At 42.5% G+C, this 57,671-nt stretch carries 40 protein-coding genes and 1 pseudogene (2 of these 41 cut by a window edge); 23 read left to right on the forward strand and 18 right to left on the reverse strand.

Features of this window, described 5'->3' with window-relative positions:
- On the forward strand, window positions 1-1,085 hold the 3' portion of the coding sequence (locus tag TY03_RS02725; RefSeq protein WP_042367095.1) for a glycosyltransferase family 4 protein. The gene continues 55 nt to the left of window position 1, outside the view; the window shows 1,085 of its 1,140 coding nt (coding positions 56-1,140); its start codon lies beyond the left edge, outside the window; the stop codon is at window positions 1,083-1,085.
- Here the strand turns inward: TY03_RS02725 and TY03_RS02730 are convergent.
- On the reverse strand, window positions 1,078-3,015 hold the full coding sequence (locus TY03_RS02730; RefSeq protein ID WP_148335556.1) for an LTA synthase family protein: 1,938 nt from the start codon (window positions 3,013-3,015) through the stop codon (window positions 1,078-1,080). The two genes, TY03_RS02725 and TY03_RS02730, sit on opposite strands and share 8 nt — an antisense overlap.
- Window positions 3,016-3,161: 146 nt before the next feature.
- On the opposite strand from TY03_RS02730, the gene TY03_RS02735 reads away from it, so the two are divergent.
- On the forward strand, window positions 3,162-3,983 hold the full coding sequence (locus TY03_RS02735; protein ID WP_042367099.1) for a hypothetical protein: 822 nt from the start codon (window positions 3,162-3,164) through the stop codon (window positions 3,981-3,983).
- 7 nt (window positions 3,984-3,990) lie between these two features.
- Here the strand turns inward: TY03_RS02735 and TY03_RS02740 are convergent, their stop codons facing one another.
- From TY03_RS02740 to TY03_RS02750, 3 genes are read right to left on the reverse strand one after another with little or no spacing between them, the layout of a single operon-like run.
- Complete coding sequence (locus TY03_RS02740) at window positions 3,991-4,923, reverse strand: lysophospholipid acyltransferase family protein (RefSeq protein ID WP_042367101.1); 933 nt, start codon at window positions 4,921-4,923, stop codon at window positions 3,991-3,993.
- A gap of 4 nt (window positions 4,924-4,927) precedes the next feature.
- Window positions 4,928-5,959 (reverse strand): glycosyltransferase family 9 protein, encoded by a 1,032-nt coding sequence (locus TY03_RS02745; protein WP_042367103.1) that lies wholly within the window; start codon window positions 5,957-5,959, stop codon window positions 4,928-4,930.
- 3 nt (window positions 5,960-5,962) lie between these two features.
- On the reverse strand, window positions 5,963-6,568 hold the full coding sequence (locus TY03_RS02750; RefSeq protein ID WP_042367105.1) for a DUF4254 domain-containing protein: 606 nt from the start codon (window positions 6,566-6,568) through the stop codon (window positions 5,963-5,965).
- 119 nt (window positions 6,569-6,687) lie between these two features.
- Here TY03_RS02750 and pdxB point away from each other — a divergent pair, with 119 nt between their 5' ends.
- Window positions 6,688-7,731 (forward strand): 4-phosphoerythronate dehydrogenase PdxB, encoded by a 1,044-nt coding sequence (gene pdxB, locus TY03_RS02755; RefSeq protein WP_042367107.1) that lies wholly within the window; start codon window positions 6,688-6,690, stop codon window positions 7,729-7,731.
- Between the two features lie 3 nt (window positions 7,732-7,734).
- Here the strand turns inward: pdxB and purN are convergent, their stop codons facing one another.
- The gene (gene purN, locus TY03_RS02760) at window positions 7,735-8,304 is read right to left on the reverse strand and encodes a phosphoribosylglycinamide formyltransferase (protein ID WP_042367109.1); all 570 of its coding nucleotides are present in this window, start codon (window positions 8,302-8,304) and stop codon (window positions 7,735-7,737) included.
- Between the two features lie 149 nt (window positions 8,305-8,453).
- Here purN and TY03_RS02765 point away from each other — a divergent pair, with 149 nt between their 5' ends.
- Genes TY03_RS02765 through rnc form a run of 3 tightly spaced genes read left to right on the forward strand, consistent with a single transcriptional unit; the run spans window position 8,454 to window position 10,821 of the window.
- A complete protein-coding gene (locus TY03_RS02765; protein ID WP_042367111.1) occupies window positions 8,454-8,690 on the forward strand; it encodes an acyl carrier protein in 237 nt (78 codons plus the stop codon).
- Between the two features lie 15 nt (window positions 8,691-8,705).
- Complete coding sequence (fabF, locus tag TY03_RS02770; protein WP_042367113.1) at window positions 8,706-9,968, forward strand: beta-ketoacyl-ACP synthase II; 1,263 nt, start codon at window positions 8,706-8,708, stop codon at window positions 9,966-9,968.
- A 4-nt stretch (window positions 9,969-9,972) separates the two neighbouring features.
- On the forward strand, window positions 9,973-10,821 hold the full coding sequence (gene rnc / locus TY03_RS02775; RefSeq protein ID WP_042367320.1) for a ribonuclease III: 849 nt from the start codon (window positions 9,973-9,975) through the stop codon (window positions 10,819-10,821).
- Here the strand turns inward: rnc and TY03_RS02780 are convergent.
- Complete coding sequence (locus tag TY03_RS02780; RefSeq protein WP_042367115.1) at window positions 10,753-11,763, reverse strand: ATP-dependent 6-phosphofructokinase; 1,011 nt, start codon at window positions 11,761-11,763, stop codon at window positions 10,753-10,755. The two genes, rnc and TY03_RS02780, sit on opposite strands and share 69 nt — an antisense overlap.
- Window positions 11,764-11,900: 137 nt before the next feature.
- Between TY03_RS02780 and TY03_RS02785 the strand changes: the two genes are divergently transcribed.
- The gene (locus TY03_RS02785; RefSeq protein ID WP_042367117.1) at window positions 11,901-13,418 is read left to right on the forward strand and encodes a GH3 auxin-responsive promoter family protein; all 1,518 of its coding nucleotides are present in this window, start codon (window positions 11,901-11,903) and stop codon (window positions 13,416-13,418) included.
- On the opposite strand, the gene mnmA is transcribed toward TY03_RS02785, so the two are convergent.
- Window positions 13,392-14,555, reverse strand: a complete 1,164-nt coding sequence (gene mnmA, locus TY03_RS02790; protein WP_042367321.1) for a tRNA 2-thiouridine(34) synthase MnmA — start codon at window positions 14,553-14,555, stop codon at window positions 13,392-13,394. The two genes, TY03_RS02785 and mnmA, sit on opposite strands and share 27 nt — an antisense overlap.
- Before the next feature lie 408 nt (window positions 14,556-14,963).
- Between mnmA and TY03_RS02795 the strand changes: the two genes are divergently transcribed.
- From TY03_RS02795 to TY03_RS02805, 3 genes are all read left to right on the forward strand, one after another.
- Window positions 14,964-15,578, forward strand: coding sequence for an HU family DNA-binding protein (locus tag TY03_RS02795; protein WP_042367119.1), 615 nt, complete (start codon window positions 14,964-14,966; stop codon window positions 15,576-15,578).
- Window positions 15,579-16,385 carry a Cof-type HAD-IIB family hydrolase gene (locus tag TY03_RS02800; RefSeq protein WP_042367121.1) on the forward strand — a complete coding sequence of 269 codons (807 nt, stop codon included), beginning with the start codon at window positions 15,579-15,581 and terminating at the stop codon, window positions 16,383-16,385. It begins immediately after the preceding gene.
- 359 nt (window positions 16,386-16,744) lie between these two features.
- Complete coding sequence (locus tag TY03_RS02805) at window positions 16,745-17,626, forward strand: DUF6624 domain-containing protein (protein WP_042367123.1); 882 nt, start codon at window positions 16,745-16,747, stop codon at window positions 17,624-17,626.
- A 128-nt stretch (window positions 17,627-17,754) separates the two neighbouring features.
- On the opposite strand, the gene TY03_RS23155 is transcribed toward TY03_RS02805, so the two are convergent.
- From TY03_RS23155 to TY03_RS02830, 5 genes and pseudogenes are all read right to left on the reverse strand, one after another.
- Window positions 17,755-17,934, reverse strand: a complete 180-nt coding sequence (locus TY03_RS23155) for a hypothetical protein (RefSeq protein ID WP_394330864.1) — start codon at window positions 17,932-17,934, stop codon at window positions 17,755-17,757.
- A 230-nt stretch (window positions 17,935-18,164) separates the two neighbouring features.
- Complete coding sequence (locus tag TY03_RS02815) at window positions 18,165-18,386, reverse strand: hypothetical protein (RefSeq protein WP_230201875.1); 222 nt, start codon at window positions 18,384-18,386, stop codon at window positions 18,165-18,167.
- Between the two features lie 67 nt (window positions 18,387-18,453).
- Complete coding sequence (locus TY03_RS02820; protein WP_081713028.1) at window positions 18,454-20,808, reverse strand: outer membrane beta-barrel protein; 2,355 nt, start codon at window positions 20,806-20,808, stop codon at window positions 18,454-18,456.
- A gap of 152 nt (window positions 20,809-20,960) precedes the next feature.
- Window positions 20,961-22,661, reverse strand: coding sequence for a tetratricopeptide repeat protein (locus TY03_RS02825; RefSeq protein WP_042367129.1), 1,701 nt, complete (start codon window positions 22,659-22,661; stop codon window positions 20,961-20,963).
- Between the two features lie 102 nt (window positions 22,662-22,763).
- A pseudogene (locus tag TY03_RS02830) lies at window positions 22,764-23,749 on the reverse strand (tyrosine-type recombinase/integrase).
- 560 nt (window positions 23,750-24,309) lie between these two features.
- Here TY03_RS02830 and TY03_RS02835 point away from each other — a divergent pair.
- From TY03_RS02835 to cysS, 7 genes are all read left to right on the forward strand, one after another.
- Entirely contained in the window at window positions 24,310-24,903 is a 594-nt protein-coding gene (locus TY03_RS02835; RefSeq protein WP_042367324.1) for an RNA polymerase sigma factor, read from the forward strand.
- 75 nt (window positions 24,904-24,978) lie between these two features.
- Complete coding sequence (locus TY03_RS02840; protein ID WP_042367131.1) at window positions 24,979-25,965, forward strand: FecR family protein; 987 nt, start codon at window positions 24,979-24,981, stop codon at window positions 25,963-25,965.
- Window positions 25,966-26,170: 205 nt separating this feature from the next.
- Window positions 26,171-29,524 (forward strand): TonB-dependent receptor, encoded by a 3,354-nt coding sequence (locus TY03_RS02845; RefSeq protein WP_052332370.1) that lies wholly within the window; start codon window positions 26,171-26,173, stop codon window positions 29,522-29,524.
- A gap of 33 nt (window positions 29,525-29,557) precedes the next feature.
- Window positions 29,558-31,171, forward strand: a complete 1,614-nt coding sequence (locus TY03_RS02850; RefSeq protein WP_042367327.1) for a RagB/SusD family nutrient uptake outer membrane protein — start codon at window positions 29,558-29,560, stop codon at window positions 31,169-31,171.
- Between the two features lie 114 nt (window positions 31,172-31,285).
- A complete protein-coding gene (locus TY03_RS02855) occupies window positions 31,286-33,361 on the forward strand; it encodes a family 20 glycosylhydrolase (protein WP_042367133.1) in 2,076 nt (691 codons plus the stop codon).
- A 232-nt stretch (window positions 33,362-33,593) separates the two neighbouring features.
- The gene (locus TY03_RS02860) at window positions 33,594-34,370 is read left to right on the forward strand and encodes a hypothetical protein (protein WP_042367135.1); all 777 of its coding nucleotides are present in this window, start codon (window positions 33,594-33,596) and stop codon (window positions 34,368-34,370) included.
- A 63-nt stretch (window positions 34,371-34,433) separates the two neighbouring features.
- A complete protein-coding gene (cysS, locus tag TY03_RS02865) occupies window positions 34,434-35,909 on the forward strand; it encodes a cysteine--tRNA ligase (protein WP_042367137.1) in 1,476 nt (491 codons plus the stop codon).
- Window positions 35,910-36,010: 101 nt separating this feature from the next.
- Here the strand turns inward: cysS and TY03_RS02870 are convergent, their stop codons facing one another.
- The 3 genes from TY03_RS02870 to TY03_RS02880 are packed head-to-tail and all read right to left on the reverse strand — an operon-like array spanning window position 36,011 to window position 41,635.
- A complete protein-coding gene (locus TY03_RS02870) occupies window positions 36,011-38,857 on the reverse strand; it encodes a chondroitinase family polysaccharide lyase (protein ID WP_042367139.1) in 2,847 nt (948 codons plus the stop codon).
- A 12-nt stretch (window positions 38,858-38,869) separates the two neighbouring features.
- Window positions 38,870-40,420: a sulfatase family protein gene (locus TY03_RS02875; protein WP_042367141.1), complete on the reverse strand. Its 1,551-nt coding sequence runs from the start codon at window positions 40,418-40,420 to the stop codon at window positions 38,870-38,872.
- A 12-nt stretch (window positions 40,421-40,432) separates the two neighbouring features.
- A complete protein-coding gene (locus TY03_RS02880) occupies window positions 40,433-41,635 on the reverse strand; it encodes a glycoside hydrolase family 88 protein (protein WP_042367143.1) in 1,203 nt (400 codons plus the stop codon).
- A 136-nt stretch (window positions 41,636-41,771) separates the two neighbouring features.
- Between TY03_RS02880 and TY03_RS02885 the strand changes: the two genes are divergently transcribed.
- Window positions 41,772-42,179, forward strand: a complete 408-nt coding sequence (locus tag TY03_RS02885) for a hotdog fold thioesterase (RefSeq protein WP_042367145.1) — start codon at window positions 41,772-41,774, stop codon at window positions 42,177-42,179.
- A gap of 3 nt (window positions 42,180-42,182) precedes the next feature.
- Here TY03_RS02885 and TY03_RS02890 read toward each other — a convergent pair whose 3' ends face one another.
- The 3 genes from TY03_RS02890 to TY03_RS02900 all read right to left on the reverse strand — a co-directional run bounded on the left by TY03_RS02890 (window position 42,183) and on the right by TY03_RS02900 (window position 48,947).
- Complete coding sequence (locus TY03_RS02890) at window positions 42,183-42,959, reverse strand: DUF3108 domain-containing protein (protein ID WP_394330868.1); 777 nt, start codon at window positions 42,957-42,959, stop codon at window positions 42,183-42,185.
- A 55-nt stretch (window positions 42,960-43,014) separates the two neighbouring features.
- A complete protein-coding gene (locus TY03_RS02895) occupies window positions 43,015-44,889 on the reverse strand; it encodes an Ig-like domain-containing protein (RefSeq protein ID WP_042367150.1) in 1,875 nt (624 codons plus the stop codon).
- A 104-nt stretch (window positions 44,890-44,993) separates the two neighbouring features.
- Window positions 44,994-48,947 (reverse strand): hybrid sensor histidine kinase/response regulator transcription factor, encoded by a 3,954-nt coding sequence (locus tag TY03_RS02900; RefSeq protein WP_081713029.1) that lies wholly within the window; start codon window positions 48,945-48,947, stop codon window positions 44,994-44,996.
- Window positions 48,948-49,218: 271 nt separating this feature from the next.
- Between TY03_RS02900 and TY03_RS02905 the strand changes: the two genes are divergently transcribed.
- The 5 genes in view from TY03_RS02905 to TY03_RS02925 are tightly spaced (at most 39 nt apart) and all read left to right on the forward strand, a layout consistent with a single transcriptional unit that may run on beyond the window.
- Window positions 49,219-52,509, forward strand: coding sequence for a SusC/RagA family TonB-linked outer membrane protein (locus TY03_RS02905; RefSeq protein ID WP_042367330.1), 3,291 nt, complete (start codon window positions 49,219-49,221; stop codon window positions 52,507-52,509).
- Between the two features lie 23 nt (window positions 52,510-52,532).
- Window positions 52,533-54,161, forward strand: coding sequence for a SusD/RagB family nutrient-binding outer membrane lipoprotein (locus tag TY03_RS02910; RefSeq protein WP_042367152.1), 1,629 nt, complete (start codon window positions 52,533-52,535; stop codon window positions 54,159-54,161).
- A gap of 19 nt (window positions 54,162-54,180) precedes the next feature.
- The gene (locus TY03_RS02915) at window positions 54,181-55,383 is read left to right on the forward strand and encodes a glycoside hydrolase family 88 protein (protein ID WP_042367154.1); all 1,203 of its coding nucleotides are present in this window, start codon (window positions 54,181-54,183) and stop codon (window positions 55,381-55,383) included.
- Window positions 55,384-55,390: 7 nt separating this feature from the next.
- A complete protein-coding gene (locus TY03_RS02920; RefSeq protein ID WP_042367157.1) occupies window positions 55,391-56,623 on the forward strand; it encodes a DUF2264 domain-containing protein in 1,233 nt (410 codons plus the stop codon).
- A gap of 39 nt (window positions 56,624-56,662) precedes the next feature.
- A protein-coding gene (locus TY03_RS02925) for a glycoside hydrolase family 3 N-terminal domain-containing protein (RefSeq protein WP_042367159.1) crosses the window boundary here: on the forward strand, window positions 56,663-57,671 show its beginning. The gene runs 1,412 nt beyond the window's last position; only the first 1,009 of its 2,421 coding nucleotides appear in the window; the start codon lies at window positions 56,663-56,665; its stop codon lies off the right edge, out of view.

Genomic DNA, 57,671 nt, shown 5'->3' on the forward strand with positions numbered 1-57,671 from the left:
ACTACAGCCGATTTGTGATTGACATTTTAACAACGTATGCCAATAGAAACGAGTATGTACTTTATGCCCCCAAATACCCCAAAAAGAACTTATTGGGAAAACTATCTGATAACGCTATGCTCTCTTTGCCCACTTCTGCCATGTGGAAAAAGTTTAGTGCAATATGGCGCATCTGGGGAGTAACAAAGGAGATAAAACAGGCAGAGATACAGCTTTTTCATGGGTTAAGCAATGAATTACCTCTCAATATATCCAAAGCCAAACAATGCAAAAGTATCGTTACCATACACGATCTGATCTTTCTTAGATACCCTTCGTATTACCGTTTTATCGATCGGCAGATATATACTTATAAATTTAGAAGGGCTTGCTTAAAAGCGAATCGCATCATTGCCATAAGCGAATGTACCAAAAGAGACATTATGCACTTCTTTGGCATTCGGGAAGAAAAAATAGACATTGTATACCAAGGGTGTGATAAACAGTTTCAGAAGACGGCAACCATTGAGATAAAAAACCGTATTCGTGAAAAATATCAGCTACCCGAACAATACATTCTTTACGTAGGCAGCATAGAGGAACGAAAAAACCTGCTGCTATTGGCAAAGGCATTGAAGTATGTTCAGCCGGATATTCAGGTAGTAGCGATTGGGAAGCGTACCCCCTATCTAGAGACAATAGAAAGTTACCTGAAAGAGAATCAGCTGGAAGATCGGATGCATTTCTTCAGTAATATTCCTTTCGACGAATTGCCTGCTTTTTATCAAATGGCAACGACTTTTGTCTATCCTTCTTTTTTTGAAGGTTTTGGTATTCCGCTGCTGGAGGCTTTATACAGTGGTACACCCGCCATAGGGGCTACCGGTTCTTGTTTGGAAGAGGCAGGAGGGCCACACTCTCTTTATGTAAATCCGGAGAGTGAGTTGGAACTGGCTGATGCCATAAACCGGACACTGAGCGATCAGGAACTCAGGCAAACCATGATTGCAGAAGGTAAGAAGTATGCAGCACTGTTTGAAGAATCAAAACTGGCTGCAGACTTACTAAAGGTATACGAGAAAACGATCAGCGAAAACTCTATTTAACGACCAGACGATTTTCTTCCATGCGCTGCATGTATTGCTGAATCAGTGCCTTCAATTCCGTCTCCATACCGGCTTGTTCGGGGATACGGTCTTTCAGGTTTTTCGTAAGGAGCCTATCATTAACGAAATCGTATATCGCAGTGGTTTTAGTTCCATCAAACTGCATAAAATAGTTTCCTTTCACAAACTGATATACTCCGTTGGTATAGCTTACGGCGTATCTCCTATCTATGGGAGTATGAATAAGGTCGTTGCCAAAAGCAACATAAGGTTTTTCGTAGCCCAGATAACCCAATACGGTAGGCATGATATCTGCCTGCTGAGCAATGGAGTTGACATGACCGACCAAGTCACCATTGGGAGTATAGAATATGATGGGCACGGAATACACACCCAGTTCGGTCTGGTACTCGGGATGATCGGTCTGATTGGTATGATCGGCTGTTATGACGAACAGGGTGTTTTTGAACCATGGTTCTTTGGACACCTTCTCAAAGAAGAGGCGCAGGGCATTGTCGGTATAGCGAACACATTTATGTATTTCTAAAGGCCCATCGGCAAAGACTCCTTTATAGCGATCGGGAATCACATAAGGATGATGCGAACTGGCACTAAAAAGTCCCACAGAGAAGGGTTGCTGGAAAGTAGACAGCTTATCGGCCATGAACTGCAAAAACTCTTCGTCCCAAATAGCCCAACGACCATCAAAATCGGCATCATTATTGTATTCAGTACGTCCGAAGTAATCGGTATATCCCACCGTACGTGCATAAGCTTCGAAACCCATCGAACCATTCTGAGCACCATGGAAGAAGGCAGTATAATAACCCTCTTTCTTCAGTTCACTACCAATACTCGACAAATTATTAAGAGAGGCGGGAGTGAGAAAGAACGATTCCAGAAATTTAGGTATACCCGACAAGATTGACGGCATACCATCAATACTGCTACGCCCGTTGGCAAAGGAATACTCAAATGTCAGGCTTTGATGAACCAGCGAATCAAGGAAAGGGGTATATCCTTTGTATTGACCGTTTTCCAAATCCTTATTAAGCGCACCGAAATACTCTTTGCCAAAGCTCTCCATGATGAGTACCACTACGTTCATCTTACGCAGTTTAGCACTATCGGCGGGTTGATGAACCGGTGTGTATATCTGTTCCAACTCAGCAATATCTGCAAAATAATGAGGATTAGTAAAAGGCTTTTTACCAATCGTTCGAAATATAGAGAAAGGAGTATTGAGTACGATTGCTGTTTCAATGGGTCTGTTTACATATTGATTGGCATTACTAATCGTTATAGGACGAACAGCGTAACCGATTCCACCACGCATGCCAAAGATACAAAAGGGGACAACAGCAGCCAGAATAGCTGTACGACTGATATAATAAACCCATAGACGGCTATCGAAAACCGTGCTTGGCTTACGATAAAGTTTGTACAAGCCAACAATCAGCAGTGCAGCAAGAAGCACTAAATACCAGTTATGCAACAGCTCAATACCAACAATACCGCCGAGGTTATCTTCATGCTTAAACTGGCTGAAGACAGAAGCAGTCGTACGCCGATTGGTATACTGAAAATAGACCGTATCCATGAGATTCATGATAATGATCACCGCATTGGTAACCACAAACAATCCTTTGATGAACTTCTGATAAGAAGCAGTCTCTTTGTAATGCAAAGGAAAAAGCATCAATAAGATATAAAGGGCATTCGTATAAAGAATGGCCGAGGTATCAAACAACAAGCCGCCACCAAACATTTCTAACAAATGAGAAGCGGTCAAATCGGGGTAATAAGATAAATTGACCAGCAAAAAAGAAAGCCGGCAAACAAAAAAGCAAATATAGACCAAAAACAAGTTAATGATTATACTCAGAAAGGGAGAAAAGATTTGTGATATTCGTTCTTTATATATGTTCATATCGTCTACGTTCATTACATTTACAGATAAAATTCTATTAGACAGGATTCATCTTATCAGATTCTGCAAAAGTATGAATAAAAAGAAAGCAAGCACGATTCTATTTATTATTTTTATTATATTTGTCCGAAAATAGACTATTGTATATGAAGAAAGTTTTAATTTCATATGGAGACCATAACTATAAAGAGTCTCTTGAACGAATAGAAAAAGAAGCTAAATCGCTTGGCTATTTTGATGAAATATTATTATATACAGATGAAATGTTACCTCCCACATTCAGAGTCTATACAGAACAATACAGCAGAGGAGGAGGTTATTGGCTGTGGAAGCCCTGGATTATCCATCATACGCTGGAAAGACTTGATAAAGGAGACATCGTTGTTTATGTGGATGCCGGATGCACACTACTAAAACACAAAGATTGGGAGTACTACTTCGACATGCTAAAGAAAAAAGAGGCAGTCTTTTTCATCGCTACCGGAAAGAATAAAAAGTGGTGTAAACAATCGGTTTTCAACTACTTCAACCCTCAGAAGAGATACTGGAGATTTGCCAACCAAATACAGGCAACCTTTTTGCTTATCAAAAAAACGACAAATAACGATGTAATCGATCATTGGTATGAGTTAGCAACAAAGCGAGCTGATTTATTTGTTGATGTTCCGAAAGAAGAGATTAAGAACGAACGCAATACATTTAAAGAGCACCGACATGATCAATCTGTATTAACAGGGTGTATCTGCTTCTCAGAATCATTAAATAACTATTGTTTCTTACCCGAAAAAATGGAAAAAAGATATCGAAGTGGACAGGCTGTCTTGGCTTCCCGAACCTCATCTGGCACAGCACGAGGAGTCACAATCACGACCCCTCCATTAAGTAAGTTAACAACCTACCTACAAGCATTATTTATTCACCCTTTACGTATAACAATAACAAAAACATTGTTCCGATTGAGCAGATAATAAAAGATTAAGGGCGACTTAAACGCTTTTCCCGCTTCGCCTCGGGATATAACTGATTAAACTCTTCGCGAGTACGTTTCCAACGATTATGAGACCATAACCAATACTGTGGATCGCGTTGAATTGTCTTTTCAAGCAATCGGAAATATTGTTCGGTAGCATAAAACGGGGGAAGATCATTTAAAGAATCAGCAATCTTTATGAATCGACACGTATAGTACCCTCGCTTGGGTCTGAATATATCCATGTATACTACAGTGGTATCTGCAATCTTCGATATACGTTCAGTCCCGGTGAAAACAGGAGTATCGTGATGAAGGAAATCAGCAAAATAGTGCACATTCTCATATCCCGGAACTTGATCTGAAATATAACCCACGATATTGATAACTTTGCTTTTTTTCCAACCAAGCACCGTTCGGAAGGCATCATCCATCGTAACTGATTTAGCCCCAAACCGCCCGCGTAAATAAAGAAACAACTTATCAAAAGCCTTATTTTCTAACGGGTGATAGATCTGTCCACAGATTTCAGGACGTCCTAAATGAATGGGCAGTGAGCTCACCCACTCCCAGTTGCAATAATGTCCCAAATAACAAGAGCAAGAACGGCCGGCGTCGAAAGCATCGCTTACCAATTCTACTCCTTCGAACTTCATCCGCTTTTGCATCTCCTTCTTACTCATCGAAAAGAGCTTAATTGTTTCTACAATATAATCGCAAAAGAAGGAATAGAACTCCTTCTCTATCCGGACAATTTCGTTCAGACTCCTTTCGGGGAAAGAGCTTAAAAGATTACTGCGCACTACTCTTCTACGATAACGCACACAGTAATAAAGTGGGTAATAAAGTATATCGGAAAAAAGATACAACAACCGTAGTGGAAGTAAAGACGCGATAAACCAAAAAAAGAAAACAATATAATACACTATAGACTTCATACAATCAACTAATTATTCTTTCAATCTTCTCTATCACCTGTCGAGGCGTAATTTGCATTAAACAGGCATAGTCGCCACGAAAACAAGGTTTCTGTCCGTAAACAGAACACGGGCGACAGGAGAGATCGAGTTGTACCGTGTGATCCGGTTGCTGTTTCCAACCCATAAAACCAGCATACGGATGTGTAGCTCCCCAAACCGATACAACAGGAATACCCACCAGTGAAGCTAAATGCATATTGGCCGAATCCATCGACAACATAACATCGAGATGGCTCATTAGGTTCAATTCGGTCGATAAGTTGAGCTTACCGATCAGAGAGGTAACAGATGGATATTTTTTTGTCCAGCGATCAAAGACTTCCTGTTCTTCTTTTCCGCCTCCAAAGAGAAACACTTTCACCGTTGGGTTAGCAGCAAAGTGAGCAACGACTTGTTCCTGAAGCTCTATCGGATATATCTTGCCTCTATGTTTAGCAAAGGGAGCAATCCCGATCCACTTATCGGTTCCTTTGGGTTGAACAACAGAAGCGATTTGGGAAAAATCGCCTTTGCCTGCGCCATAGATGGAGGTGAAGTCAAGCCGAACAGGACATACAAGTGCAGAAAACACATCGGCATAACGTTGAAAAGAGGTCTTTTGCATCACCAACACCTTGTGCCGACGACGAATCAACTGCTTCTTTCCCAACCGCCCTTTGCAAATAGCAGCAACGGAAACACCCGAAAGTAAGAAACGATACCGAAGATAACGAGAGCGCAACACATTATGCAGATCGGCCACATAGTCAAAACGCATGGCCTTAAGCTCATTATACAAACGGTTCAACCCCCGAATGCCCTTATGCTTGCCCGACAGATCGGCATTTATAAAACGAACATTGGAAGGCAGCCTCTGAAAAAGAGGCTGCATCATACCACGACTCAATATAATAATCTCATGCTGTGGATATTGTGTTGCCAACGAATGAATGACCGGCACCGTCATAGCCACATCGCCAAGGGCCGAAAAGCGAATAACAAGAATACGCGCCATCTATCACTTCTTGGCGTAAAGAACCGGATTCAATGCCGGATCATTATACATTTTCATTTGCTTATACACCTTCATATACTTACGACCCGCTTCAATATCGGCAAGTAGCTGGTCGATGGCGGTCGAAAGATCTTTTTTCTGCTCCAATAAGATGTTTAGTTTCTTCAGGCATTGTTCGTGATGCTCGGGGGTAGTGTCCGTGCGGTCAACTTCCTGTTGCATATGTACTATCTTTAATGCAAGAATAGACAAACGGTCGATAGCCCAAGCGGGACTTTCGGTATTGATAGTAGCATCTGCCAATGGCTGAACATCTTTGTATTTATCGAAGAAATAGCTATCGATCAACTCCACCAAGTCGGTACGATCTTGATTGGACTTATCAATACGACGCTTTAGAGCAAGTGCCTCTACAGGATCTATATGAGGGTCACGAATGATATCTTCAAAATGCCATTGCACGGCATCAATCCAGTTTTTGAGATACAAATAATACTCAATGGACTTCATCTCGTAAGGATTGTTTATCGTTGCATCAACGCTATCCGTTATATGGTAATCGGCTGTCGATTTTCCAAAAATGTCGTTACAAAGATTGCTAAATGTCATATTCTTAAATTAATTATTAAATATACAATAAAACAAAGCTATGCAATATTTCTCAGACGGGCAACAGTTTCTTACTTTTTTATTTTTTATCTTTGCTTCTTCTAAATAATAGAGAGATTATGAAAATCATTATAGACAATAAAATTCCTTATATACGAGAAGCAGTTGAGCAAATAGCCGACGAAGTTGTTTACGTGCCGGGCAAAGAGTTTACCCCCGAGTTGGTACGTGATGCGGACGCATTAATCATCCGTACCCGCACCCATTGCAACAAAGAATTATTAGAAGGTAGCCATGTGCGGTTTATTGCCACTGCGACCATCGGATTCGATCATATAGATACTGCCTATTGCCAATCGGCAGGAATCACCTGGACCAATGCGCCCGGCTGCAATTCGGCTTCGGTTGCACAGTACATACAATCCACTCTCCTATTATTAAAGGTAATGTGCGGCCGAGCACTGAACGAAATGACGATCGGCATTGTAGGTGTGGGCAATGTAGGCAGCAAGATAGCCACTTTGGCCAAGCAATGGGGCATGCGTGTTTTGCTCAACGACCTGCCCAGAGCCGAACAAGAAGGAAGCGTCTCTTTTTGCTCGTTGGCCGAGATTGCGCAAGAATGTGATGTGATAACCTTTCACGTACCTTTATATATAGAAGGTAAATTCAAAACATATCACCTAGCCGATGAGCACTTCTTTCGCTCGCTGAAACGCCAACCGGTTATTATCAATACCTCACGCGGCGAGGTGATCGAGACACAGGCGCTGTTGAACGCCTTGCACACAAACCAGATTGCAGAGGCCGTGATCGATGTCTGGGAGCATGAGCCCAACATACATCCGCAGTTATTAAAAGAGGTGATGATAGGGACGCCACACATTGCCGGTTACTCGGCCGATGGGAAAGCCAATGCCACACGCATGTCGCTCGATGCACTTTGCAAACATTTCCATATCGACGCGCAGTACCAGATCACTCCTCCCCAACCCGACGAACAAGTGATACACGCCTCCAACCGTGAAGAGGCATTGTTGAAAATGTACGATCCTCGAAAAGACAGTGATGCCCTGAAGGCTCATCCCGAGTTGTTCGAACAGTTGCGAGGAGATTATCCCCTACGAAGAGAGGAGCAGGCGTATAGCATCGAGTGCCCGTAAGCTTTACTTGAGTACTACCTTTTCTATAATAGAAGGGTAGTACTTATATTCCAAACCGTGTACCTTACGCGCCACTTCTTTGGGAGAATCGTCGGGCAACACCTCACATTGAGCCTGAAAGATGATACTTCCTTCATCATAATGCTCATCAATGTAATGTATCGTAATGCCACTCTCCTTCTCGCCTGCGGCTACTACAGCCTCGTGCACACGATCGCCATACATCCCCTTTCCCCCGTAGTTAGGCAATAGAGCCGGATGTATATTTATTATTTTATTAGGATAAGCATGCAAAAGAGGCAAGGGTACGCGCAGCAAAAAGCCTGCAAGCACAATGAAATCGATATGATGGGTCTTCAATAATGTTAAAATAGCCTTTCCCGTCTGCCAATCATCTTTCGAAAACACAGCGGTAGGCACATGCAAGCCTTGTGCACGCTCTAAAACCAGCGCATCACTTCTATTCGAAAGAACCAAAGACACTCTAATCAAATCATTTTCTTCGAAATACCGGATAATGTTCTCAGCATTAGTACCTGATCCGGAAGCAAAAATAGCGATGTTTTTCTTCATTATAAGTCAATTCTATGCACAAAACAGTGAAAAATGTGCAACGGAATGCATTTATTTAGTCAAATACTTGCTCAGAACGATAAATATTTATTCCTTTGCACCGCAAATTTAAAGAAATAAAACTAATTATTAATTAAAAACTTAAAGTTATGTCTGAAATTGCATCAAGAGTGAAAGCGATTATCGTTGATAAATTAGGCGTTGAAGAATCAGAAGTTACTATCGAAGCAAGCTTCACAAACGACTTGGGAGCAGATTCACTTGACACGGTAGAACTTATCATGGAATTCGAGAAAGAATTCGGTATTTCTATCCCAGACGACCAAGCTGAAAAGATTGGTACTGTAGGTGACGCTGTATCTTACATCGAAGCTCACGTTAAGTAATCGAATTTCATCAATATGGAATTAAAAAGAGTTGTAGTAACAGGTCTGGGCGCCATTACCCCCATTGGCAACAATGTTCCCGAGTTCTGGGAAAATCTTGTGAACGGGGTTAGCGGAGCAGGACCTATTACTCATTTCGATGCATCGCAATTCAAGACCCAATTTGCATGTGAAGTGAAAGGCTTCGATGCAAATCAATATATGGATCGCAAAGAGGCACGTAAGATGGACCTGTATACACAGTATGCCATTGGAGTTGCCAAAGAAGCTGTTACAGACTCGGGACTTGATATCGAGAATGAGGATCGTAACAAAATCGGCGTCATCTTTGGTGCCGGTATTGGTGGTATCCGCACATTTGAAGAGGAAGTAAGCAATTACGCACTCAACAAAGAAAACGGTCCGAAGTTTAACCCGTTCTTCATCCCCAAGATGATTTCGGATATAGCTGCCGGACAGATTTCTATCATGTACGGCTTCCATGGTCCTAATTACGCTACCTGTTCTGCATGTGCAACTTCAACCAATGCCATCGCTGATGCATTCAACCTTATCCGTTTGGGTAAAGCGAATGTAATCGTATCGGGTGGTTCTGAAGCAGCCATTGCTGAGGCAGGTGTAGGCGGGTTCAATGCGATGCATGCCCTATCGACCCGCAACGATGAAGCCTCAAAAGCTTCACGTCCGTTTAGCGCAAGCCGTGATGGCTTCGTTATGGGCGAAGGTGGCGGCTGTCTGATTCTGGAAGAGTTGGAACATGCTAAAGCTCGTGGCGCGAAAATTTATGCTGAAGTAGCCGGTGTAGGAATGTCTGCCGACGCTCATCACCTTACAGCTTCTCATCCCGATGGGCTGGGTGCTAAGTTAGTGATGCGCAACGCACTCGAAGACGCTGAGATGGATCCATCAGAAGTGGACTATATCAACGTACACGGAACCTCTACTCCAGTGGGAGATATTTCGGAATCGAAGGCAATCAAAGAAGTTTTTGGCGATCATGCATTTGAGTTGAACATCAGTTCATCCAAATCAATGACAGGCCACTTGCTAGGTGCTGCCGGTGCGGTAGAAGCCATTGCAAGTATTCTTGCCATCCAGAACGGTATCGTTCCCCCGACTATCAACCACGAAGAAGGTGACAACGACGAGAATATTGACTATAACCTTAATTTCACTTTCAACAAAGCTCAGAAACGTGAAGTAAATGTTGCTCTTTCGAACACGTTCGGATTTGGCGGTCATAATGCTTGTGTTATCTTCAAAAAATACGCAGAATAAAGTCGTGTTACGTAACCAAATAAATAAGATAAGGCTCCTGTTCGTCAAGAACAGAGAGTCTTATCTTTGTTTTTATAAGATACTTGGGTTCTACCCCCGCCATATCCAGCTCTACGAGCAGGCACTATTACACAAATCGACAACCGTACGTACAGAGAAAGGACGCTTGCTTAACAACGAACGCCTTGAGTTTCTGGGCGACGCCATATTGGATGCGATTGTGGCAGATATCGTTTACAGGCATTTTGAAGGCAAACGAGAAGGCTTCTTAACGAACACCCGCTCTAAAATTGTTCAACGCGAAACATTGAACCAACTGGCTGTCGAAATCGGATTGGACAAACTCATTAAATACGCTGCACGCTCTTCCTCGCACAACAGCTATATGTATGGCAATGCCTTTGAGGCATTCATCGGAGCCATTTACTTGGATCAGGGATACGAGTGTTGCAAACGATTCCTCGAAGAGAAAATCATTCACCCTTTTATCGACCTCGATAAACTATCACGCAAAGAGGTTAACTTCAAGTCGAAGCTCATCGAGTGGAGCCAGAAGAACAAAATGATGATTTCGTTCGAACTCATAGAACAGTGCCTGGACAAAGAGAGCAATCCGGTTTTCCAGACAGAAGTACGCATCGAAGGCATTCCCGGTGGTGCAGGCAACGGATACTCAAAGAAAGAGTCGCAACAAAATGCAGCACAGATAGCCTTGAAAAAGATAAAAAGCGACCCGGAATTTATTGAACTAATCTACCAAGCCAAAGCACAGCAAGGGGACTCTCTAACCGAAGCAGATACCCATCTTACGACCTTGAACAACGAGATCGTGCTCCTCGGTGACGAGCTTTAAGCGACCTGCCACCTCCTCCAAAGGAATCGAGGATATTTCATTTCCATTCAGTGCAATCATTCTACCGAACTGCCCATTGGCAATTAGTTCCGTAGCGTGTCCACCCATACGGGTCGACAGGTTACGATCAAACGGTGTAGGCGATCCACCTCTTTGTATATAGCCCAGCACCGTTTCTCTGGTCTCTATTCCGGTTTCACGTTCTATCTCTTTGGCGATGAATTCACCGGCTCGCCGTCCTCCCTCCGTTGGGATGCCTTCGGCCACCACAATAATCGAGTAAGGTTTTCCTCTTTTCAAGCGGTTCATAATCGTTTCGCGAACATTGGCGACCGAATAGGGAATCTCGGGCACTAAAATAACGTCGCCACCACCGGCCATACCCGAATACAGAGCAATCCAACCCGCCTTATGCCCCATTACTTCAATAACCATCACCCGCTTATGTGAGCTGGCGGTTGAGTGCAGCCGATCAATAGCATCGGTCGCAATATGAACGGCAGAGTCGAAACCAAAAGAGAAATCGGTTCCCCAGATATCATTATCGATGGTTTTGGGCACGGACACCACATTGACTCCGATGGCAGCAAACTTTGCCGCAGTCTTCTGTGTGCCGTTTCCTCCGATGCAGACGATACAGTCCAAGCCCAGCTCGGCAATGTTGTTTCGGATGATCTCAACCTTGTTTATATCAGGTCCGGTGGCATTCTTCTTGAACGGCTTCTCGCGCGATGTACCCAGTATGGTACCTCCCAAATTGAGCAATCCCGACAATGATTTCTCGGTAAACAACTCAACATCCTTCGTCAGTAGTCCCTGAAAACCACTGTGAATGCCCATCACCTCCATACCATAATAGTTCATGGCTGTTTTGCCTACACCACGAATGGTGGCATTAATGCCGGGACAATCGCCCCCCGAAGTCAAGATTCCAATTCTCATTGCCTTTACTTTTATTGATATTTATACCCTTTCTGCACGATCTGAGCACTTTTAACGATTATTTCCGTGGTAAAGATAGAAAAAAAAGATAAATAAGGTTACTTTTGTGCGATTAAACGTTATACAGTCAAGTAGCAATGAATATCACAAAGATTATAAGTAAAGCTTTCGACTCCCGACTCAAAGAAATTGATCTCTATAACAGCCAAGCGGGTGAAATACAGCACCAAGTATTGACAAAACTGGTTAGCCGGGCAGCTCAAACAGAGTGGGGAAAGAAATATGATTATAAAAGCATACGCAACTATGACGATTTCAAAAATCGCCTTCCCATACAAACGTACGAAGAAGTAAAACCCTACGTAGAGCGTCTTCGTGCAGGCGAGAAAAACCTTCTCTGGCCCTCGGAGATACGTTGGTTTGCCAAGTCTTCGGGTACGACCAATGATAAGAGTAAGTTCCTACCCGTCAGCCAGGACTCACTAAACGACATTCATTACAGAGGTGGTAAAGATGCCGCAGCACTTTACTTCCGTATCAATCCGGAGAGCCGTTTCTTTTCGGGCAAAGGTCTTATTCTAGGCGGTAGTCACAGCCCGAACCTAAACTCCAATCATAGTTTGGTAGGCGACCTCTCGGCCATCCTGATTCAAAACGTCAGTCCGTTGGTTAATCTGGTACGCGTTCCCAGCAAGAAAATCGCTTTGATGGACGAATGGGAAAGCAAGATCGAGGCCATTGCCAACAGCACCATACATGCCAACGTAACCAATCTTTCGGGCGTACCTTCGTGGTACCTCGTGCTTATCAAGCGTATTCTCGAAAAGACCGGCAAACAAAGCCTCGAAGAGGTATGGCCCAACCTGGAAGTATTCTTCCACGGTGGCGTTGCTTTTACGCCCTATCGCGAACAATACAAGCAGGTGATCCATAAACCCGATATGCATTATGTAGAGACTTACAATGCTTCCGAAGGTTACTTCGGCACGCAAAACGACTTATCGGACCCATCAATGCTGTTGATGATCGATTACGGTATCTTCTACGAATTCATTCCACTCGAAGAGGTTGGGAAAGAAAACCCTCTCACCTATTGCCTCGAAGAGGTGGAGCTGGACAAAAACTACGCACTCGTCATCTCGACTTCGTCCGGCCTTTGGCGGTATATGATCGGCGATACAGTCAAGTTCACCAGCAAGAACCCCTATAAGTTCGTCATTACCGGCCGCACCAAACACTTCATCAATGCCTTTGGCGAAGAGTTGATCGTGGATAATGCCGAAAAGGGACTGGCCAAAGCCTGTGCCGCTACCGGAGCGTTGGTAAGCGAATACTCTGCTGCCCCGGTGTTTATGGACAAACAGGCCAAATGCCGTCATCAATGGATTATTGAGTTTGCCAAAATGCCCGATTCAGTCGATAAGTTTGCCTCGGTGCTCGACGCTACGCTGAAAGAAGTCAACTCGGACTATGAAGCCAAACGCTGGAAAGACATTGCCTTGCAACCGCTCGAAGTGGTGGTAGCGCGCAAAGGTCTGTTTCATCACTGGCTGGCTCTGAAAGGCAAGTTGGGCGGACAGCACAAAGTGCCCCGCCTGAGCAATACAAGAGAATACATCGAAACGATGTTAGAACTCAATGATGCCGCCTCCTAACAACAAACCGTCTTTATAAAACGCAGCCGCCTGCCCCGGGGCGATGGCTGTGAGCGGTTCATGCAACTGCACGTGCAACAGTCCCTCTGCGGTCACTGTTACCGTGCAATGGTTGTGTTGTTTGCGGTAGCGAATCTTCACGACAATATCGTCATGACCCAACACCCGGGATTCGTCGGTCAAATGCCACTCCTTAAGCACCATCTCCATTCGTTCGAGCGACTGCAACGGTGCCAGCACGACTTCGTTCGTAGCCGGACGTATCTCTTTGACGAAGACGGCACGGTTCAGATCAATCCCCAATCCGCGACGCTGCCCAATGGTGTAGAGTGGATATCCCTCGTGCCAGGCAATAAAATGTCCCTTTTCATCGAGAAAGCGACCTCTGCCAATCGCATTGCTGAAACGCTTTGTGACGCATTCGGTAACGTTACCGGGCGTTACCAAAGAATTGTCAGCCGATGTCAGTGACGCGTCACAAACAGTTTGTGACGCGTCAGGTAGCGTCACAAAGTTTGTGACGTACTCTTTCAGGAAGCTCCGATAATCCATCGGGCAGAAGCAAACGCCCAGACTGTCTTTCTTCGTAGATACCTTTGCAAATCCGCGTTCTGCTGCATAAGCCCGTGCGGCAGGTTTGGTCATCTCGCCCATCGGAAGTAGCATACGTTCCAGCACCTCCTGTTGCAATCCCCATAAGAAGAACGATTGATCCTTGTCCCGATCAACCGCCGGAGTAATATAATACTTCCCGTCGAGCAACACCTTGCGCACATAATGCCCCGTAGAGAGATGAAAAATACCCATTTCATCGGCAATCTTCGCTAGCAAAGGCCATTTAAGATAATTATTGCACAGCGTACAAGGCACGGGTGTGCGCCCCGCCATGTACTCATCTACAAAGTAGTTGACAATGCGTTCTTTGAACACCTCGCGCGCATCATACGTAACATGGGCTATCCCCAGACGATCGGCCAAGGCACGGGCATCATCTAGGTATTCGGTAGAGCCGTTCAGCTCATAGAAACGAAAAGTAACACCGGTAACTTCATAACCGGCTGCTTGCAATAACATAGCAGCTACCGAACTGTCGGTTCCACCGCTCATGCCCAATAATACACGTTTATCTTCCTTCATCATGCCGCAAAATTACAAAAAAACATTCACTCAAAAGCGAGATAAACAGATAGACAACAGCAGTAAGCCGATTTATTTATTGATCGACATAAAGGAAAGAGGAAGCATCCTACAAGAGATACCTTTCTTAATTGCATTTCTTCCTTCTTCTATCTGCATATCATGCAAAATTTATGTATCTTTGTTTAATCATTTAGATAGTCGTCTTATAAGACGACCATCATCGGCTTGCAATACGACTATTGTCGCCCTGCAAGCCGACAATGGTCGCATTACAAAACGACGAGTAAAATGAACTAAAGAAAACAGATAATCTTCCTAAGAAGAGCGAGTGGGTTTCGGATGAATGGCCTTTAGGTAACAGATGATCTGCATACAACGTATTGACTAACTTTAAATAGAGAAACTATGGCATTGTATGATTTCAAAAAGAAACCCGCCCTGACTACGAAAGAGGGCGAAAAAGAGGTACTGTATCCAAGCATCGTGTACACCGGAAAGATCGGCACACGCGAACTCCTGAACGAATTGGCGGGGCGAAGCACCTTCCAGGCGGGCGAAATAGAGGGGGCACTCATGGAGCTCGTCAAGCTGGTGGGGGACTACTTAGGCAGGGGTTATCACGTTGAGTTGGGCGATTTCGGTGTATTTTCGGGAAAGATCAAATCGCGGATGGTAGCCGACAAGAAGGATATCCGGTCGCGTTCGATCTATTTTAACGGCGTCAACTTCCGTGCCTCGAAAGAGTTTCGGGCAAAGGTGTCGGGAGAGTTGGAGCGTTCGAGGGTGTTGAAGTTCCGCAAGTCGAGACAGCTGCCCGAAGAGGAGCTGCAACGACGGCTGCTCAACCACCTCGACCAGCATGGCTTTATCAACCGGACAACCTATACGCAGATCACCGGAAGACTCAAAGACGTAGCTTTGGCCGACCTGAAAAAGTTCGTTCAACAAGGCTTGATTCAAAGCATGGGACGTGGCAATCAGTTGCATTTCATCAAAACAAAAGAAGAAAACAAACAATAAATGAATACCTATAAAATGCTGGTGCTCGACCTCGACGGCACCTTGACCAATACCCAAAAGGAGATCACACCACGCACCCGCGAAGTACTCATCGAACTGCAAAGGAAAGGAGTGCTGCTGGTGCTTGCTTCGGGACGCCCCACCTACGGCATTGCCCCGCTGGCGGATGAGTTGCAGATGGATCGGTTTGGCGGATACATCCTCTCCTATAACGGAGGAGAGATTATCGACTGGAGCAACGGCACGAAGCTGTACGAAAACGTATTGCCCGACAGCGTTGTGCCGCAATTATATGCCGCAGCAGCCGAGCATCAAGTGACTATACTCACGTACGACGAGCAGTATATCGTCACCGAGCACCCCGACGATCCTTATGTAGGCAAGGAGGCATTTCTCAACAAGATGGAAGTGCGGCCTTGCAGCAACTTCCTGCAAGAGGTGCGCTTGCCCCTACCGAAATGCCTCATCGTGGGTGATGCCGACCGGCTTATCAGTATCGAAGCGGAACTGTCGCTGGCCTTGCAGGGAGAGATTAGTGTATACCGTTCCGAACCTTATTTTCTCGAGCTGGTGCCTATGAACATCGACAAGGCGCAATCACTGGCTGTATTGTTGAAAGAAAAAGGTCTTTCGCGCGAAGAGATGGTTGCCGTTGGAGATGGGTACAACGATTTGTCGATGATCGAGTTTGCAGGTATGGGCGTGGCAATGGCCAATGCACAGGAGCCGGTAAAGAAAGCGGCGGATTACGTCACCCTGTCCAACGAAGAAGAGGGAGTGGCGGCGGTTGTTGAGCGGTTTTTCTGACATCATGCCTCAAACAACCGCCCAACTACAGTCAATAGAAGGCAGCCAATCTACAATTTATGAAGGAAGGGAGTTGAGAAACAGCTCTGTTGATGGAAAAAGTGATAAACGAGATAAACTTTATTCAAGTCAAATTCAGACTTTCTTTGAAAGACACATTCAACATGTCAAATAAATCACTATGTTTGTAGCGAACCTTAGAATGAGCCATCATAGAAAAATCGTCAAACTGTTCTTTAAAGATACTGACTTTTAACAATTTAAAGAGGAGAGAGGAAGCGATAGCCAATGAAAGTCAACTGATTGCTCATTTTTTCATATACTGAAAATATTGATTCTAAATATCAAACACTCAACATATGATTCATCAATCTCAATCTCGAAGTAAAGCTTTACGCATTTATATCTCCTTCATATTACTTATAGTAATCAATAACTCTCACATACAAGCGCAATATGCTAAGAGAGCAGCACCTAATGTTGACTCAACTTTGATAAAGATAATGGATACGGATCAAAGCCTGAGAGAAAAGTTCAACTATACACTTGCCAACTCCGGAGGTAACTCGCCAGATTTTATACTCGCTACAAAAGATTTAAATATAGGCGACTCGATAAATCAAAAACAAATAGATTCTATTTTCCACATCTATGGATGGCTAGCTCCCCCTATTGTTTCTGAAAAGGCTTCAAAAGCATATTTCTATGTAATTCAGCACGCCCGATATGAGTTTCAAAAAAAATACGAACCTCATGTAATTCAAGCTTTCAAAAAAGGAGTTATAGACAGACAAGAGTTCATTTTCTTTATTGACAGATTAGCCATTCGAGAACAGAAGTATCAAAAGCATGGAACTCAAATAATGACCGATAATATTGGAAACAACTATTTTGTGCCAATAGACACTGCAAATAATTCTGCAAACGATTTTCTGGAAGATATTGAGCAGAGAATGAAAAACAATGATTTCATATTATTTGCCAACACTAATCTTATTACTATTTTCGTACATTCATTTGATATAAACACCAACGGACCTATTCCATTCTTGGTAATCTGCCTTGATGGGGAAAAGATAGGCGAGACGAATAAGAATGGCTTCTTTCAGACTTGCATAACGCGTAAAAAAGGAGAATCCATATTAACGGTTACTGACAGCAATACTAAAAAAACACGGTCTCGTAAGTTAAATTTTCAAGAACACATTGATTTTTTTGATAACTATTTTGGCTTTAGGTAATAATTTAAAAAGATGAAGCATGGGTTCGTGTCTTTTATTATATCAATCTACTCATGATAAATGCATTTGCATTGCTTACCATCTTCTTTATTTTATAATACGCTCAAATGCGATGAATTACAAAATGATTATTTTTCATCTTGTTTGCTACTGTCCCCTTTATCCCTGCGGATTATCAGACTACGAAGGAAGTCGAGGGCTTTAGTCCGATTGAGCGATTTACGGCTGAAAACCTTCTCCTGTTGGTCATAGATGCTACCGAAATTGCAATTAAACATCTTTTCAAAAGCGTACGCAATTTGATTCATGTTTGCAGGCTTTCCATTTCGCTGAAATATTTTTCCTGTAAGGAAAATTGCTATTACAATTTTTGCCAAAGCTATAATTACCAAGCCTTTCGATTTGAGAAATATATAAAAATAGGATACGAATGGTTGCGGATTGGGTTTGGGAAACTGTTCAGGATGCTGAATTTTCAATAATAACAACTCCCGTTCGGAATCAACTAAAGATAAGGCTTTGCGCAAATACGCTAATCTCAGGGCATTTTCCCCCTGCTCGTACTGATGTAGGGTTCTAAGACGGCTAACTCGATACGAGTAACGTTCAGTGTCCGCAAGACGGTTGCGTTATCAGAACAGCCAACCGTTTTTACCTGTTCCGTGAACTTTCCATAGGCATTAGACATTTCTTCGTTTGTTACTTTTTGTGAGGGTTCAGCCAATAGGCTGATAAACCTCGTGTTTAATAAGTCATTCATAAGCATAAATTTTAAAGATTACTATTGATATTCAGACCGAAGTCCTGTTTTATGCCGAATGATAGGTCTATCTTCCGAATCTCGAATTATCTACCTTTTCATAAGTTTTTTCTTTGTACTTACCGAATCTCCATGCAAACGTTACCACTATAGTACTGTAATCTTTATTGATTCTCCGGCTATATTGCCCTTCCCAATCAACCGTTATAGGACGTGGCGTTTGATGTTGCAGTATGTTGTTATATCGAAGAGACAAATAAGACCCATTTGTAAATGTCCATTTAATTGCGGAAGACAAACCATAAGCAGCTTCAAGCTTGTATATTCCTTGAATGCTCGGACTTTGATAACGCCCGTCAATTTGTAAAATCAAATTCGGTTTATCTTTGGATAAGATGAATGTATTATTAGACATGACAACACCTGCAAAACCTATGTTATCAAATGATTTTCCATGAAAATCACTCATTTTTTCTTCAATCCTGAACCCCTGTACTGTTATACGTGTATTCCAGAATCCGACATTAAAAGGTACAATGACAGCTAAACCTGTATTTAGAGCGAAATCCAAGTTTTCAAACCGGTAAATGGTTGTCATATTCTCATCTTGATAAGGTAGTTGTTGGAAAGCGTCAGGGCTGTAATTGGCAAATGCCATGAAGATGTATTTTCGATTAAAAATATACAGGATTTGTCCCCGATACATCCGGGACGGTTTCAACTCGGGATTTCCAACAATAAATGTATAAGAGTTAACCTGTGTAGTTTGTGGAGATACAGCCCAATAGGATGGATAACTTTTGCTACTCAATAGATTAAATTGCGCCATTCCTTTTGGAGAAATATTATACCTCATTGTGACTGTTGGGAATAAAGACCATTCGTTCCATAGCGTTGATTTTATACTATTCAACTCATAGTCGGAACGGAAATATTCCGTCTTTAACGATGCGGTAAGCGACAATTTGTTGTTAAACTTTCCTGTGATTCCTGCAAATACGTTTCCTGTATATTCCTTCTGGTTATTATTTATATCCATAATGGGATTAGGTATATATGGGCCATCCGATTGGGGAAACAGGTATTCAATTGAATTATCCGATTGGTTATATCCTCCATTTATACCGTAGTTCAATGACCACTTTGTAGAAAGTTTATTTGTATTGTTGGCAAAAAGCATCCATCTATAATTTTTCTGCAAGGAATTATTTATATAATTATTTATCCTTGTATCATCAGTATATTCTGAAAAATGGGAATTATCCGGCGAGCGATAGTAGGTAAAATCAATTCCTGCATTTAATCCTTTGTGTCCCGAATACTGAAAGCGTGCATTATGAATCTCGTCACTTCCATCCCCATTGTCTACACTACGAGTATCGGATTTCCCCATTTCCACAAAATTGTTATCGGCATTGGTTTCAGCATTCCTGTTACTTCCATCAAAATAGTAGGAAAAGGAAAGATTATCTTTATTTTTCAATGTATATTCTGCTCCGAAACGGAATTTATAATCATTAAAATTTGATTTGGTTCGAGTGTATTGATTTAGCTCCAATAATCCGTTGGCAGTGGTCTGGCGGGAATACAATTCATCTTTCTTCCATGTTTTGCCTTTCCCTGCATCAGCCATAATGTCAATGGAAAATTTGGAAGTCTGGTAAATAAGGTTTCCCGTTAGAGAGCCGGAAGCATAATGAGATTGTTTATATTCCGAAGTAACTTCCCCCTGAATATTTTGTCCGCCAGATTCTTTATTGTCCGTTATTACATTGATAAGCGCACCATTTACATTGTACCGAGCCGGAGCATTGTACATTATTTCAACATCTTTTACTCGTGAAGCCGGGATGCTTCGTAATAGATTGTAAACTTGCTGGCGGGACATGGTACTTATTTTGCCATTCAAAACAATATTTACCGCTCCTGCTCCGATTAATTCTATTTCTTCGGATGAGCCTGAAACTCCGGGAATCTCTTTTACCACTTCAAAAGCCGTAGAAGTTGCCCTGTTTTTGGTCAAAAATGCCACGCTATAGGATAAAGCCCCGTCTTTTATGACAACCTGCGGACGTTCTGCCGTAACGGTAACTTCCTTTAATGTGGTGGGTTTTTCTGTGAGGATGACAGTTCCAATATTGAATGTTGCACTTTGGATTTCAATTTCATTAGAAAAGTAATTCAAATGTTGCACAATCAAGCGCAACTTTCCGGCAGGGCGGGACTGAAAAACAAATATCCCGGCTGTGTCGGTAAGAACCGCACCGATGTGCATAGAATCCGTTTTTTGAAGGACTACTGTTGCAAAATCAACCGGATTACCGACACTGTCTTTTACAACTCCTGTTAACTCTTGGGAGTAACCTTTAATGTAGACTACTGTAAAAAGTAGAATGGTTATTATTCTGCTTCTGCTTATCATGATTTAATATATTTATTGGCACAAAGCTAAATACACTAAGCCAGACAAAAAATGCCACAATGGGCCAGAAAAGGTTTTTGAAATAAAGCGACTATTTATATCACTTATTTACAGCATCTTATACTTAATAAAGAAAGACTTTGAAAAGGTTTTTATAACACCTGTTCACTTAGAAATTCGCCGATACTGCCAAATTCTTTTATATTTAATTTTTTACGGATAGACGTTTTCCGTATTTGAATGGCATTTACGGATGACTTCATCAATAATGAGATTTCACCATTGGTTAGCTTCTCTTTGGTCAAGCAGCATATTCGAAATTCAACTTCGCTTAATTGAGGGAATGCTTCTTTGATTTTATCCAATGCTCCGCCTTCCATGTCATTCATTGCTTGATATAGTATTTCCCAGTCAAAGCTATTGTTTTCTCCATATATGACGTTATCAAATTTCCTCAATAATTTCTGCCCTGATTCTCGTTCTTTTTCGCTCAGGTATTCTTTTAATAAGGCGGACTTCTTAAATATTTGAAAACGTTCAACCAATATTTTCCGAAAAGCACCATCTTCTTTTGTGGCATTATTCGCTAATTCTTGTAGTTGGTCTATTTTTTCATGGGCTTCAAACAATGCAATTTTATTTTGAGTTAGTTTGCGATAGAACAAGAAACCGATGATTACTATACCGAGGAATAAAAGGACTACACTCAATAGCATCCATTGACGTTGAATAAGGAGTTTATTGTTCGAATTTTGAATGAATTCATAATCGTATTTTTTCTGTACTCCCAGAATTGCTTCTCTATCCTTTTCGTTTAGAATGGCAATCAATTGGTTGTTATATTGCTGATAAAGTTCTAATGCTTTTTTGAAATTTCCTTTTTTTGCTTCCGATTGGGATAACATTCTGTAAACTCCATTCAGGAAAAGGGAATGGTTATTTGATTCCAGATGTTCCAACGTTTTACGAATGTAAAATTGAGTAGAATCAACCAAATTCAAATTATCGCATACTTCCGCCAGATTCAGGTACATGATGGCTGTTTTATCTTCATCTTTATTGAACGTATTTATATTGTTCAAATATTGCCTAAAGGAAAGAGCTTCATGTAAAAATTTCTTCGATTCCTTGAAGTTTCCCGTTCTTTTCAACATTACGCCTATGTTATGTGTAATTATCGTTTGCTGAACAGAATCATTGTGCATTTTAGCCAATTCCAAGCCTTTATTATAATAAAAATAAGCACTATCGCTCTGCTCAATCCTTGAAAAAACATTGGCAATTGAACAATAGCTTATAATTAGATTTTTGTATGAATTTTCATTTTGAGAAAAACAGAACGCAGCCTTTTTAAATCTTTCAATAGCTTCATCATTTAAAAATTGTTGATAATCCAATTCCCCGATATTTTGCTGCATCACACCTTTCAGGTTAATATCCGATGTTTTGTCGGCACATGTCCCAGCTTTTAGATAGGATTTCATTGCCTGTTTAAAGTTCTTTTGAAAAAAGTATACTCTACCTGAATAGAAATAAGCAGAAGATGCCTGCTCCAAATTATTTACAGTATCAAAATATTTTGCTGCTTGAAAAATGGCGGTATCGGAGGAAATATCCTGATTTAGCTTATCCTTTGCCCGAACTGTCAGCAAAACATATTCCGACAACTCCCTTTCATTAAAATATTGTGAATATCGAATGGTGCTTAATAAAGTCAATGCACTATCCGGATGTTGGTTTATAACGCTTCTTGCTTGTTCCAAAATCGACTCTTGCTGCTTTTTTGACGGATTGCAGGCAAAACAAGCAATCACGACAAACACGGGAATAATATATTTCCAAGTTTTATTCATGGGTACAAATTTACGAATAAACTTCTGCGGACTAAATACTTTTATTGAGTTTTAGCATTTATGGATTAAATCAACATTTTATATCCGCTCCGTAATCTGTTTTTACAGACCTTCTAACTTATGAGAAAGGATTTCCATGTCCTGACTGATTTTCTCTTTTGTTATCTTGGCGTAAATTTGTGTAGTCTTGATGTTGGTATACCTTATCATTCTGCTAACGGTTTCTATCGGAACTCCCTGCGAGATAGTTAATAAAGTTCCGAACGTATGCCTACTTACGTGGTAGGTCAGCCGTGTTTTTATTTCGCATTGTTTGCCAATCTGTTTCAGGATATTATTACATGCACTGCTGCTCGGAACATGGAAGATACGATTATCCCTGCTGTAACCCTTGTATTTCTCAATGATTCGTTTGGGTACTTCCAATAACCGGATGCTTGAATCGGTATTTGTTTTCTGCCTTCGGGTGATAATCCATAAATGACCGTCAAATGAGGTTTTAAGGTAATCCTTTATCAAGTTATTTACATCCGAATAACTTAACCCGCAAAAACAGGAAAACACAAATAGATCCCTTAACAATTCGTGATGGGCGTTCTTCATCTTGGCGTTGACAAGTGAGTTTAATTCTTCTTTGTTTAGAAATCCCCTGTCTTTCGGTTCGGGGCTTATCAGGTATCCCGCAAACGGATTGATAGCTAACTGACCAGAATTGCGGACAATGGAAACGATATGTTTTAACCCTATCATATACATCCATATTGTATTGGTAGAACATTTGCGTTCTGCCCGCAAATAGTACTCAAAGCCGTTGATGTTACAAAGCCGTCCGTTTGCATTACGTCCTGATAGTGCCGGTTGATATCGACACGGATTTTATCCAGTGCAATGTTCGTTTTTACGGCTACTCCGCTTTTGCCCGTTAATCTGCCCGCTTTGGTATCCCAAAGGTAGGGCGAAACATCCATCTTGCAGCTAAACTGACTGATTGTTCCGTCAATGGTAATCCGACACATCAAAGGTGCTGTTCCATCGGGTTTGGGACTGTTCTTTTTGAGATAGAACAAAATCTTAAAGGTACTTCTCATTTCCTCGAAATTTACTGATACAAAATTAGTTTACTCCGAGTTAAGATAGGTTATACAGGATGGCGCAAACAACAGACAACGAATGTCTTATAGCCAAATTGCGTTTTTAGTGCAGGTAATGATGTGGTAACCGAACTTTGTCCTACCTTTGTCTTTTGGTGGCTTTTGCTGTCAAAAAGAAAAGCCAAACAAAGGACTTTACCCGCACATTTTCAATTGGTTGTCCTCGTTTGGCTTTGACTTGCTTTTTTGTTAGGCTTTTATTTTATATTAAGAAGATAAAGCAAAAATGGGTCTGGATACGACTCATTCTAGTAGCAAATATGACCACACATATAAATTATATCAATTATTTATATGTGTCGATATGATTATATTACCTTTTTACACAAAGCATTATGGTTTCTATCCGTTTACGATAAAACATGTGTGCCCGATTGCGAGCTTGTTATTTTGGATCTGTTATTGGAAAGCAAAGGATAAAATAACACATCAGGGCTATTTTTAAAAAATTATCCTGTACATTTGCATCCTGACAACCTAGTATGAGTGCTCACAACATGAAAAACAACTTCTTACCTTCATCCACCATAACCGACAATGAGCTACTGCAACGTCTTCAGCAAAGCGACGAGCAGGCTTTTACTTTCATCTATGAACGTTATCATCGCTTGCTTTATGTCGTTGCCTATAAATATATGAAAGATGCTGATATGGCTAAGGATACTGTACAACATATTTTTCTTAAATTATGGGAAACACGCTCTCTACTAACCATACGCATCAACTTACGAAACTATCTCTATACCATGATGAAAAATCATCTGTTGAACGAAATCCGCAATAACTATACAGCACTGGAGAAAAGTTATGAACTCTCACAGGAGTCAATGCCTTACAACGATGAGTTACTGGCACGGTTGGAAGAAAAAGAAATGATGCAGCAACTGTATCAAGCAATTAATCAGCTACCGGAGCAAAAACGCCTTGTATGCCTCTACAAGCTAAAGGATAATTTGTCGAACTTAGAGATTGCCAACAAGATGTGTCTTTCTGTTCCAACTATCAAAACACATTATTCGCAGGCCATCAAGATCCTTCGTATACATTTCGACAAATGTTTGTTCATTCTCATCGTTACTCTATTTCACTAAAAAACAAAAAGTAATCATACTATATTACCAATTATGTGTCCACTACAAATAAACAGGAACCAATGACGAAAATATATGAAAAAGCCCGATAGAGAGAAAATAGAACGAGCACTCAACAATACAGCTACTGCCGAAGAAGCCCGGGAGGTGATCGGCTGGTTCGCTACCAAAGAAGGTAGCATTCATCTTTCCACACTGATGGATGAGGATATGGTACAGATAGTGCCCGGATCGGAAGAGGCATATATTGACCATCCTATTCCATCCGACGAGATGTATCAACAAATCATGAAAGCCATGCGTTGGCAAAAGAAGAAACGCTTCTTATTTAAAGTAGCAGCCATTCTGATACCGTTCCTTCTGCTAACCGGACAGTTTTGGTATATAGACAAACAAATAGACCTATTTGCCGATACCGGTTATGAGGATGTATATGTTCCTAAAGGCGAACGTATACAACTCGTGTTTCAAGATGGCTCAAAGGCTATATTAAATTCTGGCAGCCATATCAGATATCCCAAAAAATTTGCCTTCGCCGAACGAAAAGTCACGCTCGAAGGAGAAGCATTCTTTGACATCGCTCCTAACAAAAGCCGACCTTTCATTGTCGATTTGAAGGAGATAAATGTGGAAGTGCTGGGAACAACCTTTGACGCCAAAGCGTACCCTACAGATTCAACAATTTCAGTAACACTCGAAACAGGAAAAATTCGGCTGGCTTCAAGATCAAACACAACTTATCTGAAGCCTGGAGAAAAAGCAACTTATAACAAAAAAACAGGCCATTACAACATAAGCATTCCAGAGGACATTACCCAAAATTCGGTATGGAAAGAAAATCTGATTATATTTGAGAACACTTCACTATCAGAAGTCGTACAAACCTTATCAAGGTGGTATGATGTTGAGTTCGACATAACAGATCCTGCCGTATTGAGGTATACCTATACGATCACTTTTTCGAAGAAAGAGCTAAACGTGATACTAAAAGAAATCGAAAAGATTAGTCCTGTACGGTTTAAACATGAGAAAAATAAAATCAATGTATTTTTGAAAAAATAAAAAAGTAATCTATCCGCTCATACTTTTGGAAACGTGGTGTGTCTATTTATATAAAGCAGTATTTACTAAATAAAAGCACACCTAGTATGAATAACACTTCATAAAAGACATCTTAACAAAGGTAGCCGGAAATGCGCCACACTTCCGGTTACCGGATGTACAGAAATAGAGATTTATTCCTATCACCCAAATTCATTCCAAATGTATGAAAAACAGTAACAAACGCCTTAAATATGGGCATCATTTAATATTTATTGAGAAAACAACGAATGCAGTGAAACGTATTCTTCTGCCTTCTATCCTCCTTCTTTTATTATTTTCGACAGAAGCCTTCGCACAGAAAGTAACTATTTCACTAAACAATGTCACTATAGAGAAGGTCTTGAATAGCATCAGCAAACAAACCAAACTTAATATGGCGTACAGCAAAGAGATAGTTGATGTGAACCGCAAAGTATCCATTCATGCCGACAATGTAGAGGTAGCACAAGCATTAGATCAACTGATTGCCAACACGCCATTGGCTTATGAGATTAGCAACGGAAAGATTTATCTGTTTCGCAAAGAAAATGTAACTACAACCTCACAAAAAAGAAAACAGATAACCGGTATCATTATTGACACCCAAGGTGAACCTGTCATTGGTGCCAGCATCATCATTAAAGGTACGGCAACCGGAGTTATCACCGATATGAATGGTAAATTCTCGTTAGAGGCTTCCCCGAATACACAGATTGAGATATCTTATATCGGTTATCAGCCTCAGCTAGTAACCATAGGAAACAGAAACAACTTAAACATTACTTTGGCCGAAGACCTCCTTGCATTGGAAGAGGTGGTAGTGGTTGGTTACGGTCAACAAAAAAAGGCAAATCTCTCCGGATCAGTATCACAAATAAGTAGTAAAGAGCTACAAAGCCGTCCTATTTCAAGTTTATCCAACGGCATACAAGGTATGATGCCGGGTGTGACAATCACATCGGGCGAAAGTCGTCCGGGTAGTGATGGCGGTAGTATACGCATTCGCGGCGTAGGAACATTAAACTCCTCGGATCCCTATATTCTGATTGACGGAATAGAGAGCGGATCGTTGAATGTTGTCGACCCCAATGATGTGGAAAGCATTACGGTTCTTAAAGATGCTTCCTCGGCTGCCATCTACGGCTCGAAAGCCTCGAATGGTGTTATCTTGATTACAACAAAACGCGGTAAAGTAAGCAAACCACAGGTTTCTTACAACGGTAACATCGGCCTGCAAACTCCAACTGCACTTGTTGAACGACTGAACTCTGCCGACTATGCCACACTTTACAATCAGGCGTTGGAAGCTGAGAACATGTCACCGCAGTTCACCCCCGAAGAAATACAAAAGTTTAAAGATGGCTCCGACCCTTTCAACTATCCAAACACAGACTGGAAGGGATTGGCTTTCCGCACCGGTGTACAACACCAACACAATGTAAGTGTGAACGGTGGAACCGAAAACGTGAAATACATGGCTTCGGCAGGTTTCATGAATCAAGAAGGTATTCTACCCAATGCTGCTCGAACACAGTTCAATGCGCGTATGAATCTAGACATCGAACTCTCCAAAAGAATCACGGTACGCACCAATATGTCTTATGTGAATAATCAATATTCAGACCCCATCAACTCGGCCTCCAACATTACCGAGAATTCATCGATGATTCTCCGTCAACTCGACGCCATTTCTCCATGGGTCCCTTATAAGAAAGAAGATGGCAGCTACGGGACCGTTTCGGATGGTAACCCCATTGCATGGCTTGATTTGGATCAAACAGTAGACAGACAGATACAAAACTTCTCGGGTACCATAGCACTAGATTACCAGATTATCGATGGGTTGAAGGCAACTGTTCAGGGTTCATATATCACCCAAAATCAATACAACAAGGCTTTCATGAAGGATATTCAATACAATGATAACCTATATCATGGTCCCAACCAACTCAGAGAGCGATTCTATAATTGGAACCGTCTTAACTTCGACGCACTTGCTAACTACGAGAAGCAATGGGGATTGCATGGTTTCAAAGCCTTACTCGGATATCATCTAGAAAAGTACAACTATCGCGAAAACAGTATCTATCGCAGTGGTTTTCCGAATAACGACCTAACCGATATGAATGCCGGTACTACTGCTACTCAGACCAATAGTGGAGTTACTCGAGAATTGGCTATGCTCTCCTATTTTGGTAGAATCAATTATGACTATGCAGGCAGGTATCTATTCGAAGCAAACCTACGTTCGGATGCCTCTTCACGATTCGCACCCGACAAACGCTGGGGATACTTCCCTTCTTTCTCGACTGCATGGCGTCTGTCCGAAGAGTCGTTTATGGAAAACACCAAGGATTGGTTGAATAACTTAAAGATTCGCGGTTCTTGGGGTTTACTGGGAAATCAAGATGCACTCGACTCCTACTACCCTTGGATGAATACCTATAGTACAGGCACAAATGCTCTGTTTGATGGTAAACTAGTATCAGGTTTCGCCCAAACAAATTATCAGCTAGCTACCATTACTTGGGAAAAGGCTCGCACGTGGGGTTTGGGTATTGATGTAACTTTCTTAGATCACTTTAATGTATCGGCCGAATACTATGACCGCCTGACTTCGGGCATTATCATGGACGTTCCCGTCCCAAGTGAGTTTGCCTTAGGAGCATATAAAGATAACGTAGGAAAGATGTCAAACAAGGGTATCGAAATAACATTGGGATATGACAATAGCTGGAAAGACTGGCGTCTATCGATCAATGGCAACTTTGCTTACAATAAAAATGAAATTCTTGACCTCGGTGGCGTAGACCGCATGATCGAAGGTAGCAAGATTAAACAAATTGGGAATGCGATTAATTCATATTATGCTTACGAGGCTGTAGGTATTTTCCAGTCGGACGAAGCGGCAAAAGCCTATATGGATCAATACAAAGGTAAGGACGGTTACCCCTTCACGAAAGAGTTTAAGGGAGGTGACCTAATTTATGCCGATGCCAACGGAGATGGCAAAATAAATTCGGAAGACCGCATCGTTGCCAATTCAACAGATCCTAAATTCACGTATGGCTTCAACTTCAATCTCGGTTGGAAAAACTTCGATCTTTCTGCCGTATTCAATGGAGTAGCAGGCGTATCGCGTCTCTTCAACACACAGATGTTTGGTGAGTTTAACGGAACGATGTCTCACCCTGCCACCGTATGGCTGGATGCGTGGTCAAAAGATAATCTGGATGGCAGTATGCCACGTGTAGCTTATAAAACGAGCTCGCCCAGTAGTTCACTCAACACAATGTCTACGTTCTGGATACAAAACACCAGCTTTCTGCGTATCAAGAATCTACAGTTGGGATATAGTTTACCCCAACAATGGCTCAAGTCGATTGGAATATCCAGAGCCCGAGTTTACTATTCAGGCGAGAATCTGCTTACCTTTGACTCTCTACCAATTAATGCCGATCCCGAATCACCCGAAGGTATAGGAAATTATTATCCGTTGGTACAAACCCATTCATTGGGCATCAACCTTACATTTTAAATCATTATACACTACTTAAAAATGAGAAACAATATGAAACGTCTTATTTATTTATTGATAAGTGTAGTTTTAACAACTTCCTGTTCAGACTTCTTAAATACAGCCCCCAAAGATGCTCTATCGCCTGCTACCACTTGGAAGACAGAAGCTGACGCCAATAGTTTTGCCATAGGTTGTTATCAAGATTGGATAGACGGTGAAAAGCTGTTATATCAAGATTGCGGATCGGACATAGGATACAACCAGTTTCCTTGGGAAGAATGGAATCCGATAGGCAACGGAACGCTTACAGCTTCTGCTACAGGAGCCAATTTCTACGACTTCACTACTATCCGTCGATGCAATACATTTGTCGAAAATGTTCAGCCCATACCGTTTTCCAACGAAGCCGATAAGTTGGATTTAATTGCGCAAGTGAGGGCTTTGCGCGCCTATAAGTACTTCGAATTAAACTTCTGGTATGGCGGCGTACCGATCATAGATACCTATACAACGGCGGAAGAGGCCAAAGTTCCACGTAACACGGAAGCTGAAGTGAAAGCTTATATCTACAAGGAGTTGGATGAGCTGATCCCCAATCTCAAAGAGATGCCTTCACAAAAAGGTCGGATTGCCCGAGGAACGGCCTTGGCTATCAAAATGCGATCAGCTTTGTATTGGGGCGATTATCAGCGTGCAATGGAAGCAGCGCAGGCGATTATGAATATGCATAAATATGAACTCGACAAAGACTATACAAACCTGTTTACCATCAAAGGACAGTCTTCGAACGAAATCATCTATGCCATACCGTATGCCGAGAATATAGCTTACAATGAAATTGTAGGTCGAATGTACAACAATGCCGACGGCGGATGGTCATCCATTACTCCGACACAAAACTTGGTGGATATGTATGAGATGAATGATGGAACACCTCGCGAAGAGTCGCCCTTATACGATGCCGTGCATCCTTTCAGTAATCGGGACCCACGTATGGAGATGACCATCCTGTTTCCGGGACAAGTGTGGCAATCAAAGATTCTAAACACACTCGACAAAGAAGTGAATGGAAAAGAGAATCCAAACTACCCGCTTGTAGCCGATAATGCTTCGAAGACCAGCCTATCATGGGCTAAATACCTTGCGCCATTGGAACAGTATCCAAATATGTGGCAAACAGCTACTTCGCCCATCCTCTTTCGTTATGCCGAGGTATTGTTAAGTTTTGCCGAAGCGAGTAATGAGCTTAAAGGTCCCTCAGATAATGTCTACAAAGTTCTGGATGAAATTCGTCTGCGTGTGGGCATGCCAGCCGTTAATCGCAGCAAATATGGCACGAAGGAGACTCTTCGTGAACTAATTCGCCGAGAAAGAACAATTGAATTGGCAGGTGAGGGTCTTCGCCGGGCTGATATTCTCCGTTGGAAAGATAACAACGGTAAAATGATAGCGGAGACCGTTTTGAACAAAGTGCTATATCGCGTTATCGGTAGTATTGACTACACACAGACCGACCCCCATAAACGAGCAGTAATTGACGTGAATGCTTCTGCCGAAACCCGCAAACTAGAAACCCGCCAATTCATCCCGGAGAATCGATATTTACCTATTCCACAATCGAGTATAGATAAAAACCCAAAATTAGAGCAGAATAAAGGCTACTAAAAGAACAAGCTAATAATAAGATGCATATGCAACCCTCTAACCCTCATATGCATCTTATTATGATAGCTGAAACGTTTGGGATTATTCATATTGCAAACTCTTAACAAACTAAAAATGAAGAATACACTTCTATTACTACTACTTAGCATTGCGTTTCCAGTAACAGGTAAAAGCCTGGACAAAGTCTTTCAGTTGATGCCACAGCCACAGAAAGTTGAGGTAAAAAGCGGCATTGCATTTAACCACGATCAATTGACTTACCTCGTGACAAAGGAAGGCACTGACGTCCCTGTGCTCCGCCCTATCCTCGATGCCTTACCACGCTCTGTTCGCAAAGGGAAAGGCGTTCAGCTCACGCTAACCACCAACGGGGTACCCGATTCGGACGAAGGCTATGTACTTCAGATATCAACAAACGGAGCTAGCATTTTGGCAAAAACCTCTACCGGACTTTTCTACGGATGTCAAACATTGGAACAACTCTTAGAAGATAGCCGTGATTTCCACCGCCCTATACCCGCCATGGTAATCACCGATTATCCCTCAATTCCCTACCGTGCCATTCATGTCGATACCAAACATCACTTGAACCGAATGGAATATTACTACCGACTCATCGATCACTTGGCATCTTATAAAATTAACGGCATCATTTGGGAACTGGAAGACAAGCTACGCTATACCCGTCGTCCCGAAATCGCTTCGCCCAACGCTATCAGCAAGCAAGAAATGCAAGCCATCAGTCGATACGCTAAAGAGCGTAACATTGAAATTTCACCTCTGGTACAAGGATTGGGACACGCCTCCTTTATCTTGAAACATCATTGGGAGTTGCGCGAACACCCAAACAGCGATCATGATTTCTGCCCTGCCGACCCACGAACCTACGAACTTCAATTCGATCTTTATCGGGATGCCATTGAAGCCATGCCTTATGGGAAATACCTCCATATAGGAGGTGATGAAATCAATTCGATCGGTGAAGATAGTCGTTGCTTAGCGACTGGAAAAACAGCTTTTGAATTACAAATGTATTGGCTCCAAAAGGTCTGTAAGTTCGCTACCGATCAGGGCCGTACCCCCATCTTTTGGGATGATATGCCACTAAAACATGCCGGTATTTGGGACTTACTACAGAACGATACCCTCGGAGGAATGGAGCTTGAGCGTCAATGGAATAGTCAGAAGCTCGACGATGCCATTAATCTATTCCCGAAAGAATGTATCTATATGCGCTGGAAATATGAAGAAGCTGTTACGCCGGTCAATCTGAAACTACTGAACTGGTATAGAGAAAAAGGCTTGAAGGTAATGGCCTCAACAGCTACAGCCACCGGAAACAGCCTTTATCTTCCACGTGAGATAGAGCGTACAGACTACATCAAAGGCTTTAGCCGCATTGCTGCCGAAAATAAACTCGAAGGTATTTTGGCAACAACATGGGACGATGGTTCACCTCATTCAGCAGCCGTTCTGCGTGAAATGATTGCTCAAGGTGAATATGGCTGGAATCCATATGCCCGCGACCGACAGTCTTTCAGTTTAGCCTATGGGCAAAGAGAGTTTGGATTCAACCCCGCCGATTCACTCTCCGAATTCATAAACGATTTGAAAGCAATGGCCGATTTCTTTGATGGGGCGCTTGTTATTGAAGGAGTGCGGAATCCGGCTTGGGGAGTAACACCTTTCAGGCTCCTTCCTTTTCCCGATTCTCAAAACCCCGGTGTGTGGAGCAAACAGTATGCAGATAAGATAACCGAAGCAGAAGTAGCCATGAAACGATATAACCGCGTGAGTTCTATCCTAAGCCGAGGTAAGGCGAATGCTTTGAGAAACCGCTATCCACTGGCAGTATATGAGCAAACGAGCCACCTCTTTGCTTATCCTGTTCAATTGATTCTGGCACTACGCAACTATGACTGTGCAGATACCCCAGACGAAAAAGCCACAGCGTTACGTGCCGTCACAACTATTTGCGATAACTTTACGACAATGCGACAAACGTTCGAAAAGGTATATTCCGAAATACGTTTTATGACCTTACCCGATGGTTACATCGAACAAATCGGTCGTAAGAGCCATTTATCAGCTATGACAAGTAACAGCGACTGGATGTTTTATTTCGAGTTACCAATGATTAAAGAACTTAAAAAGTGGATTCAGAAAACATCGTCTCTTTATAGCTTATAAATAGCAAAACACTAAAACACAACAAATTCCGGCGGTAATACAGTAAAGAATTTTAATCATAAAGGCAGCGCATCAGAAGTGCTGCCTTTATAAACAAAACAAGGCTTATCTCATATACACATGAAATGCATAAGTCTTCTACCAAACAAGCTTTTCGGTGTCTTATCATCCAACTTTACTCCTGTTCTTATATTTATTTCCTATCTTTGCCCGTTATAAGCAAATTTTAAAGATGAACGAAACAAAACCTTCCTGTGAAATTATTATTGTATTATCAGAACATCCGGTATTTGGTCTTTTATTGACCCCTTATATGTCTGAAAGCGCTTCAGACAAAGACGAGATCCGGTTAACGGAACAAGCCTTCCATGCTTCGGACGAGATGATCGGGCAAATGACGGCCGGCGAACGGAAAGCCATAGAGATTGCTTCCTATTACAGCGAGAAGTACCTGATGCAGAACTACTCGAACGAAAAAACGCCGACACGCTTCTACCACAAGCTATCGACCGATCCGGACAAAGTGAAAAAAATCATTCGCCCTTTCATCAACGAGAGATTGGTCGAAATGGTAAAGCTCATTGTAGAAGAGGGGCTTCCGGTCTATCAAAAGGACAGTCGCAACAAGGTGCTCTATCCACACAACCTGTACCGCATTCATAAGCAACCGGTAGAAACTTCTTTCTTGTTTGAACTGGACGGAGAGTCGTTCAGCTATCAGTTAGAGTGCTCGTGCGACGGACAACCGCTGGTATTGAGCGAACACAAACCGGTAGCAGTACTCACCACCACGCCGGCCACTCTGCTGCTCGGCATGGATTTATATACGTTTCATCACATGGATTCATCGCGTCTGATGCCTTTCACCAAACGCGAACGGGTAACGGTCGACGCAGCTTTTCTACAGAAGTATATCGACAACGTGATGATACCGATTGCACGCCACCACAAAATCACAACGCGGGGAATAGAACTGCCCAAAGAGCTCACTGATTCTTTTTTAAAATGATATCAGCGTTTTCAATTATTTATTCTAACTTTGTGGTTTAAAACAGAATATAAAAGAAACGTTATGGAACATCAACTGACGATTTACAACACTTTAGATAGAAAAAAGGAACTCTTCGTTCCGTTGCATTCGCCCCATGTGGGCATGTATGTCTGTGGGCCGACGGTTTATGGCGATGCTCATCTGGGACATGCCCGCCCGTCTATTACATTCGATGTACTCTTCCGCTATCTTACACACTTGGGATATAAGGTGCGTTATGTACGCAATATCACCGACGTGGGCCACCTGGAACATGATGCCGACGAAGGCGAAGACAAGATTGCCAAGAAAGCACGGCTGGAGCAATTGGAGCCGATGGAAGTGGTACAGTATTACCTGAACCGCTATCACGAAGCGATGGCAGCACTCAACGTATTGCCACCCAGCATCGAGCCTCACGCATCGGGACACATCATCGAACAGATTGCATTGGTAAAAACAATTCTGGAAAACGGATATGCCTACGAGAGCGAAGGATCGGTATACTTCGATGTGGCCAAATACAACAAAGATCACCATTACGGAAAACTATCGGGACGCAACCTCGATGATATGCTGAACACCACCCGCGAGTTGGACGGACAGAGCGAAAAGCGCAATCCTGCCGACTTTGCTTTGTGGAAATCGGCACAACCGGAACACATCATGCGTTGGCCTTCGCCTTGGAGCGACGGATTCCCCGGATGGCATGCCGAATGTACGGCTATGGGACGTAAGTATCTGGGCGAAAGTTTCGATATTCACGGTGGCGGTATGGACCTGATCTTCCCGCATCACGAATGTGAGATTGCTCAATCGGTTGCTTCGCAAGGACACGATATGGTACACTACTGGATGCACAACAACATGATTACCGTTAATGGAACCAAGATGGGTAAGTCGCTCGGCAACTTCATCACACTCGAAGAGTTCTTCACCGGTTCGCATCCGTTGCTGACGCAGGCTTATAGCCCGATGACCATCCGCTTCTTTATCCTTCAGGCACACTACCGCAGCACAGTAGACTTCAGCAACGAAGCGCTGCAAGCCTCGGAGAAAGGACTGCAACGCCTACTTGAAGCCATGGACGGCTTGAAGAAGATTACACCGGCGGCAACATCGACAGCCGATGTAAAAGGGCTGCGTGCGAAGTGCTACGAAGCGATGAACGACGATCTGAATACGCCGATCGTTATCTCTCACCTGTTCGAAGGTGCTCGTATTATCAATAATGTGATAGCGGGCAACAATACCCTGTCGGCCGAGGATCTGGAAGAGTTGAAAGAGATATTCCACCTGTTCCTATTCGAAATAATGGGAGTAAGAGAGGAAGTCGGCTCATCAGACGGTCGCGAAGCAGCTTATGGCAAGGTCGTAGATATGTTGCTCGATCAACGTATGAAAGCAAAGGCGAATAAAGACTGGGCTACTTCGGACTTGATACGCAACGAGCTGACCGCTCTTGGCTTTGAGATTAAAGACACGAAAGATGGATTTGAATGGAGACTGAATAAGTAAAACGACCATTCACCATCGGATAAATAGAGAAAGTCCCGCAACGTTTCGATTGAAAACGTTGCGGGACTTTCTCTATCTCTGCTACTTGTCTCCGCTATTCGTTAAAGAGCTTGCAGAAGGCATTCAACCGGTTGTCCGTGCTGAAGGCGTACAGTAAGTTCGGTTTGTCCGTCGCCACGAACAACACGTATCTGTTCGTGCGGCGTAGCCAACTTCCAGTTGCCTTTGAGCACGATTGTCTTTTCGATGGGACGGCTCGGTTCTTTGGTCGTGTACTTCTTTTCGGAGATGTTCAGGTTGGGATCGCAAACGCTCAAACGAATACAATCCTTATCCGGCTGCCGCATCACCAACACTTCGGCGGGAAGCGATCGAAGCAGTTCATCATCAGGAAGTTGAAAGGATTCGAAAGCAGCATAGGCGGTGATTCGGGTGCTTTGATCGAACACCACATGAGCCGTATCGTCTTTGCGCAATACGCGATAACCTTGCTCCTCTTCGACTTTCTTCAACTGCGAAGCATCGGGTTGAATCAATACCATGTATTCGTAACCGCTATGTTTGGGCGATTTTCCGTGGTCTATCCAAGCAGAAGCAAAGACTCCATGGGTTTGTGCACGTGTTTTTTCGTGAAGCGACTGCTGTTCGGCTACCTGCACGCGAACATCACCTTCGGCTACGTGGTAGTAATTATCGTAGCCATCGGTCAGCCAATAACGACCGGGCACGGGCTTCTCCCCACCGCGATAAGCACACTGAAAGAGCGTTGTCTCGGTTGGATACTGCGCATTGCTATTGGTGATGCCCGAACCCAGACAGATCATCCGGTTATCAAAACAGAATATCGACTTACGGGCAACGAAATCGGGAGTAAAGTTCTTCAATTCGCGCTCCATCAACTTCATGGCAAAGACTCCGTTCGCTCCATTCAAAGAACTACTGCCGGAGAAGTTTTCTTTGGATTTGGCCATTGTCGTACCTCGCACCGGACTATCGAGTAGCTCGAAAGGCAAATGAATGGTGGTTGTTCCGGGCAAGCGATTCCAATCCCATCCCTGCTCTACAAACCCACTTGCGGCACGCGATACCGGATGACCCTTACCGATAATCTGTACCGATCCGTAACTCTGATAGCGTCCGTAACGGTTATCTTGGGTGTAAATCTCGGCACCCCACACATCGGTATTGTATCCTTTGAGAGTAACCATCCAGTTGGCACGGCGAAAGATACCTGCCGAACCATAGTTATAGACGAAAAACCCTTGGGGAGCTTCGGCAGGCCGAATGCCTTGTTCTTTGAAATAAGTCGATTGAGGGGTCTTAGCATCGCCTACTAACCGGAGATAATCGGCAGCTAAACCGTAATCGAACAAATGGTTCTTACCCGACAAGTCGCCTGCCAACGCCAGCGAAGCAAAGGCGGCCACATCGTTCTCTTTCATAGAGCCGCCAAAGGGATGACGACCACTGATGCCAATGCCCCAATCGTACAGGTTGCAGTAGTTGCGCATGGCCAAAAAGGCCGATTTCAACGCTTGACGCCCGTCAACAGATACTTCATAATCGGTACCGCCGGTAAAAGCGATAAACTGACCGACCATCGCCAATACACCAGTGGTATAGGCGGGATAGAAGCCACCGTGATGGAAAGTGGTACCATCGACTTTGATGCCTCCAAGGGTGCCCGGCGTATAGTTCAAAGAGGTCGACACCCAGCGAGACAGTCCTTTCAAAGCTCTTTCGCGCTCCCGTTCATCGGGCATCAACAGAGCCGAAATGGTTTTCGCCATTAACAAGGTATTCCAGGAGTCGAGCAGTTCGTCGCGCCCATACTGATAAGGCTTACGGGTTTCTTGCAAAGCAGACCAGAAGTACAATGCCGACAAAATAGCCTCGCGATTGGGACGGGTATAAATGGCCTCGCGCATCAACCAGGCAGTGGTATATATCTTACGTACCTGATAGCCGTAATGATGATTAGTGCCCATGCCACTACCAAAAGCAAACCCTTGATCGATGGCATAATCGAACACTGTAAAGTAATTCGTCTGCGCCTGAGCCGAATGATTATAGGTAGCATCGTAAGCAAAGCCCGAGAGCATGGTTTCCAAATCATTCCACGAGAGTTCGCCTTTCTTACGATCAAGTTCATCGGGAGCAACCAAAGGAGCACCCGTGAATCCAGACCCCGAACGGGCGATGTGTGCTTCGCGAAATAATTTGTAGGCGGCATCTACTTGTCCTTTAGGGGCTTTCTTCACATCGACAGCCTCGCTCACGCGCTCTTCAACCAACCGGAGTTGCTGGCGTTGCTTATCGGTAAGCCGCGTTGCCAAGGGTAGATCATAAACATACTGCTCCCACTGCCATACCCTGCACCAATGCCACAAATCACGAAAAGAGAGCGCATTGTTGTAGGGTATTTGCTGATCGGGAGTCGTACGCAGATTCATCTCCTTCATCGGAAACGTGAGGCGGTCGATAAATATTCGTCCTTTCTGCCTTGGAGCAATCAGGCGATAAGCCACGATTTCGTTGGATTGCTTATTGCCTTTCATATATTCAAAAGAGATCCAACAAGCACGCCAACCGGTAGCCTTAAGTTGGTAAGCGAACCAATAAGAAACCTCTCCGGTTTTATTTAAAAAGGCAATCCGAATAGAGTCGTTCTGCGACTTCTCATTGTATATCCACAATGTAATGCCATGCGAAGCCTCTTTTTTGGTATCCAGGAGCAACGGCTCCGTAGAGACATCAAGCGTTGCCCCCGGCAGATAATTCCACTGGAGGCACTGAGTTCCTTCTTTGTAATAAAGAGAAGAGAGCTCCAGTTTACTTCCGCGACTGGTAGTAAAAGTTTCCGGAATCTGCTCTTCAAAACCGATGAATTGGGCAAAAACGGCAAAAGGCACCAGGAGGCAGAGGCATAGAAAAAAGAGGCGTGTCATAGGCTGAATTATTTAATAAGGTATATAAGAAGAGAGAATGCGCTCGCCATACCAAGGGTCTCCTGCTTGTTTGAGCAAAATACCTAACTGGTTGCAAAGCTGTTTCACCACTTCGGGGTGCTCCTGCAACGAAAGGTTGTGCATTTGATATGGGTCTTCAAGGTCATCGAAGAGCAGACTTTTTTTCAACTGTTTTGTCTGTCGGTCGATGTATAGTGCAAGTGTGTATCGTGTTGTTTTAATACCTCTTGATGAGGGAAAATAAGATTGAACCAATCCGTCAGCGTCTTTCTCCCCATCTACGTTTTGAAGGTACAATGTACCTGTGGGGCGAACAATAGTTGCCTTTTCATCGAGAAACAGAGGAGAGAAATCGGTTCCTTGAACCTCAGCAGGAATTAAGGAAGACAAGCCGCAAAGGCCGAGTAAAGTAGGCATCACGTCGGGAGTAGAGAGCAGAAGATTGTCTACACGGGGGCGAATGCGTTCGGGAAAACGAACCAGAAACGGTACGTTCATCGACTCGGCATAAGGAGAGTTTTTCGGATCGTCAGTGCGCTGACTGCAAAGCGTTTCACCGTGATCGGACGAAAATACAACGATGGTATTCTTATCCAGTCCTAACTCTTTCAACGTTGCGAGTATCTGCCCGAAAGCACGGTCTACACCAGTTACGGAGGCAAAATAGTAAGGGGCCGATGCTGCTTTCTTCATCTTCGGGTCGGCATTGGGGCGAATAAGCAAACTGTCTAGAGGAATATCTTTATACAAATTAAAGTCCTCTTCCATACAGTCATCAAGCGAGCGATAAGGGCTATGCGGCGGGTTCATGCTCACCATCATAAAAAACGGCTTACGCGTATCGCGTACATGGTCTTTATTCTTCAAGTAAGACACGACTTTATCTGCCTCGTGAAGGGGCGACCACTCTTTAGGATCGTGACGCTGCCCGTCGGTATCCCAATAATGGGGATTCTTATGTTCGTCGAACGTGCCGTAGGAGTACCAGTAATGAAATCCATGACGCCGTTCGGGCGGGGTATAAGCATCCCAAACGGGACGTTTCTCTTCAACATAATGCCCCGGTCGTGCAGGATCATTGGGAGTGGGGTAATCGACATGCAGTTTACCAAAGTAGGCACAATCATACCCGGCTTTCTGAAAGACATCGCTGATACATTCGGCATCGGCACGCAACGAACTGATGGGACGATTGGAGTTACAGTTCAAGGGTACACCGCTTCGATGTGGATACATGCCCGTAAGCAAGATGCCTCGGTGGGGACTACTGAGCGGACAGTTGCTTTGAGCCGATGTAAGCACCATCGACTCACGGGCAAAGGCATTCAGGTGAGGCGTATGTACAGGGTCGGCCTTGAAGCGCACCTGTTCGCGAAAGCCGTCTTGATTCCAGAACTCCAACGCTTGGTTGCGGAACTGATCGGGAAAAACGTAAATGATATTGGGCTGCTGAACATCAGCTTGCTGCACCTGCCGGGTTTTACATCCCGGCAGTGCCAGTAAACTGAGTCCACCCAGTATGAGACTTACTTGGGTTTTCATGACAAAGGTATATTAGTTTTTTTCGAGATTGCGCTTACGCATCAATGCTTCCAGGAAGTAGTAATCGGCATAGTTTAAGGGTACGTCGATCTCTGCACCATGAGGAATACTGCCGACAGAATGCATCAGGATAAAGTTTCCGTTCGTACCAACTTCGGCACGATAAGCCGGAGAGCCGAGACTCTTCAGAATAGCATCGGCAGTTTGCTTGTAGTTCTTTTCGGGTAGGAATGTACTCATCTCATACAAAGCCGAAGCAGTACATGCGGCAGATGAAGCGTCGCGTGGTTCGTTCGGAATGTTGGGAGCATCGTAATCCCAGTAAGGCACAAGATCTTCGGGCAGATTTTTATGCTTAAAAATAAGATCATAAATCTTCTCTGCCTGATCGAGATACTTCTTATCGTGTGTATAGCGGTAGCAAATGGTATAACCATAAATAGCCCATGCCTGTCCGCGCGCCCAGATAGACTCATCGGCATATCCCTGAGCTGTCTGCTTGCCACGTACTTCTCCTGTCTCGGGATCGTAATCGATCACATGATAACAACTGTTATCGGCACGGAAGTGATTCGCCAATGTCGTATCGGCGTGTTTCACGGCAATGTTATAGAATGTAGAGTCTCCGCTCAATGCAGTCGCTTCGAACAAAAGTTCGAGGTTCATCATATTATCAATGATAACAGGACATTTCCAGCCACGTGTACCTTGCCAACCTTTATCAGCATCCCATGATTGAATAACGCCGGCGTGGGGGCGAAAGCGGGTAGAGAGCGATTTGGCGGTTTCAATAATTACATCCTTATATTCTTTTTTATCGCCCATACGATAACCATTCAGGTAGCTACATCCAATCATAAAGCCAACATCGTGGTGCCATTTAAGATACTTCACCGAATCAAGGGCTTCTGTATACTTTTCGGCCAACGGCAACCATTTTTTATCTCCGGTCAACTCATAGGTGAGCCAAATATTGCCCGGGAAAAAGCCAGAGCACCAATCATCGATAGGTACATAGACAATGCTTCCATCTTGACGAATGGTACGAGGATTCAAAATCTTTCCCGACTCTTCAATCAGATTGGTTTGAAGGGTTTGTTGTGCTACAGCATTATTGATATTGTCCTGAATAAAATCAGTTTCAACCTGTTTCTGACTGCTGCAACCGGTCAGAACAAGAAAGGAAAGTCCTAATGCACTAAGAATAGTTCTCATAAATGGGTTCTATATTTAAAATTTCTAAATGTCTATGCTGCAAAAATAGATCGAATGAATGAATTTGACCTTCACAAATCATCCAATTAAGCAACATTTATGGTACATTTGTGGAATAAACTCTAATTAAACAGATGTGAAAGCTGAAGAATTCTTTAAGAACGACCTCTTTGCCGCCAATGCGGGCATTGAACTGATAGAAATACGCGAAGGATATGGTAAAACGCAACTGACCATTACTGCCGATCACCTCAATGCCGGCGGACGCACCCAAGGGGGAGCTATCTTTACTTTAGCCGATCTGGCACTGGCAGCTGCGGCTAATTCGCACGGAACATTGGCTTTTTCGCTCTCGTCCAACATTACTTTCGTACGCTCCAGTGGCATAGGCGATACATTAACCGCCGAAGCACGAGAACGCTACATGGGAAGAAGCACCGGATACTATCAAGTCGATGTAACCAACCAAGAGAATGAACTGATAGCTACATTCGAGTCGAGTGTATTCCGCAAGAAAGAGCAAGTTCCGTTTGCATTAGAGTAGTCTCTATTTGGCTATAATAGAGGTTAAGGGGTGGCGGGCACCTCGTACGCTTTTCAAGAAAGCCTTGGCCGATCCGAAGTTAAGGTATAAGTCGAGTCGAACGGGAAGATGGTTCATATCATCGGTAATATAAAAGGTGATCACCTCCTTCTCCTTTCCTTTTTTATCTTCGACAAGCGAGAATACCAAGCAACGGTAGGTCGTATCGTTCTCTGCAGTAATCTTTTTAACACCCCGATAAATCAACGTTTGCTCCTCGACTTCTTTACCCGTAGCCATAGGAAAATTAATGCGTTGCCCCACCACATAATCGCTCGGATTGTAGGAGCGTGCCTGTGCCAGAATGCTAAGCATATCGTAAATGCAACGGCTATCGCTTTGCATGGTTTCAACAACTTCGCCATCGCGATAGGTACGCTTTTGGTTCACATAACACAAACCATCGCGGTAAGAGAAATGTGCATCATCGACTGTATAACGCTTTCCTTCTTCAGCTCCCTTCCGAAAGGAAAGTGGTTCCATCTTCTCTCCGATTATACTAGTAAGCGTATCGCGCATCTTAAAAAAGAAGTCTGCTTTTGAGCTACCGATAGCCAACAGGTTGATGCGATAAGCCGGTTTGGAATGGTAAGTGGTTGCATTGGTCGTCAGGCTTGCCAACCCTGCCTTGACCCAAACAAACTTCCAGTTGAAATAGAGATCGTACATAACGTGCTCACCGGACTTGAAAGCGTTATTCTTCGCCTCACACTGTGCTACAGCGGAAACCGTTGGACACATTAAAAAGAAAACAAGCAGCCAGACGCATACCCGGCAACGATTAGTTTCTTCGGTTTTAATTGTCTCTGTTCTTTTTCTTTTTATCCTCATCGGGTTTCTGTTTTTTAAGTTCGTCCAACTTCTGCTTATCAAGCGGAAGGGTTGTTACATTCCAATCCTGTTCCAAATCCCAGTTAGCTTTCAACTCCAACATTTGCGGATAGTAATAAACCATTTCGGGTTGGCTTTTCTCTTCGTAACTACCGGTATCCCACCTACCATTTCTATTTCGATCTTCAATTAAGCGAGCCGTATATTTAGCAGGATTTAGGTAGTAGAAGTCGGCCTTTCCTTCTATGACAGGTACTTGTCGCAACACTTTATCCTGAGGATCGAGCAATTGTACAAAAGCAGTAGAGTCGACACCTGATACATTGAAGAAGATAGAGCCATATTCTTCCTTAGCCCTTACTTTAATAGGTTGCTTTATTTTGTCCGAAAATAACCCATATTGCCCCTTAAAAGCAATCGAATCAACCTCGAATTCATACTCTTTACCGTGCTCCCAGTCATAATATAAATTATACTTTCGTTCGAGCAGCGAATCCTGTTCAAAAACAAAAGGAATATCTTTCCATAAAGAGTCAACCTTCTCTCGCAAATGAATTGAAGCTTTATCATACGATTTGACCGGCTCTTCGAAGGTTAATGAAATATAGTCATACACATCCATACTTGCCGGTGCATGCGTAGCTACAGTGAGAAATTTAGTCGGTACCGGTTCTTCTTCCTCACCTTTTTTCTTTTTCTTCTGAACAACCTCTTTCTTTTCTTTCTTGGCTACTAAACGCAACGTATCCGTGCGCGGTACTAATTGATTTAACGTATCTGTATACAAATAGTTCAACTGAACGGCCAGCGTGTCTTGCTTATAGAGCAGAGAGTCTTTTACCCAGTAGTGAATTGTATCATTATGAAGACTCTTTTCGATGATAAAAGCATTCTTTTCATCGAAATTCAGCCCTTTCAAAGTAGGTAAGGTATCGGCAGGCGCCGCAAAATAAAGAGTAAACTTTTGAGGAGTCAATCGTTCGTTTTTGATAAGATATTGCGATGAAAGGGCTTCTTTAAAAGAACGAAGAATAACATGGTCGGGCAGGTAATGCGTATAACCTCTTTCTACAATGGTATCGATGGTGAGCGAGTCGATCCAGGTAGTATCTTTACGTATACGTTCTTCAAACCGGGGAATGATCAGCGAGTCATTGAAAGCCAGTGCCTCACTCTTCTGCGAAAAAGTAAAATTCTGATCGGCATCATTCAAACCGAAAATACGGTATTTGCCCGGTGCCACTCCACGAATAATAAACTGGCCGCGACTGTCGGTGCGAGCTACACGATCAAAAGGTATTTTCGTAAAGGCAGAATCATTCAAATTAGAATGAAGTCCTACGAGCATTCCTTTGACAGGTTCGAGGGTTTCGGCCTCAAGTACCACTCCTGCTACCTCCATGGTATCAATTACACTGCCGGTAGAGAATTTAAAAGCAAAGTTTCCTAACGGGTTTCCTTCGTTGTTATCAACGATCGCATCCGAGAAATCTATTGTATAAGTCGTATTTGGTTTTAATGAGTCGAGCAGCTCAATGGTAATCTTCTTTCCACTGGGTTTAATCTCGGGTTGTTGTACCTGCGGAGGAGAGATTACCACCTTCTCGTTAGGCTTTTCAAGCTTTATGAATTCATCAAATTCTACAACAACACGTTTTTTAGTATTATTCAATGCTCCGGCTGTCGGCGAACTTCCAATAAAGCGAGGTGGGGTTTCATCGATCGGACCACCGTCGGGACGCCCAATACTGGCACATGAATAGAATGTCGCCACTAACATGGCTACTCCCAACACACTGCGAACAAGTCGCTTCTGATTATAATTTCTCCAATGTAACATGTTGCAAAAATAAAGGTTCTGGATCAATTAATGTCATAGTTTACGCTAATTAATTAAAATAAGTTCATCCCTTTTTACTTTTTACCCGTCTAAGGGCTAAAGTTTCACCCCTTACTCCTATAGTCCTTAGGAGAAATATTATAACGAGCCTTAAAACACTTACCAAAATAGCTGGAACTTGTAAAGCCACATTGATAGGCTATCTCAGCAATCGTAAGCTCGGGAGCACTGATCAGTAGTTTACAACTTCTGTTTAATTTAACCTGCATTATAAAGTCATTTAGCGTAAGCCCGGAGATCGCTTTTATTTTATTATTCAGTTTCGAGCGACTCACTGCCATTTCGGAGCACCAAAGATCTATATCAAACACTTCATTCTGTAGATTTGCCTCAATGAAGGCGATAGATCGCTCTAACAACGACTGGTCTAACCGATTGGTAGCCAATTCTCTAACAGATTCGAACATAGGTGCAGCAGCAGACTGAAAATGTTCCAACAGTTTTTGTCTATTACGAATAAAACTATTACACTTCAATAACAAAACCTGTATATTAAATGGTTTCGTTATATAATCGTCGGCACCTTCGGTCAGTCCTTTAATCATTTGTTCCGGCATAGCCTGAGCCGTAAGTAACAGAATAGGAATATGTGATGTTTCCAGTTTATTCTTGAGCTGTATGCACAGTTCAGTACCCGATAATAAAGGCATCATCACGTCGCTTACAATCAAGTCGGGCACAACAGCAGTGGCAACTTCCACTCCCTCTTTTCCATTACTGGCTTTATATACCCTATAAATAGGAGAAAAAGCCTCTACAAGAACGGTGAGTAACTCTTGATTGTCTTCGACCAACAATACAGAAGGCTTTTGAGATGCATTAGCTAAAGACTCCACCAATTTCTCTTGCCCATTTTCCCCATGAAGAACGAGAGGGGTTGAGCTCTTTTTCCTTTCTTTATCCGAGAAAGGTGCATCTGTAGGTAAAACAATTGTAAAGCAGCTCCCTCCTCCTTCATTGTCAGTAACACAAATACTACCTTTATGCTGGAGGATAATGGTACGAGTCAGAGCCAAGCCAATGCCACTCCCTTCAGTAGTAGCACACTGGCGGTCAATTTGATAAAATCGTTCAAAGATTCGTTCACGCTGTTCTGGCGGGATACCCGACCCGGTATCTGATATAGTAATTTGGACGATGTCTTTCTGCCTTATCAATTGTAATTTGACACATCCGCCACAAGGTGTAAACTTAAAAGCATTAGACAAAAGGTTGTAAAAAACCTTTTTCATTTGAACAGTATCAAACCAGATATAAATATCTTCTTCCGACGAGTCCAAGCGATAGTCAACTTCCCTCTCTTTGGCATATTCTTTGAATATAAGAAACATCTCATTAAGGAAACTGGTTATATTAGAGTAGCCAACCTGTAGCGGCAAAGCCTCTTGATCCATACGACGAAAATTCACTATTTCGGATATCAAATCCTGCATATATAAAGACTGATTATAGGCACGTTGCAATGCCTTTTTCAAAGAGGTAGAGAGAACATTTCCTCGTATAGCTACGTCGAGCTGACTACTGATCAAGGTAAGAGGCGTACGCAGTTCGTGAGATATATTAGTAAAGAAGCGTAGTTTCATCTGGTTCATTTCCTCCATGCATAATTTATCTCGGTGTTCCATTTCTAAAGAGACCCGCAAGGCAGCCCGACTTCGATTAAAGCGTATGATCCAGACAATAATTAAAATAAAAACTGCTGTATATAAAATGTAAGCCCACACAGAAGCATAAAACGGAGGGTGAACAATAATATGCAACTGAATCTGTTTGCCATAATTGCCAGTTTCACGCACAATTAACCGATAGTTTCCCGGAGGAAGTGCAGTATAGGTGATCGATTGATGCTTGGATGGAGTCCATTGCCGATCATGACCTTCGAGCTTATATTCATAGAAACTATTTCTTTGACAGTAATTAGATGAAGCAAAAACAAAGCTAAGATTATTCTGATCATAAGGAATATTCAGCGTATCAACATAAGCTATCGCACTTTTCAATAAATTGGGTTGAGCAACAGGAGTCACCAATTCATTATTAACCGCGAGCGAACTAAACCAAATTGAATAGGGTCGAATTCCGGTATAAAGATCTTCGATCCGCAAAACTAATAATCCCTTTACTCCTCCTATAAACAAATCGTTAGTATATGGCGATAAGTAAATACCACAATTTGGAGTCAGTAAATAACGAGAAGATTGAATTCCAAATTGAATATGATTTATTTTACCTGTTTCCGTATCAAACAACGTTACTCCATTAGCAAAAGAAGCTATCAGTTTTCCCGATGTTGAACATACCGTTTTAAAGTATCTATTGGTCAATAAGTCTCCTGTTTCCTGTCGATAATGAACAATTTCTTTGTTCTGTGGATTATATCTTACAATGCCCTTGTTGAGTATAACCAAGTAAAGTCTTCCAAGCCTATCTTCACAGATGGAGTTTACAGTTCCGTGCTTGCTTATCTCATTGATCTCCTTGGGATAAACTACCTTGTTGGTATGAAGGTCTATGTAAAATATTCCCGCTGATGCAGATGCAATCCATAAACGGTTGCCACTAAGATACATGGTTTGCATAACAGAGTTATTCACTTCTGCAACGACTTTCTCGGGTAGAAGATTGGACAGAACGAGTTCCTTCCTATCCAACTTGAATAGCCCTCCTTGAGTCAATATAAGAAGATCGTTTCCCCAAGGCGTCAAACCACTAATAATGGAATGGCTCTTTTGGGTCAATAAAGGTGAATTTATCCGCTTAAATAATTGTGTATTCACATCATATATAATCAATCCTTCCATGAATGTGCCAATGATCAAACGGTTGTATTCCACATCAAACCAAACATCTTTAACCGTATGGAACTGGAATTGTCCGGTAGGATCTTTCAACTGCTTAATTTGCATAGTCGATTTATTCAAGATGTTTACTCCTCCCTCTTCGGTACCAATATAGACATTCCCTTTTGTGTCTTCCGTCATATTATTGAGAATAAAGCCATTCAAACTGTTTTCTATTCCCGGATTGGTTGCAAAATAATAATAGTCTTCTGCATTGGGATTCAAATAATCGAGCCCCCCGTAGTAGGTACCGATCCACATGCCTCCCTGCCGGTCTTTATAAATGCTGTATACGGACGAATGGCTGAGAGAATAGGGTGAGTTACAATCATATCTAATATGGTTTACCTGCTGATGCGAGGAGTCTATGAGCGACAGTCCTTTATAAGTACCGACCCAAATATTGCCACGATTATCTTCACTGATACACCGAATCCGATTATGGACAACAGAGTGTTGATTGTCTTTCTCGTGAAACCAAGTCCACTTCCCCGTTTTGCGATCAAGTAGACTAGCCCCGCTCTGAGAAGTACCAACCCATAAGTTACCGGCTGAGTCAACAAAAAGGCAAGAAGCATTGATTCCATTAAGAATACGACTTACTTTCTGCTGTTTATATTCATACACTCCATTCTCAGTTGCCAGCCAACAGGACGCTTCTTTAAACAACACATAGTTTATCTTGGATGCAGAATCAGGCAAAACAAGTAATTTGGATGATTGCTTATTCTTTTCATTATACAAAAATAATTTATTGTTTTGCGCATAGTATAGTTGTTCCTTATAATAGCAAATGGATTTGGCATCAATCTTTGTATCTGTAAACTTCTCTTGCCTGATATCGTAACTAACCAACCGATTATCCGCCAGAAAGTAAAGTTTCAGCTCTGATCCTCCACAAATCCCATGAATATTGCGATCCTCTATACCATCCAAATAATCAGAAACATGGAATGTCTTCAACACATTGTCTGCATAGAGATTCAAAAAGCTGTTACCAAACCATATCCCACCTAATTCGTCTTGCCAAATGGATATAGCAGAAGATTGCGACTGCTCGTTATCTATGTCAATATGATTAAAAAATAAGTTCTTGCACTGACAAACAACAGTAAGTAATAGAAGAGAGAGTGTGTAAGTGATTCGCAGTCTTATCATACAATTGACAACTATAGATTAACAAAAGATTATATTTACCGGACTAACCCTATAGATTAAAACGTCCATGTCTTTTCACAGACAAATCTACGTAAAAAAAAGGAAACATCAAATTAAAGATCGCATCAAAGATTTTTCTATATTAAAATCCAACAAAAAAGTAGTAAAATACAATATTCTTTCATTCGTATCATTGATAAACAGGAATTTAGTACGCATGCGCGATACCCTTACCTTACATTTGCCATCGTTAACCAAATTTGATGATATTATGAATAAAAAACAGCTTAAACAAATTAGTTTATTTTTGCTATCACTCGCTGCCTCTTCTGTAAGCAGTGTAAATGCAAAAGATGCATCCACGCCTTTTCCTTTAGAAATTGCCCAGCAGAAAGAAACCTTAACCGGTGTTATTCTAGACTCCTCAGGTCCAGTAATCGGTGCAACCGTATCGGTAAAAGGTACTTCTATTGGTGCCATCACTGATATGGAAGGACAGTTTTCTCTGCAAATACCAACAGGTTCTGTACTATCTGTTTCGTTTATCGGGTATGTAACACAGGAAATTAAGTATACCGGACAGAAAAACATCCGGGTCGTACTGAAAGAAGATGCGCTAAACCTTGATGAGGTAGTGGTTACTGCCATGGGTATTAAAAAAGAAAAAAGAGCACTTTCTTACGCTATGAGCGAATTAAAAGCCAATGAACTAACGACTGTGCCCACTCCTAACTTGGCCAATTCTTTATATGGAAAAGCAGCAGGTGTGCAAATTATGCAAACAGCTGCCGGAGCGATGGGAGGAACTAAAATCCAGATCCGTGGTATCAACTCTGTAGAGGGTAGTTCTCGTCCCTTGATTGTAGTAGATGGTATTCCCGTCAACGACAATGATTCTGATTGGGGAGGACGAGAGCGTTCTCAAACACAACAAGGCTCGGCACTAAATGATATCAATCCAGATGATATCGAGTCCATGTCTATCTTAAAGGGGGCTAATGCAGCAGCTTTATATGGCTCTCGAGCAACAAACGGTGTCATCGTGATTACAACAAAACGAGGAAGTACCCAGAAGGGATTAGGTATTTCAGTAAACACCTCATATACTTATGACCAACTAGCCGATATGCCTGAATATCAGAACGTATTCGGAGGAGGATCGTCTTCTCAATTTGTAACCAATGCAGAAGGTCAAAAAGTATATAAGGGCGATACATACCGTAGCTTTGGTCCACGCATGGATGGAACACCGGTTCTTTGGTGGGATGGCCAGATTCGCCCTTATTCTCCCCAACCTGATAACTATAAAAGCTTCTTTAAAAACGGTTTCTCCAACAACAATAGTATTTCTATTTCAAATCGTTCGGAAAATGCCGGCTTCCGAGTATCATACACGAATGTAAACTTCGGAGGAAATATGAACAACATGAAGCAGACCAAGCATAATTTCAGTTTATCAGGAAACTTTAAACTATCGGATCGGATTACGTTTGATGCCTCTGTCAATTATAACATTACTGATAAGCAGAACACCCCAACCCGTATCGACCGCGTCTCTAACTATCCAATGCCCCGAAACGAGATATCACAACTTTGGAAAGATCAATATAAGAATTCGGAAGGTTATTTCTTGACGGATGAACTTTCCAGTATCAGTTCGGGCAATCGTGATAATATCATCAACTACCTGCTTTGGCAGCAAAATGAAAACCGATACACCAATAACCGCGAGCGCCTGATCGCCTCTTTATCAGCCAACATAAAAATTATCGAATCACTAAACCTAAAGGTTCGTGGAGGTACAGATCGCTATTCGGACAAGAACGAAACAAAAGAGATGTTTAAGAAGTATGCCGACCCTGCAGACATGAATAACTTGCAAGGAAATTACGAAAAAACAGACAATCACTATACAAAAAACTATGCCGATGCTATGTTGATGTATAATCAGAAGTTCGTTGATGATTTTGATCTTAGTATGACACTGGGAGCTTCGGCAGAAGATATCTCTGAGACTGGTGCGACCTGGAGATCACAAGGATTAAAATATAACGGCATGTTCTCCACAGCCAACAATAAGAAAAATCCAAAAGACGCGAATAAAGACAGCGGCTATAGTCGCGGTGAATTTATGGGAGCCGTATTTGCTTCCGGGCAGATAGCGTATAAACGCTTTTTATATCTGGATTTAACAGCACGCAACGACTGGTCTTCACGCCTTTCAAGAGATAATCGCAGCTTTTTTTATCCATCTGCAGGATTGGGTTTTGTTTTTTCTGATGCATTCGACATGCCTCGCTGGATGAATTATGGTAAGTTAAGAGCCTCCTATGCAATTGTAGGCAACACGGCACCCTCATTATTCTTCACAAATGCGGCATATCAATACGATTCTTTCGGTGGCACAGCCATAACAAACAGTTTTAATGATGTAGTTCCTCCTTTAAACATAGAACCAGAAAAAACCTATTCATGGGAGTTTGGCTTCGAAACTCATCTATTAAATAATCGCCTGAGTATAGACGTAGCTTACTATACAAACCGAACGAAGAATCAGATTTTGGAAGTTCCAGTAGCCCCTTCGACCGGAGCAAGCAAAATGAAATACAATGCAGGTGAAATAGGCAACCATGGAGTTGAAATACAACTGGGAGCAACCCCGGTTGAAACAAAGAAATTCAATTGGCGAACAGTGGTAAACTTCGCTTATACCAGAAACAAAATGATTTCACTCATTAAGGGAATGGACGACCGTATGATCAATAATCCTTGGAATGCTTGCTTATTTAAGGCGGTTCCCGGGTATGCAACCCCAAGTATCTTTATTCAGAAATGGGAACGAGATGACAATGGAAATTTATTGGTGGATGACAACGGAAAATATATTAAAGAATCAGAGTTTACCTATGCAGGAAACGCTGCTCCTAAGTTTACAGGAGGATTCAGCAATACGTTCACCTATGGGCCTCTCTCCCTATTCATACACATTGACGGACAGTTTGGAGGCAAAATCATGTCTATTAGCAACAACTTCATGAAAGCATCTGGAGTCGCAAAAGAATCGTTATTCGGACGCGACGAAGAATACGGTGGTTTGCCTTATTATATCGAAGAGGGTACCAATAAAAAGATCCTGCTAAATAGCCATACAGCAACCGCTCCGATCAGTGCTTTAGACGGAAAAATTTATCATGATGGTATGATCTCGGAAGGAGTTAAAAAATCAGACGGCTCTAAAAACGACATAGTGATGAGTGCAGCCGATTATTACAATGGCCGGTACAATGATTATGGCACAGAAGACAATCTGTATGATAATACTTATATCAAACTGAGAGAAGTCAAACTATCCTATAGTATTCCATCTCAAGTATGCCGCAAAATTGGTTTTCAGAACCTCAACGTTTCTTTGCTTGGTAGTAACCTGTTTTTTATTTATAAAAGTTTACCCAATCTAAACCCGGAATCTACGCTGGGAACAGGAGGTACCAATAGTTATGTGGAGTATACGGCCTATCCTTCATCCAGAAGTTTTGGCTTTTCTTTAAATGCAAGTTTCTAATCACAAATGACGAATAATAAATTATGAAAAAAAGAATAATAAGCCTCTTAATGGGCATCATTTTACTTTCATCCTCCTGTCAGGATTATATGGATAAAAAGCATGAAAACTCAGATGCTTTTACAAAAACGAAAATAGAGTACCTCTTTGCACAAGGGATACTAAAAACAATCGAAATGGATTATTCTGATTGCTACAGCTACAATTTCCGCTTATTGTCTACTTATATGCAGACAGCCGCCCGCCGGGAAGGGAAAGACCGTATCAATGTATATGAAGTGAAAGATGATAAAACGCGATGGAATAATTATTACATCACCCGAATGAGTTTGCTTACAGAAATTGAGAATATTTATACTACACTCAACTCCGCTGGGCAAGAAGAATACAGACCCTATATAGAGGCAGGTAAGATACTAAAGGCATTCAATACGTCTATAGCTACCGACTTCTTCGGCAACATGCCCTATTCCGAAGCGTTCACCGCTCGCAATCCACTCTATGGAGGCAGCGTCAACTTTAAACCTAAATACGACGACCAGAAAGATATCTATTATGCTATTTTAAATGACCTGAAAGCGGCAAGCGATTACTTTAAATCGGCCTCATTAAATGAAACCGAAGCACAGGCAGCTTTCCCTAGACAAGATATTCTTTACAAAGGTAATCTGACCAACTGGTATAAATTTGCTAATTCCTTGCGATTACGCTATGCCATGAGAATCTCAAATGTAGATCCGGAGAAAGCAAAAAAGGTGCTTTCGGAAATTACGCTGACCGACCTCATTACCACCAATCAAGACAATGCGGTACTTTTGGTAGATGGATCGATCTATAACTTTGCAGATAAAGCAATTTGGCGTGCTTTGAAAGAGAGCCATAACAAAACCAATGGCTACTACGCTTATGCTCCCGAGCTGATGACTACGACAATGAAAGCCGCCAACGATCCACGTATGCAAGTTCTTTTTCAACCCGCCAGTGATGATGAAGGAAAAGCGTATAATAATAATCAAGAAATAATCCCCTATCCGTCTTCGGCAGATGCTGCCATTGCACTACTCAATGGTACAACAGCCGATAAAATATTACATACTTATGCCCTTTATAACACAACGACTATCCGTAAAAACAGTAAATTTCCGGTAGGTATTGCAATGACTGCTGCAGAAACGTATCTTTGCCTTGCCGAAGCTGCTGCACGCAATCTTATTACCGGTAATGCCGAAGAGTTTTATAACCGATCAATTATACTGTCGGTGCAAAATTATTATAATTACTATGTACAGAGCGATTCAAAAGAAACCAAAGTAGAGGCAATTGCAAATACTGATGTTTCGGATGCAACTCTTTTGGCCTGGATAAACAGTTCGTCTTACCGCTACAGTGCTAGCAGAATATTAGAACAGATAGCTACCCAGAAGTGGATGCATTTAAATATATTGCAACCTTATGAGAACTGGGCAGAATATAGAAGAACAGATCTTCCTGTGTTGCTCGATGATAAAGAAAAAGGAGCTTTACTGAACAAAGAAAATATGCCTGTGAGGTTTTTGTATCCTTCGACAGAAGCATCTATGAATACAGAAAACTACAACCAGCAGTCCGAAAACAATAAAACAGATGCTCACCTGTGGTGGGATATAAAATAAAAGAATAAAAAAACAGAGAATGAAAAACGGCAAATTAGGTCTATTCATGGTTCTATTTGTACTTCTCTCCGCTTTCAGTAGCGGAGAGAAGCAGGAACCGATGCAAAGTGTGGTTAATAGAGGATTAAATCGGTCTACGGAACAAGCCTTGTTAATGGCAAAAGAGTTGAAAAACAGAGAAGGTCGATTCCCGAAAACAATTAATAAAAAAGGAGAATTGGCAACCAGCGATTATGCTTGGTGGTGCTCCGGCTTCTTCCCGGGCGAACTCTGGTATCTGTATGAAAATCATCCAGACAAAGAGCTGAGAGCGTATGCCGAAATGTATACCAACCGACTCGAAAACGCAAAAAAAATCACTTACAGTCACGACGTAGGCTTTATGCTGAACTGCAGCTTCGGCAATGGATACAGACTGACTAAAAACCCTCATTACAAGGACGTAATGACAACAGGGGCTAATTCATTGGCTACTCGATTCAAAGAGGAAGTCGGTTTAATTCGTTCATGGGATTTCAATAAAAAGAAATGGCAATTCCCGGTTATCATAGATAATATGATGAATCTAGAATTCTTTACCGTTGTTTCCAGACTAACCGGCAATGATCGTTTTCGCGACATGGCTATTTCACATGCTGATAAAACAATGGAACATCATTTTCGACCAGATTATAGCTGTTATCATGTTGTTTCCTATGATACGATAACCGGAAAGCCTCATATCAAACAGACTCATCAAGGATATGCTGACGAATCCGCTTGGGCAAGAGGACAAGCATGGGCCTTATACGGGTTTACAATGATGTATAAAGAAACAGGAAAAAAAGAATACCTGAAACAAGCCAATCACATAGCTCGCTTCATAATGAACCATCCCCGCATGCCGGAGGATAAGGTACCTTATTGGGATTTTGATGCGCCAGATATCCCCAATGCTCCGCGTGATGCTTCTGCTGCCGCAATTATGGCTTCTGCCCTACTTGATTTAAGTCAGATGAACCCAAATAAGTTTGGCAAAAGTTGCCGAATGTTGGCAGAGCAACAGCTTCGCTCACTGACCTCACCCGAGTATCTGGCTAAGAAAGGGGGCAACTGTAATTTTGTACTGCTCCATTCGACCGGACACTTTCCCAATAACAGTGAGGTAGATGTTCCGCTTAGTTATGCCGATTACTATTATGTAGAGGCTTTGATACGCATGAAAAAGTTACTAAACAAATAAAATAATTATGATTAAGGTAAATAGTATTATTATATTGCTTTTGATTTCGCTGTTCAGCAGCGGCGAAATCAAAGCTGCTGATCAGATACATCCAACAGGAGCAGAAGACCGTAGTGTATGGGTTAACACACTAACTTCGCTAGCCAATCCGGTATTAACCAATTTAGCCAATGAAACGCTAAAAAAGAATATGCCATGCGAATCATTGGATCCTGGACGCAAAGTCTTTTCTCACCTCGAAGCGGTAGGCCGATTAATTTGCGGAATTTCTCCTTGGCTGGAACTGGGCCCGGACAATACGCCCGAAGGTCAATTGCGAAAAAAATATATTGACCTGACGGTAAAAGGATTAAAGAATGCTGTAAATCCTAAGTCACCGGACTATTTAATCTTTGGCGAGCCTCATCAACCTCTTGTAGATGCCGCTTTCCTTGCACAAGGTTTACTACGCGCCCCTAAACAGCTTTGGGGAAATATGGATAAGCAAACCCGCGAACAAATGGTTACCGAATTAAAACGAAGCCGTATCATTAAGCCTTATAACAACAACTGGCTTCTGTTTGCTTCTATGATAGAAGCAGCTCTGTTAGAGTTGACCGGTGAATGTGATAACGAGCGACTCACCCAAGGTATATTCAAGTTTCGTGACGAATGGTACAAAGGAGATGCATTGTATGGCGATGGTCCCAGATTTCACATGGATTACTATAATAGCTTTGTGATACACCCAATGTTGACCGATGTACTCGTAGTCATGAATAAACATCATATAGAAGGAAGCGATTTTCTCAGTACTCAACTCCAACGCCATACCCGCTATGCAGCTCAATTGGAACGATTTATTTCTCCCGAGGGCACTTTTCCCGTGGTAGGTCGTTCTATTGTTTACCGTATTGGTGTTTTTCATGCGCTAGGACAAGCCGCTCTCATGCAGATTCTTCCGAAGGAAGTGTCACCGGGTCAGGTGCGTTGTGCACTGACAGCTGTTATCCGCAATATGTTTACATCGCCTAATAACTTCGATCCGAATGGATGGATCAAGGTAGGTTTTAACGGAGGCGAACAAATTCATATTTCCGAATATTACATAAATACCGGCAGTGCCTATCTTTGTGCAGTTGGGCTTTTGCCTTTAGGATTGCCTGCAACCGACCGTTTCTGGTCAGACCCCTATACAGAGTGGACAAACCTGAAAGCTTGGAGTGGCAAAGAAGTAAAAGCTGACCATTCGATAAAATAAGAATGGACGCAGCCATGACTCAAATATAAAAGACAGAAAATGAAGTTATTCAAGCTAATTCTTATATTTACAATCTTAGGAGTTACTCTTTCCGCACCCAGTGTAATAGCACAACCTAGTATCAAAATCTATCATAAAACATGGATTGATTTCAATAAGAACGGTCAAAAAGATTTGTTTGAGGATTCAACTCAACCGATACCCGAAAGGGTGAAAGACCTACTTTCTCAAATGACACTAGAAGAGAAGAGTTGCCAGCTGGCAACTTTATACGGCTTTGGACGGGTACTGAAAGACTCACTACCAACAGAGCGTTGGAAACAAGAAGTCTGGAAAGACGGTATTGCCAATATCGACGAACAGCTCAACGGAGTAGGCTCGGGCTATAGACGTGCAGGCCATTTGATTTATCCATACGCTAATCATGCGAAAGCTATAAATAGCATTCAGCGTTGGTTTATCGAAGAAACACGATTGGGTATTCCGGTAGACTTCTCCAATGAAGGTATTCACGGATTAAATCACACCAAAGCAACTCCGCTTCCGGCTCCAATTGCAATAGGCAGCACCTGGAATAAGGCACTTGTACACCAAGCCGGAGAGATTGTGGGGAAAGAAGCCAAACTCCTTGGATATACGAATGTTTATGCACCAATTCTTGATGTTGCACGCGACCCGCGGTGGGGGCGAATACTGGAATGCTATGGCGAAGACCCATTTCTGATAGCAGAAATGGGCATTGAAATGGTAAACGGCATTCAATCGCAAGGCGTCGCTTCGACTTTGAAACATTATGCCGTTTATAGTATCCCCAAAGGAGGGCGTGACGGTGCTTGCCGAACCGACCCTCACGTATCGCCTCGTGAGTTGCACGAGCTACATCTTTATCCGTTCCGCCGGGTCATACAAGAAAGCTCACCAATGGGAGTTATGAGTAGTTATAATGATTGGGACGGAGTACCGATTACTGCGAGTCCTTATTTTCTCACTCAGTTATTGCGCCATGAATATAACTTTAAAGGATATGTTGTCAGTGATAGCGAAGCAG

The organism is Bacteroides neonati (assembly GCF_000499785.1).
Lineage (GTDB): Bacteria > Bacteroidota > Bacteroidia > Bacteroidales > Bacteroidaceae > Bacteroides > Bacteroides neonati.

Coding starts and splice junctions, on each gene's coding strand:
- TY03_RS02835 (WP_042367324.1), top strand. CDS start 24,310: ATGAAAAACAACTTCTTACCTTCATCCACCATAACCGACAATGAGCTA.
- TY03_RS02870 (WP_042367139.1), bottom strand. CDS start 38,857: ATGACACGCCTCTTTTTTCTATGCCTCTGCCTCCTGGTGCCTTTTGCC.
- TY03_RS02875 (WP_042367141.1), bottom strand. CDS start 40,420: ATGAAAACCCAAGTAAGTCTCATACTGGGTGGACTCAGTTTACTGGCA.
- TY03_RS02735 (WP_042367099.1), top strand. CDS start 3,162: ATGAAGAAAGTTTTAATTTCATATGGAGACCATAACTATAAAGAGTCT.
- mnmA (WP_042367321.1), bottom strand. CDS start 14,555: ATGAAGGAAGATAAACGTGTATTATTGGGCATGAGCGGTGGAACCGAC.
- TY03_RS02765 (WP_042367111.1), top strand. CDS start 8,454: ATGTCTGAAATTGCATCAAGAGTGAAAGCGATTATCGTTGATAAATTA.
- TY03_RS02905 (WP_042367330.1), top strand. CDS start 49,219: ATGAATAAAAAACAGCTTAAACAAATTAGTTTATTTTTGCTATCACTC.
- TY03_RS02855 (WP_042367133.1), top strand. CDS start 31,286: ATGAAGAATACACTTCTATTACTACTACTTAGCATTGCGTTTCCAGTA.
- TY03_RS02850 (WP_042367327.1), top strand. CDS start 29,558: ATGAAACGTCTTATTTATTTATTGATAAGTGTAGTTTTAACAACTTCC.
- fabF (WP_042367113.1), top strand. CDS start 8,706: ATGGAATTAAAAAGAGTTGTAGTAACAGGTCTGGGCGCCATTACCCCC.
- TY03_RS02845 (WP_052332370.1), top strand. CDS start 26,171: ATGAAAAACAGTAACAAACGCCTTAAATATGGGCATCATTTAATATTT.
- cysS (WP_042367137.1), top strand. CDS start 34,434: ATGGAACATCAACTGACGATTTACAACACTTTAGATAGAAAAAAGGAA.
- TY03_RS23155 (WP_394330864.1), bottom strand. CDS start 17,934: ATGAATCAAATTGCGTACGCTTTTGAAAAGATGTTTAATTGCAATTTC.
- TY03_RS02800 (WP_042367121.1), top strand. CDS start 15,579: ATGAATACCTATAAAATGCTGGTGCTCGACCTCGACGGCACCTTGACC.
- TY03_RS02740 (WP_042367101.1), bottom strand. CDS start 4,923: ATGAAGTCTATAGTGTATTATATTGTTTTCTTTTTTTGGTTTATCGCG.
- TY03_RS02820 (WP_081713028.1), bottom strand. CDS start 20,808: ATGATAAGCAGAAGCAGAATAATAACCATTCTACTTTTTACAGTAGTC.
- TY03_RS02895 (WP_042367150.1), bottom strand. CDS start 44,889: ATGTTACATTGGAGAAATTATAATCAGAAGCGACTTGTTCGCAGTGTG.
- TY03_RS02815 (WP_230201875.1), bottom strand. CDS start 18,386: ATGAATGACTTATTAAACACGAGGTTTATCAGCCTATTGGCTGAACCC.
- purN (WP_042367109.1), bottom strand. CDS start 8,304: ATGAAGAAAAACATCGCTATTTTTGCTTCCGGATCAGGTACTAATGCT.
- TY03_RS02840 (WP_042367131.1), top strand. CDS start 24,979: ATGAAAAAGCCCGATAGAGAGAAAATAGAACGAGCACTCAACAATACA.
- TY03_RS02900 (WP_081713029.1), bottom strand. CDS start 48,947: ATGATAAGACTGCGAATCACTTACACACTCTCTCTTCTATTACTTACT.
- TY03_RS02785 (WP_042367117.1), top strand. CDS start 11,901: ATGAATATCACAAAGATTATAAGTAAAGCTTTCGACTCCCGACTCAAA.
- TY03_RS02805 (WP_042367123.1), top strand. CDS start 16,745: ATGATTCATCAATCTCAATCTCGAAGTAAAGCTTTACGCATTTATATC.
- TY03_RS02915 (WP_042367154.1), top strand. CDS start 54,181: ATGAAAAACGGCAAATTAGGTCTATTCATGGTTCTATTTGTACTTCTC.
- TY03_RS02860 (WP_042367135.1), top strand. CDS start 33,594: ATGAACGAAACAAAACCTTCCTGTGAAATTATTATTGTATTATCAGAA.
- TY03_RS02890 (WP_394330868.1), bottom strand. CDS start 42,959: ATGTGTCCAACGGTTTCCGCTGTAGCACAGTGTGAGGCGAAGAATAAC.
- TY03_RS02795 (WP_042367119.1), top strand. CDS start 14,964: ATGGCATTGTATGATTTCAAAAAGAAACCCGCCCTGACTACGAAAGAG.
- pdxB (WP_042367107.1), top strand. CDS start 6,688: ATGAAAATCATTATAGACAATAAAATTCCTTATATACGAGAAGCAGTT.
- TY03_RS02920 (WP_042367157.1), top strand. CDS start 55,391: ATGATTAAGGTAAATAGTATTATTATATTGCTTTTGATTTCGCTGTTC.
- TY03_RS02910 (WP_042367152.1), top strand. CDS start 52,533: ATGAAAAAAAGAATAATAAGCCTCTTAATGGGCATCATTTTACTTTCA.
- TY03_RS02825 (WP_042367129.1), bottom strand. CDS start 22,661: ATGAATAAAACTTGGAAATATATTATTCCCGTGTTTGTCGTGATTGCT.
- TY03_RS02780 (WP_042367115.1), bottom strand. CDS start 11,763: ATGAGAATTGGAATCTTGACTTCGGGGGGCGATTGTCCCGGCATTAAT.
- TY03_RS02745 (WP_042367103.1), bottom strand. CDS start 5,959: ATGGCGCGTATTCTTGTTATTCGCTTTTCGGCCCTTGGCGATGTGGCT.
- TY03_RS02750 (WP_042367105.1), bottom strand. CDS start 6,568: ATGACATTTAGCAATCTTTGTAACGACATTTTTGGAAAATCGACAGCC.
- TY03_RS02880 (WP_042367143.1), bottom strand. CDS start 41,635: ATGAGAACTATTCTTAGTGCATTAGGACTTTCCTTTCTTGTTCTGACC.
- TY03_RS02730 (WP_148335556.1), bottom strand. CDS start 3,015: ATGAACATATATAAAGAACGAATATCACAAATCTTTTCTCCCTTTCTG.